The organism is Gottfriedia luciferensis, assembly GCF_002156865.1.
GTDB lineage: Bacteria > Bacillota > Bacilli > Bacillales > Bacillaceae_G > Gottfriedia > Gottfriedia luciferensis.
In genome coordinates this window covers 57,672-105,326 of record NZ_NCTA01000010.1, presented here as the reverse complement: position 1 = coordinate 105,326, position 47,655 = coordinate 57,672, and the positions used below count along the sequence as shown (strand labels likewise).

The window sequence follows — 47,655 nt, the reverse complement described above, 5'->3', positions numbered from 1 at the left end:
GTTTCTTCACGATATTCGCGAACAACAGCTTCTCGTATATTTTCACCTGGTTCCATTTTACCACCAGGAGCAACCCACCAGTTTCTTCTAGGCTTTTGTAGCAGGAGGATATTATTTTCATTTAATAAAACACAATGTGTTACTCTTTGCATTTTTATACCTCACTTACAATTTCTACTTGCAGTTAGTTGAAACTGCCCATTCTATATTATACCGTTAAACCGATTTCTCAACAACTTCAAACAACGTCGTCATTATTTATTCTTTTCGAGTTCTAACGATAAAACAATACATGAAATTACAAGCATTCATAATAAAAAGAACCCTAGTCTTAACACATAAAATGTGCACAATCTAGGATTCTTTTTTAAAATAAGGCTCAGTTAAAAAGAAGGTTGATTTCCATTTTAGGATGCTCGCTTTCCTTAAGAGCAGGAACAAGGAAAGGCAGGATCTAGGGGAAAGGAAAAAATATTAAAAGACTTTAGAGAATTTTATTGATTTCCTCTAAGTAATTTATATCCTAGATGCTTTCCCTGCATTTCCTGCTCTTCCTGCTCTTCCTGTCTCCCACCTTCCACTCCAATCAACGTCTTTATCTATTCTATAATAAAATATATAAAATCTTTTCGATAATACTTTTTGTAAACAACAATAAAGATTAAAAGAGATTTAAACAAAAAAAGGGAACATGGACAAGCGCATATCCATGTTCCTAAATATATATTAGGGGGCTCTCTGGTTATTTACTATATTACACCATCATTATTTCAACTAAGTTACACCCTAATTACATATAAGTTTCAGAATATTACAATTCGAATCAAAATTTAAAATTTAGTTTGTTTTAGTTAATTCTTCTTTTAGTTCTTCAATATAATGCTGTACAGCTTGAGCTGCGATACTTCCGTCTCCTGTTGCAGTTACAACTTGACGTAAAGTTTTTTCACGAACATCACCAGCTGCAAAAATACCAGGTACTTTCGTTTCCATTACATCATTTGTTTCGATATATCCATTCTCGTTTGTAATTCCTAAATTTAAGAATGGTTTTGTTAGTGGTAGCATTCCGATGTAAATAAATACTCCGTCTGTTTTAAACTCAGATTCTTCACCGTTTTGAGTATCTACCAATGTAACGCTACTTACTTTACCGTCAGTACCGTTAATTTCTTTGATTGTTGAATTCCAAATAAATGAAATCTTTTCATTTGCAAATGCACGGTCTTGAAGAATCTTTTGAGCACGTAATTGATCTCTACGGTGAACGATTGTAACTTTAGAAGCGAATCGTGTTAAGTATACGCCTTCTTCAACTGCTGAATCTCCTCCACCAACAACTACTAACTCTTTATCTCTAAAGAACGCACCATCACAAACTGCACAGTAAGATACTCCACGTCCGCCTAGTTCTTGCTCTCCAGGTACGCCAATTTTTTTGTACTCTGCACCAGTTGTAATAATAATTGCACGTGCTTTATATTCTTTTTTACCAGCAATTACTGTTTTGTATTCTTTTCCATCAACGATTTCTTTAATATCACCATACGCATATTCAGCGCCAAACTTTTTAGCATGATCAAACATTTTATTCGATAAGTCAGGCCCTAAAATACTGTCAAAGCCTGGATAGTTTTCGATTTCCTCTGTATTAGCCATCTGTCCACCTGGAACACCGCGTTCCATCATTAGCGTAGAAAGATTTGCACGAGATGTATAAACAGCTGCAGTCATTCCTGCAGGACCAGCACCGATGATAATAACATCATAAATTTTTTCTTCCATTTTTTATTCACTCCTTGTACTTTTTAACGGCTAATTGCCCTAGTTCATTAACTACCACTATCCTAATACGTCACGACATAAAACAACAAATCATATGCTCATAAATAAGAACAGGAACAAGAATTTTAAAGACCTTAAAGTATTTAATTGATTTCCTCTAAGTAATTCTCTTCATTGGTGCTTTCCCTGTCTTTCCTGCTCTTTTTCTCTCGCATTCGCTTTTGTAAAATATTGACCTAAAAAAAGAAAGCTTGCTTAACACCATCAGGTATTAAAACAAGCTTCGAATGGCGTTAATGCCTTTATTTAATAAATAAGTAGAGATATTATAGTTTGCTGCAATTTTCTTTTGTGATACACGTTTTTCTTCATTTTCAACAAGATAATGTGTTGCAGCTAATAAAGTATTCTCATTTACAGGTAACTCTTTATATTTAAGAGTAAGTTCACAAATCGAGAAGAACCATAATTGTAATTGATTACGTAGAAGTGTATAGTCATCTTCCCAATGTGTCTGAATCTTTTTGGCACCATTTATCGCAATGTTCAAAGATGGATGCGGTTCTAAATAACACATATTATTCAATAAAACCTGTTCCAATTGCTCGTCGATTCCAATATTTTCAATTGGCTCTAAATCTTGAAGGATCGAACTAAACTTTTGTTCATAATAGTATTCCTTCATAAAATAGATTAATCCCCAACGCTCACTATTGGAATTGGAATATTTCGCTTGATATTCAGTTTCGGACATTAATTGCTCGATTTCATTTGAAGAATGCTTTTTCTCAGCCCATGGCGCTAAATCTTCGTGACCTTCAAATTCATCCGACATTTCTTGATTCCAAATACGCTCCGCCATTTCAATTCGCCCTGAACGGTATGCAGCATCACTATACATATAATAAAACTGAACTTCACGATCAGGTCGTTCCATATACAATAAATGGAATAATTTAAAAGCTTCTTCGTATCTTTGGAATTGATAGAAAAGGACACCTAACTTATGACGATGTTCCTCAGATATAGGAACAATATTTGATAAGCTCTCAAGATATCTTTGAGCAACTTCCTGTTCATTTAATATTCTTTTTAACATTGTTAAATGAATTAATGATGATAAATTCCCTGGATTTTGTTCTAAAACATACTCTAATACTCTTTCAGCTTCTTCGTGATTGCCTAAATGAAGCTCAACCAGAGCTAAATTATTATATGCCGGCCAAAATTCTTGATATTTATCAACAATATTAAGCAGAGTTGTTTTTGCAGATTTCCAATCGTGATTTGCTAAATAGCTTGTCACTCTCTCTTGAAGTACTAATAAATCGTCATTAATACTTAAATCATCATCTTCTTCACTATGAATAATATCCAAATAATCCTCTAATTCTTCTAGTTGTTCTTCATCCGTTCCAATTTCTAAATATTTTTGAGCATACAAATTTGCTTTTTGAAATAACCCTAGTTCAAAAAATGCAAATGCTAATAAATAATAGACATCTTCATTGGATGGGTATTTATCTAAAATATATTCTAAAATAGTAATTGAAGTTTGATATTGATGCATTGATAAAAGCTTTCTTGAAATATCTACAAGAACAGTTTGATTCTCTTCATTTTCAGCAGCTTTTTTCAAATAGTAGATCGCTTGCTCAGTATCGTTACTATTATAAGCTTTCATACCTTTTTCGTAGAAATAATCTTTCGGTAACGAGAACGAAACGACATTATGAAATTGATTTGTTTGATTCCCCAAATTTTCAGACATTCGATCCTCCAGTTTTTCCAGCTTATCACAGTATATCACACAAAAAGAGGAAATAGTCGACGTCCAAATTATAAGAATTTGTTAACGCGCTCCTAATTCCCACATTATCTAATAAAAGTAGTTAAAATAATATTCTAACCGAAACCCAAAATTATGGAAACCACTTTTTTAAATATTAGTTTGAAGTGTCCGATGTTGGCATTGAAATAATCGTCATAGGATTACCACCAACGAATGCTCCAGCAGGTACATCCTTATTAACGAGTGTTGCAGCTGAAATTTTCGCACCATCACCAATTGTGACGCCAGGTAATATCGTTGTATTTGCACCAACTAACACATTATCTCCAATAATTACTTCACCTAATCGATATTCATTAATTAAATATTCATGTGCTAAAATTGTAGTATTATATCCTACAATCGAATTCTTCCCTACTGAAATTAGTTCTGGAAACATTAAATCTGGAGTTACTTTAAATGCAAAGGATGTAAATTCTCCAACCTTCATGCCAATCAGATTCCTATACATCCAGTTTTTCAATCTAAAAAAAGGAACATAACGAGCTATTTCAATCACAACAACATTTCGAAAAGTTTTCCAAAATGAAACTGTCTTGTACAATTGCCAAAGTGAATTCTCGCCTTCAATTGGGAAGCGCTTAGTATTTCTCACTATTCATCAATTCCTAGAATCGATAAAATATCACTCATTTTCTCAAGCATGTAATCCGGTTGATAAGTAGCTAAAAATTCTTTTCCTTTTAGAGACCATGCAACACCCGCAGTTTTTGTTCCAGCATTTTTCCCACCTTCAATATCATGGTAATTATCCCCCACCATAATCGTTTCTTCAGGTGCAGCATTTAATTTTTTCAATGCTAATTGAATCGGTTCTGGATGCGGTTTTGCATTTTGCACATCATCAATCGTAACAACCGTATTAAAAAATTGCTTTAATCGGCTGAAACTTAATCCCATCTCTACAACATTTCTTGCTTTTGTTGTAACTATCCCAATTTTATAGCCTTTCTTATGCAAAGTTTCAACTGTCTCATAGACTGTCTCGTACTCTTCTACAAATTCATCATGCATCTCCATATTAAAACGGCGATATTCTGCGATTAGCTCGTCTACTTTTTCTGCATCTACAGATGAAAATGATTCTGTTAAAGTTGGTCCCATAAACGGAATAACATGTTCTCTTTTATATTGATCAGGATAAAATTTATTTAGTGTATGCAAGAATGAAGCGATAATTAATTCATTTGTATTGATTAACGTTCCATCTAAATCGAATAGTATCGTATTTATTTTCATAGCTATTTCCTTTCTATTTCACTTCAACTTTTAAATTTGATTGAGCTTTTCGACTGACTCTCCCGATAATCCTTGCAACAATAAAAGTAACAACTAGGGCGACAAAGAATCGGATTAAGAATAGATATAAAACTGGAATACCTAGAGGAATAAAGAGAAGTGTATCTTCAACAACAGCATGACAAGCGACTAAAAATAAGAAAACTAAATATAGATCACGCTTTGAAACACCATCTTCTTTTACAGCTTGAATCATAACACCAGCTCCAAAAGCTAATCCAAAAAACAATCCTGCTGCTAACGTAACTCCCGCCTTTGCTTCTACACCTATTAGTTTCGTAAAAGGAGATAATAATTTCGTTACATAGTTCATCCATCCAAAGTCTTTTGCGAATTGAATAACCAGCATAAGCGGGATAACAATTTTAATAAGATTATAAATACCAATTAATGAAGAAAGAATTGCTGAGTAAACTAGATTCCAACCTGAATGGTTTACAGTTTCTGAGACTGCGATTCCTTTGTGAACAATCTCTGATCCACCTGACCAAAAAAAATGAATGCATATAGCTGATATAATCGCAAAACCAATTCGAACGAATACTACAAATGATGCTCTAACCCCTACTGCCGAAGCTACAGATGTTTCAACGAATAGATTATGAGAAAAGCTTAGCATTACGGCCAAAATTAATGCTTCCTTCATCGTTAAATCCATCGGGAGCATCGCACCGAGTGCAGCATATAAATTTAAAACATTACCGAAAACTAATACTAACGCGGCATCCCCTTTTAAGCCGATAAAACTCATTAATGGTTCAAGTAAATGTACAAACCAGTCCATCAATGCTGTTTCTTTTATAATCGTTAAAATGAAAGAAATAGGGAAAATGATTTTCCCTATTTTCCAAGAAGTTTGTAAACCTACTAGTAATCCCTTTTTTAACGTTTCCAACTTGCTCCCCCACTCCCGTATAGCAAATTACTTAAGCGTCTAAATATCGTTCTTTTGATAAACCTTTTACTCGACGATATATAAGGATAATAATAGATAAAACGATGATTATGACCGAAATAAACTGAGCCATTCTAATTGTACTTGTTAACATTAGGCTATCTGTTCTTAGCCCTTCAATAAAGTAACGACCTACTGAATACCAAATTAAATAAGTTAAAAACAATTCACCACGTCTTAGGTTAACTCTTCTTAAAATAAGTAAGAAAATAATCCCTAATAAGCTCCACATTGATTCATATAAAAATGTTGGATGATAATACGTTCCATCAATATACATTTGATTAATAATCCATGTAGGTAAATGCAGACTTTCTAAAAATGCTCTAGTTACTGGCCCACCGTGAGCTTCTTGATTCATGAAGTTACCCCAGCGACCTAACATTTGTCCTACTAAAATACTTGGTGCAGCAATATCTGCAAGTTTCCAAAATGAAATACCTCTCTTCTTTGCAAAGAAGTAGCTAGCAATAAATGCACCAATTAAACCACCGTGAATTGCTAATCCGCCATGCCAAATTGCCGGTATTTCTTTGATGTGTTTGGAATAATATCCAAATTCAAAAAGAACATAATAAATTCTTGCCCCAAGAATTGCTGAAGGTAATGCAATTAAAATAAGATCCATAAATGTATCTTCTGGTACACCACGTCTCTTACTTTCACGCACTGCCAACCATAAACCTAACACAACCCCTAATCCAATCAAAACACCATACCACTTTATTGAAAGAGGACCTAAATGTAAAAAAACTTTATCTAATGGCTGAATATTTGCTTCCATTACAATTTCCCCACTTTATCATTAAATTAAATCACTAACATTATTACCGCCTTGAATTACTTTTTCCAAACGATCAGCAAATTGCTGTGCTGCGTTTACACCCATATTCTTTAATCTGAAATTCATCGCGGCTACTTCAGTAATGACAGCTAAATTTCGACCAGGTCGAACTGGCAATGTAATTTTTGAAATATCTGTATCTAAAATTCTAAGCTTTTCATCGTCTAAACCAACTCGGTCATAAACCTTTTGAGAATCCCAAGTCTCTAAATCAATATTTAATGTAATGCGCTTATAATTACGTACAGATCCTGCTCCGAAAAGTGTCATTACATTGATAATTCCTAATCCACGAATTTCTAATAAATGCTCAATTAAATCTGGTGATGAACCGATCAGCGTATCTTCATCAGTTTGACGAATCTCAACAGAATCATCAGCAACTAATCGATGACCACGTTTCACTAATTCTAGAGCTGTCTCACTTTTACCAACTCCACTTTTCCCAGTAATTAATACTCCTACACCATAAATATCAACAAGTACACCATGTAATGCTGTAGTTGGAGCAAGTTTAGCTTCTAAATAGCTCGTAAGTCTGCTATACAGTTTAGTCGTTTTACTATTTGATCGTAAAATAGGTACACCAGTTTCTTCACCTGCTTCAACTAATTCAGGTGGAATATCTAAACCTCGCGTAACAATTATACAAGGAGTATCTTCTGCACAAAGCTTTCTTAACCGATTGTGTTTTTCTTCATCAGTTAAACTTTCGTAGAATGTTAATTCTGTTTTCCCTAATAGTTGAACACGATCTGATGGATAGTAAGTAAAAAATCCTGCCACTTCTATACCTGGGCGAGATAAATCTGTAGTTTGAATAGATTTATTCAATCCAGCACTTCCACTTATAACTTCCAATTTAAAATACTCAACTATATTCTTCGTACGTAACTTAGCCATTCTAGCCTCCTAAGGATTAATAATTATGTACTATCATTCATATTGTACCATTTTTAAACTTTGCGGGAAAATGTCGACTGGTGACTTATTGATCGTAATGAATTAAAAATTATTAATAATATTAGCCCTTAGTCCTGTTTTTTAATCCTGCATAAAAAAGCTCCCAATCAGGAGCTTTCAGACAGTCTCAAAATCAGATAAATAGGACTGACACTTTGTCTACACACTGAAAGCTCCCAACAAGGAGCTTTTTAACGATGATTTTGCTTTTTTTTGTTTTTTGGATCAAACACAAAATATTGAATTAGCATACTGAATGTACTAATTAAAATCGATGCTATTAGAGCAGTTCCAAAACCATTTACTCTTAAGGCATCGCCTAATAGAAAATCAGTAATTTCAAGAGTAAACGCGTTTATGATAAATAGGAATAAGCCCATTGTAAAAATTGTTACAGGTAATGTTATTAAAATTAAAATTGGTCTAATAATTGTATTTAAGATTGATAACACTAACGCAGCAATTATAGCTGTAGGAACATTTGCTACATAAAAATCTGGTTGAAGAAATCCAGCTACAACGATAAAAACTAAACTATTAATTGCTAATGAAAATAACCATCTCATAACTTTTCCACGTCACCTTCTTCTGGAACAACAAAAATCCAAATTAAATATACAAATAATATGGCTCCAAAACCAATAAAAAATAACAATACAAATAATAAACGTATTAAAGTACTATCTAAATTGAAATACTTTCCTAATCCGCCACATACACCTGCAAGCATTGAATCTTTAGAAGATCGATATAATTTCTTCATAAAAATCTCCTCTCTATCAGTAAGCCTTCCTATTTTCTTTAGGCTGTTTTATATTCATTGTTTGCCTTTAATATTTATTTGCGAAATTCTTTTCATTAACCATTCTATGTAAAAAACATTCTAGAAATGTGGACTACTTTTATACAGGTTCTATTAAAGAAGAATGTTGATGATTTCCGTTCCAGGATTTACTTAAGAGCAGGTTTAAGGCAAGGCAGGATTAAGGAGACAGAGGGATTAAAGATTAAAAGACATTAAAGAATTTTATTAATTTCCATTAAGTATTCCTATCCTATATGTTTCCCCCTACTTTCCCTGTCTTGCCTGCTCTTTAGTTCTCCCACCTTCCACTCCAATCAATGTCTTAAATACTATAAAATCTTTATCAAAAATGTATTTTGTAAAATATCTTAACAGACATCCATGCATAAAAATTGTCACATTATTGAATGAATCAACAGTTACTCACATTATTTCAAGGTTGAGTTTAATACAAACTAATTAGTAGAATTCATTTCCTTCTATCTAACAATAAAAGAAAGCCTAGATAAAAACAAATACAAAGAAAAGGAATAACTCCTATTCTTTGTATCTCGTTTTCGATCTATTTTTTTAAGATTCCATCAATGCCATTCTTTTTTCCATTCTCGCTTTGTCACGTTCTAATACTACTTTTAAGTATTTACCAGTATGTGATGCTTCAACTTTACACAGATTTTCTGGCGTACCAGTCGCTACAATTGTGCCACCTTTATCTCCGCCTTCTGGTCCTAAGTCGATTAAATGGTCAGCTGCCTTAATGACATCTAAATTATGTTCGATGACAAGTACAGTATCTCCGTTATCTACTAGTCTTTGTAATACGACAAGTAAGCGAGATATATCATCAACATGTAATCCTGTTGTCGGTTCATCTAAAATATATAAAGTTTTACCGTTTGTACGCTTATGAAGCTCTGAAGCTAATTTAACACGCTGTGCTTCTCCACCAGATAATGTTGTAGCAGGTTGACCTAACGTAATATAACCTAATCCTACATCATTTAATGTTTGTAGCTTACGTTTAATCTTTGGAATATTTTCAAAGAATGAAACGGCATCTTCAACTGTCATATCTAAAACTTCAGAAATCGATTTGTCTTTGTATTTTACTTCTAATGTCTCCCTGTTATAACGTTTCCCATGACAAATTTCACAAGGGACATATACATCAGGTAAGAAGTGCATTTCAATTTTAATGATTCCATCGCCTCGGCAAGCCTCACATCTTCCGCCTTTAACGTTGAAACTAAATCGACCTTTTTTATAACCGCGCACTTTTGATTCATTCGTAGCAGCATATACATCACGAATATCATCAAATACACCAGTATAAGTAGCTGGATTCGAACGTGGTGTACGACCAATTGGTGATTGGTCAATATCAATAACCTTCTCTAGCTGCTCAATCCCTTTAATTTCTTTATGTTCACCTGGACGGACTTTTGAACCGTTTAATTTTTGAGCTAAAGATTTATATAAAATTTCATTAATTAATGTACTTTTCCCTGAACCAGAAACACCTGTTACTGCGACAAATGTTCCTAATGGGAATGAAGTCGTTACATTTTTTAAATTATTTTCTTTTGCTCCGACAATTTTAATTTCACGGCCATCGCCTTTTCTTCTCTCAAGAGGCACTGGAATAAACTTTTCACCGGATAAGTACTTTCCAGTTAATGAGTTTTCATCATTCATTACCTCATTTGGCGTACCTTGTGAAATGATCTGCCCTCCATGAATACCTGCTCCAGGTCCAATATCAATTAAGTAATCCGCTGCCAACATCGTATCTTCATCATGTTCTACGACTATTAACGTATTCCCAATATCTCTCATATTTAATAAGGTTGAAATTAATCGATCATTATCACGTTGATGTAATCCAATAGATGGTTCATCTAAAATATATAGCACACCAGTAAGCCTAGAACCGATTTGAGTAGCTAAGCGAATTCGTTGTGCTTCTCCACCTGATAAAGTTCCTGCAGCACGATTTAAAGTTAAATAATCCAATCCTACATTTACTAAAAAGCCTAAACGCTCTCTAATTTCTCTTAAGATAAGATTTGCGATTTTTTCTTGCTTTGGCGTTAAATCAAGTGAACCAAAGAAATCAAAAGCTTCCTTAACTGACATTTTAGTTACTTCACCGACATGTAAGCCACCAATAAAGACAGCTAATGCTTCTTTTCTTAAACGATGACCTTTACAAGTTGGACAGTTTTGTTGTGCCATGTATTTTTCCATTTGCTCACGAATAAAATCAGAAGATGTTTCTTTATATCTTCTTTCTACGTTAGAGATAACACCTTCAAATTCAATCATTGCTTCACGAACATGACCTTGTTCATTATCATATTTGAAATAGATTTTCTCACCGTCACTACCATAGAGAATCTTATCTTGCAGATTTTTCGGAATGTCCTTAAATGGAATATCCATATTAATGCCATAGTGATTACATACACTTTCAAGTAATTGTGGATAATACATCGAACTAATTGATTCCCATGGCGCAATAGCATTTTCTTTAAGTGTTAATTCTTCATTCGGGATTACTAAATTTAAATCCACCTCTAATTTAGTACCTAATCCATCACATGAATGACATGCTCCAAACGGGCTGTTGAACGAAAACATACGTGGCTCTAATTCTCCAATTGAGAATCCACAAAGTGGACATGCATGGTGCTCACTGAAAAGAAGTTCTTCCTCACCAATTACATCGATGATTACTCTTCCTTCTCCAAGTTTTAATGCTGTTTCAAGTGAATCAGCTAGTCTGGAAGCAACACCTTCTTTTACTACGATACGGTCAATGACAACTTCAATTGAATGTTTCTTATTTTTTTCTAATTCAATTTCATCAGAAACATCAAATAGTTCGCCATCAACGCGTACACGAACGAAACCTTGCTTTTTAATCTCTTCAAATACTTTTACATGTGTCCCTTTACGACCTGATACAACGGGTGCAAGTACTTGGATTTTTGTTCGTTCAGGATATTCCATCACCCGATCTACCATTTGTTCAACAGTTTGAGAAGTAATTTCGATGCCATGATTTGGACAAATTGGTGTTCCAATTCGAGCATATAATAGTCTTAAGTAGTCATAAATCTCTGTTACAGTACCAACTGTCGAACGAGGATTTCGGCTAGTCGTTTTCTGATCAATCGAAATTGCTGGCGACAGTCCTTCAATTGAATCAACATCTGGCTTATCCATTTGGCCTAGAAATTGTCGAGCATACGCAGATAATGATTCTACATATCTTCGTTGACCTTCAGCATAAATCGTATCAAATGCAAGAGAGGACTTTCCTGATCCTGATAAACCAGTAACAACAACTAGTTGATTACGAGGTATCGTTACATCGATATTTTTTAAGTTATGAGCTCTGGCCCCTTTAATAATTATTTCATTCATACTTTTCAAGTTCTTCACCTCTCAGACTTCAATTCTAATATTAAGTCACGAAGTTCTGTTGCTCGTTCGAAATCAAGCGCCTTCGCTGCGTCCTTCATTTCCATTTCAATTGATTGAATAAATAAATGACGTTCTTTCTTATTCATTTTTGCATATTTAGCACTAATGCCATTTTCATAAACTTCTTCTTCTTCAGCAACTGAAGTCGCACGGATGACATCACGCACTTGCTTAATAATTGTCTTAGGTGTAATGCCATGCTCTATATTATAAGCTTCTTGAATTTCACGGCGACGCTTCGTTTCATTGATTGCAATGTCCATCGAGTTGGTTATTTTATCTGCATACATAATAACGTGACCATTCGAATTCCTTGCAGCTCGACCAATCGTCTGAATCAATGATCGTTCGGAACGTAAAAATCCTTCCTTATCTGCATCCAAAATTACAACTAAAGATACCTCAGGAATATCAATCCCTTCACGTAATAGATTGATACCAATTAATACATCATATTTTCCTAAACGAAGATCACGAATTATTTCGATACGTTCTAGCGTTTTAATTTCTGAATGTAAGTAATTTACTTTAATTCCGATTTCTTTCAGATAATCAGTTAAATCTTCAGACATCTTTTTCGTTAGAGTAGTAATAAGAATTCTTTCATTTTTAGCAATACGATTGCGAACTTCTTCGATTAAATCATCAATTTGTCCTTCAATTGGACGAACGTCAATTGTAGGATCTAACAGACCTGTTGGACGAATAATCTGCTCAACTTTCTCTGGACATAAATCTAACTCATAAGGTCCAGGTGTTGCTGTAACATAAATCGTTTGTTTAACTTTTTCTTCAAACTCTGCAAATTTTAATGGACGATTATCAAGAGCTGAAGGCAAACGGAATCCATGATCTACTAATACTTGTTTACGAGCTTGGTCACCGTTAAACATTCCACGAATTTGCGGAACTGTAACATGCGATTCGTCAATTACCATTAAGAAATCTTCTGGAAAATAATCTAATAATGTATATGGTGTTGAACCTGCTGGTCTCAAAGTTAAATGACGTGAATAGTTTTCGATCCCAGAACAAAAGCCCATTTCATTCATCATTTCTAAATCATATCTTGTGCGTTGTTCTAGCCTTTGAGCTTCTAGTAATTTTCCGTTCTCTCTCATCTCTTTTAATCGTTCTTCTAGCTCGAGTTCAATATTTTTTATCGCAATTTTCATTTTTTCTTCACGTGTTACGAAGTGAGATGCTGGAAAAATTGCAACATGTTCACGGTCACCTAAAATTTCACCTGTTAAAGCGTCAACTTCTCTAATTCTTTCAATTTCATCACCAAAAAACTCCACACGTATACAGTGCTCATCACGAGAAGCTGGGAAGATTTCAACAACATCACCACGAACTCGGAATGTACCACGTGAAAAGTCAATATCATTTCGGGCATATTGAATATCTACTAATTTATGTAACAAATCATCTCTACTGATTTCCATACCAATACGTAGTGAACAAACTAATTCACGATATTCTTCTGGCGAACCTAAACCATAAATACATGAAACACTCGCTACAATGATGACGTCCTTACGTTCAAAAAGGGAGGAAGTCGCAGAGTGACGTAGCTTATCAATTTCATCATTAATACTTGAATCCTTTTCGATATAAGTATCAGTTTGTGGTACATAAGCTTCTGGCTGAAAGTAATCATAATAACTAACAAAATACTCAACCGCATTATTTGGAAAAAAATCCTTTAACTCACTATATAATTGTCCAGCTAATGTTTTATTGTGAGCAAATACTAATGTCGGTTTACCCACTTCCTTAATTACATTTGAAATGGTAAATGTCTTTCCCGTACCCGTTGCACCTAATAATACTTGGTGCTCTTTACCATTTTTAACCCCTTCAACAAGCTGCTTAATCGCATTTGGCTGATCACCCTGAGGTTTATAATGAGAAACTACCTCAAATTCCTGCTCCATCTTTCCCGCCTCCATTTCCAAAACATACCTATCCTTCTATTTTACCACAAAATTTCAAAAATCAATCAAAAACAGAACAAACGTACTTTAAAATTTAATGTCTAATTAATAATATAGATGTTTATGAATGAAATCAAGTAACTAAAACAGAACGTACATTCCTTCAATATATGTAAATTAGGAAGGTAATAATAGTATAAAAGCAAGATCCTTCCTATTCTAAAAAATTATGTTGTTTGTTGATATTATAAAAAGTGTATAAGTATAGAATATTTATAGACATTGATTGGAGTGGAAGGTGCGAGAACTAAAGTGCAGGAAGGGCAGGAAGAGAAGGCAAGGCAGGGAAAGTAGGGGAAGACAGATTAGATGGGAATACTGAGAGGAAATTAAAGTCTGTCTTTTAATCTCTTTTTCTTTCTCCTTGATCCTGCCTTTCCTTGTTCCTGCTCTTAAGAATGGAAATCAAACTTCTTTTTCTAGAGCAAAAAAACAAAAAACCTAGTTATGATGTATTTAATAACATCAAACTAGGTTTCTTTTTAATCGTTTGTAAATTCATACACCTGTAATTCTTTTAAAAATTGATTAGACTTACCTTTTGCGTCTTTTACTTTAATATTACCTTCAAAAATAATTTTGCCATTCGTTAAATCAGTAATGACTATATCTTTATTAATCTTTTTTGGATTTTCCATTCCATTCGTAATTGCATATAGCTTTCCATCTAAAACTTTATAATAATCTTCATTTCCATTCATTTTAGGAACGGATATTGGTTGGCCCTCGATTTTTTTATTGATTAAACTGTACTTTAAAATCGAAAGACCTTTTTCGCCGTGAGTAATTATATATAAATTACCATTATCAAGTAACACATTACCTTGCTTCACTAACTCTTTTTGTTCATTTGATAATTTTAACGCTTCTTCTTTACCAGTTTCTAAATTTACTACAAATACTTCATTACTAACTTCTTCGGTTGTTGTTTCTCCATTTTCCTGAGGCTCATCTTTTGTTTTTACTACTCTATAAACATAATACTTAGTAGGAGTTGTACGATCCGCTTCTTCAATTGAGGCTTGAATATCAGTATGAATAGTTTGTTCATTGCTTGATTTGTTTATTACTTTACGATCAACTATTTTCTTCTGACTCACATTTATTCGATACATAATCTTTTCATTTTGATCAACAGCTACATTGTTATTTAGTTGATTTTTATTTTGAGAAGTGATTACAACTAAATCTTTTCCAATTAATTGAACATCATCTACGTAAATATATGAATAGTCCTCTTCTCCTGGAATATCAACTTTAAACGTATAGCGGTCTTTATTTTGACGATCTAGCCCATCAATATACATTTTAAAATGATTGTTTGTATGCTCATACACACCATCAAATTTTCCGCCTTTTACATCTGCATGCCAAACAAAATCTTTATCTATATAAAAATTAGAAGAAGAATTCTTGCCACGCATGTAGTTTCTTTCTTCCTTCTGCAACTTATTTAATTTTTTTAATTCAAAGAAATCGCTATTAATGTCTCCAAAAAAGGAATGATTGTTTTTATAGTCACTACCGTCAGAAGTAATCTTTAAACCTCTATTTCCATACCCTCCGTTTATGACCATGTTTTTTGCATATTTTGAATCTCCTGTTTCAGTATTCAAATAAAATTTAGGTAACTTACTTTCAGACATCGCCACTTTCGTATAAAACGTACTAAGACTAATTGTTGTTACGACTGCTATAATTGCTAAATTGCGATAACGCTTCATTATGAGTTCCTCCTTTACACCGAAACTTTATTCTTTAATAAATATTTACTAAATAAGATTGAAATTGTAATGATGATCGCAGTAAGGCTTAATTCCATATAAAAGACTTCATTTGGATAAAATGAGAATTCATTCCCTACAATAAAGGATTCAATAATTGCCGGTAATAGAAGTACAGTTGCAATAGCAATTCCATATAAAATCCCGTAAACGATTCCCTTCCAACGATAACTACGTTCTAGTAAGATTACAGTAAATAGGGTAAATACTAATCCAATTCCAACAAAATAGAAAAGAATAAAATCGATTAAACTGCTTGGTAAAATAATCGTAAAAATAGTATTACTCATTAAAAGATCAACCGCACTTAATTTATTTAAAAGTTCACTAGGCACTATATTTTGAAAAACACTTATTTCAATTGGTAAAAGGATCAATTGAAAAGCTAGTAAAGATAAAACCATTATTAATATTGTAGTTGCTTTTGCAAAGTAAATTGTCATTCTCGATGTCGGTAGCATGAATAGACGGTAGATAAACGTATTTTTTCCAAAATAATCTCTATACCAGATGATAAAAATGTAAAACATCATTAAAGCTACACAAACTGCAATTGGTCCAATAAATAAAATGTGATTTGTAACTTGGTTAAAGCTTAATTCTCCATATGAGGATACAAATGCCTCTGTTGCTTTTATTGAGCTCGCATAATTTGCATCATTTGCCAATTTCATGTATTTTGACTTTACTAAAAACAAACTAGCAAACTGCGAAATAGCTGTTAAAATTAATAAACCTAAATATAATTTACTAAAACGATTAACCTCAAAATTAACTAGTTTTATAAAACGATTCAAGACTGATACACCTCTCTCATAACGTCAATCACTGACTTACCTTCTTCTAATCGTAAATCTTCTGTATAAAATTCTTTTAAAATTTCGCCATTATCTAATAAAACGACTTTATCGATTAAATGTTCAATATCATTAATTTCATGAGTTGTTATAATAACGCCTCTGTCTTCAATTAAATGACTTGTAAAAACTTTTGCAATTTGCTCTCTACTAAACATATCAATACCAGAAAATGGTTCATCCATTAAGACATAATCTACGTCTAAACCTAAACCAAAAAGTAGATTTGCTTTTGCAGCATTCCCTTTTGAAAGCTCACCTAACTTTTCATCTTCATTTAATTTGAAGAATCCAAGTAATTCTTTTGCCCGCTCTATATTCCAATTCACATAAAAATCCTTCATAAACCGTATTGCTTCACCAACTGTAAAATTAGGTAGCATCGTAAGTGTATCCGGAATAAACGTGATATTTTCATACATCGAGTGATGGATTTTTTTATCATCAATTAAAATTTCACCACGATCGATTGGTGTAATTCCCATAATTGCTTTCATCGTTGTCGATTTACCAACTCCATTAATTCCTATTAAACAAGTAATTTCTCCTTTGTTTGCTGTAAAAGAGATATCACGTAGTACATTTTTCCGACCATATTTTTTTGAGACATTTTTTACTTGGATCATTTAAGCTTCTCCTTTCGTTTCTTCTTTTATCTTCTCTACATAATTTTGTTTAACCATTTCTAGTAGCTCTTCGACTGGAACATTGATGACTTTAATCGAATCAACGAATTCGTTCACGGCTTCCATGATTAACTCGTTCCTTACACCGTTTAATACTTTTATATCTGTCGTAACCTTACTTGGAAAATTTCGTTCAGTTGTAATCAATCCTTGTTCCTCCATTTCCTTGTACGCTTTTTGTACAGTATTTGGATTTATATTAAATTGAACAGCTAATTCTCTTCTTGATGGTATTTCTTGACCTGCTTCTAATAGCCTTTTTGCAATTTGTTGTTTAAAATGCCTAACGACTTGTAGATAAACTGGCTCACGATTGTTCACGATAAACTCCATCAGTCCACCTCCTGCAATAAAATTTCAATTCTACTAGTATGTGTGTGTACTATGTAGTTCATACACTAAGTACATACTTGTGTACTAAACGGGTAATACACCTTATATGTGTACTATACATGTAATACACCAAATCTGTCAAACACAAAATAAAAAAAAACAAAGTTGAAGCGTTCCAACTTTGTTCGGTATTTTCTCTCTATCGATATTTTCTTGACTTTACACCATAAATAACTAGCGTACTAAATAGACAAACGACAAGCGCTATCACCCCATAATGATTTAAATGGTTCACTGATTCTAGTGCGTCTTGAACAATTGTCCAAAGCAGATAGGCTATTAAAATCATGAGCTCTAGTTTTAAAAACGCCATCATTTGAATTGCTAATTTATACTGCTTTTCAGCATTTTCGTCTGTAATTTTTACAAAATAATTAAATTTATGTGGAACAGATTGAGTAAATGTATTTACAGTATATAGAATTAAAATAATCCCTAAGAAAATAAAAATCGTCCATTTTGGCCCCCATAAATCTACATTCCCTATAAAATTAAAATGCATAGGAACCTCATTCGGTAATTTTCCATACATGATTATGATATATACCGCTGATATCGCAATGATAACTAATGATAAATAATTCATCCATTTTTGAAATGACGTTTCTTCTATATTTAAAATTGGTCTATTCTCCATCTCCAAAACACACTCACTTTCTTAACCTAGTTTTTTACGATCTTTTCTAACAACTAAAAAGTAAAAGAAGATACTAGGCCAAGGAAATTGAATCATTCCTAACAATCCCCATAACCATGCTGAACGATTTCTTTTTTTAGCTTTTGTAAAGAGGGTAATACTTTGAGCAATTAAAACGATAAATACCGAAACTAAAATAATAATATTTTCTGTAGTCCATTCCATTTAGATCCACTCACTTTCAATTTTCTTTTTATCTCGTTTAAAAATAATTGGAAAAGCAATAAATCCAAGTCCCTGAATAATAACTACACTAATTGGCGCTTCAAACGCTAGTAAAAAAGTTCCTATGAAAAGACTGCATGCTACACAAATGAATAGGATTAGTTCTTTAAGAAAAGAAGCTTTCTTTTGTTCTTGATGTAATTTGATTTTTTCTGTGATTGCACTTAAAGAGGGTTCTTGAATATCCGTTAATTCATCAAACTGCTTAAATGCTGAAACGATACCTTCTTTTTCTTTATCCATTTTGCATAAGCTCCTTTCTTAATTCCTTCATTCCATTATGGATTCTTGATTTAACCGTACCTTCTCGAATCCCCATCATATTTCCAATTTCCTCGTTCGTATAGCCATAGTAATGCTTTAATAAAATTGCTGTTCGCACGTCTGACTTAAGCTTTTCAAATCCCTCCATGACATCACTCCACTCAAATCCTTTATAAGTTAATTGCCAATTTAAGGAGCGCGATAATTCATCTGTCTCATTTTTTTGCCAAAACCATTCGCGTTTTTTCTTTCTCTGTTGATCTAAATACAGTCTAGTTGCAATCGTCATTAACCAAGTAGAAAATTTGGATTGACCATTATATTTCCTTATATTGTCATAACCCTTCAACATCGTATCCTGCACTAAATCTTCTGCAGTTTGTTTATTTAAAGTCATTTTTAGTACGTACTTATATAGAAAGGAGTAATGGGTTTGAAAAAGTTTGGCAAATGCTTCTGGATCACCTTGTTGGGCGTATTTTATAATTTCTAATTCCTCTAAATCAGCCATTTCTTCCTCCTTCCTTCCTAACTTAATCATTATTTATTTCGTGTTCATTTGTTATACGTTTAACTCCAACAAACCGTTCATTTTATTTTTTATAAATTTTTGGCTCTGTTAAAAAAGAATGTTGATGATTTCCGTTCCAGGATGCCATTAAGAGCAGGAACAAGGAAGGGCAAAGATTTTAAAAGACTTTAGAAAATTTTATTGATTTTCACTACTAAATTTACGTCCTATATTCTTTTCCTGCCTTCCCTGCTTCTCCTGCTCTTATCTGTCTCCCACCTTCCACTCAAAAATCTTTCTCAAAAATGTGTTTTGTAAAATATCAACAATTAACATTAATAGAGCCAAATTTTTTAAAAAAGAAACCTCGCGGATTAATCTAGTCTTTAGGCTAAGTCAAAGGCTTAGTTACACTAATACTTTTCTCCAACTACGTCGAGTTTTCTCCACCGCTGCCATTCATGCTTAACGTAAAAAAAATCCTACCCAATAACTGGATAGGAATAAGTTGTGAGCATATTTATTTTACTCTTCTTTTCAATTTTCTTATTTTGGACGATCGATCGTAAACATTTCACCTATTTTTGCGTAATCATTACCTGCTAAACGACTGATCGCTTTTAAGCCATTTGCATCAATTCGACCATTTTCATATATTTCATCTTCAATATGAAAATAAACTACTGTTCCAATTAATAAGTCACAGGCTTCATTATCTTTACCTAATGGAATTGCTTGTTCTAAAATACATTCCATTCGTATTTTTGATTCTTTTACACCTGGAACTGAAACCTTCACACTTTCAACAGGCGTTAAACCTGCTATTTCAACTTCACTCTCATTAGATGGTAATGCAGCCGCTGTTTTATTAATCGCCTCTACATTTGACTCATCTACAATATGAACAACAAATTCCTTTTTCTCAATCGCATTTCTAGCTGTATCTTTTTGTATACCATTTTGACGTTGAACAGATATCGAAATCATCGGTGGATTAGACGTAACGATATTGAAATAACTAAATGGTGCACCATTTAAAACTCCATCACTTGTTTCAGATGTAACAAATGCAATTGGTCTCGGAATAATTCCACCAATTAAAAATTTATAATTATCACGTTCACTTAAATCTGCTGGAGAAAAGGATTTCATTCGTTCACCTCTTAAAAGTTATTTTTGTACCAATCAGTTGCAGCTTCAATTTCTGATCTTGTTAAGCTATGTCCATTATTTTCCCAATGAGTAACTACTTCAGCACCTGCTCCAACTAACAATGAAGCTAATTCTTCCGTTTCCTGAGGTAAACAAATTGGATCATTCTTACCTGCACCTATAAATACAGATACATCTTTCATGTTCGGTAAGTCTAAATCGCGAATCGGTACCATTGGATGTAATAACATCGCTCCTTTAAATACATCTTCATAATGGAAAAGTAAACTTCCAGCGATATTTGCACCATTTGAATAACCTATTGCAATTACATTCTTTGCATCGAAACCATGTTCAGTAGATGCTGTTTCAATAAATTCTTTTAATTCTTTTGTACGGAAAACTAAATCTTCCATATCGAATACTCCCTCAGCTAATCTTTTAAAGAAACGTGGCATTCCATTTTCGCTTACATTTCCTCTAACAGATAAGATCGAAGCTTCATCATCTATCATACTACCAATTGGTAACAAGTCATGCTCATTCCCACCAGTACCATGTAAAAGTAAAAATGTTGGTTTAGTAGGGTTACTCCCTTTAATAAATACGTGTTTCATTCTTATTCTCCTTTCACTTCTCGAACTACAATCGGTTGAAGATGATTTTCTATTGTTTCGCGATGTGGCTCTTGCCATTTCGGAAGCATTAGCTTTTCACCTAAATGGTCTTTTTGCTCATCAATCATAAACCCAGGAGGATCAGTTGCAATCTCAAACAATAATCCACCATGTTCACGGAAATAAATTGCATTAAAGTAGTTTCTATCTTTTACTTCAGTAACACCGTAGTTATGGTCATGAATCTTATGTTGCCATTTCACATGTTCCTCGTCATTGCTTGCACGCCATGCAATATGATGAACAGTACCTACACCCATTACTCCTCTTCCAACTGCAGATAATTCGATATCAATTATATTTCCAATATCACCTGCTGCCTGATATCGTAAATAATTACCTTCTTGACCTAAACTTTCAAGTTCCATCACTGTTTCTAAAAGCTCAGCTGTTTTATGTGGCGCACCAGAATATAAAACTGCTCCTCCAAATCCTTTAATTGCTACATCTTTCGTAACACCATTAAATTCCCAAGTATTTTCTTTGCCGTTTTCTCTTTCAACTAGTTCAAGCTTTAATCCGTGAACATCTTCAAATTGAAGGAAAGTCTCTCCAAATCTAATAACTTTGTTCGTATGAATGTTAAAAGATGCTAAGCGCTCTTCCCAGAATGACAACGCATTTGGTGGAATTAAAAATGTTGTTATCCCTACTTGACCGCTTCCAACGCGACCTTTATAAGCGTTTGCCCAAGGGAAGAATGTCATTATCGTTCCAGGCTCTGCTCCTTCATTACCGAAGTAAAAATGATACGTTCCCGGATCATCAAAGTTAATCGTCTTTTTCACAAATCTCAAACCTAATACTCCAGCATAGAAATCCATATTCTCTTGTGGATCACCAACTATGGCAGTAATATGATGTATTCCTTTCATTTTTTCCATTAAATCTCCTCCATTCATTTATTTAGTTTTCTTAATAAATTAAGTAATTGTAATTGCTCTTCTTCTGTCAATTTACTAAATTGAGCCTGTTGAAATTGCTCTTGTGTAGGCACGATTTCCTCATACATTTTTTGACCAATTTCTGTTAAAGAAAGATATTTATTTTTCCATTCTACTTCCCGTTTAATCCAATTCAACTCTTCCATTTTTTTTAATAAATGAGTTACATTTCCTTTTGTAACAACTAATTTTTCTGCTAACTCTTGCTGAGTAAGGCGCTTATTCCTACCGACGTGAACAATGACATCAAATTGTGCAGTTGTAAGCCCCCACTTTTTTAAATGATTATTTGATTCTCTAACATTTTTAAGATAAAAACGTGCTAATCGAAACCAAAGTAATACGGCTATGTTTTTTGTTTTATTTGCTGAAGCTTCATTATGATTATTTACCATTTTTGCACCTCTTTGATCGATCTTGTTATCAGTTTAATACTAAACTGATAAATTATCAAGTAAATAAATTTATTATTTTTAATCTGCTTCCAAAAACTTTTACTTATTTAAGAGTTCTGTTAAATCAACAACCCTTACTAGTTACATTCTTTTAAAAACTTTACTTTTCCTCCTTTATTCTTTTAGGAGGCAATTGATATAATTAATTTTAAATTTCAATAGCTAAAAAGAAAGGTACCTTATATGAAAAAAAGTTTACTAAAACTCGGCATCAGTATTCTTATTTTGGTTCTCATCTTATTTGGATTGTATAAATTAATGAATTCGAGAACTTATCAATTATATGGTGGGCTGACTAATCAAGTTCATACGAATCAAAAGGTAGTCGCATTGACATTTGATGACGGTCCTACAAAAAATGTTAATGATATTCTGCCACTCTTAGATCAATACAATGCAAAAGCTACTTTTTTTCTAATCGGTAATGAAATTAAAAAAGATCCTGAGGAAGCTAGAAAGATTGTAAATGCGGGACATCAAGTTGGAAATCATACGTATTCTCATAATCGAATGGTACTTAAATCTCCTTCTTACATAAAAAGCGAAATCGAAAAAACAGATAAGTACATACGAAATGTAGGCTATAAAGGTGAAATTGACTTCCGTCCTCCAAATGGAAAAAAGCTAGTTGGATTACCTTATTATTTGCATAAACATAATAGAGAGACAATTACTTGGAATATTGAACCAGATACTTTTTATACAAAACCAAGTGAAAAAATAAAGTATGTACTGAAAAAATGTAAACCCGGTTCGATTATTTTGATTCATCCAATGTATGACCATACTGGTAAAGAACTCCAAACAATTAAAGGGATATTAGAGGTATTATCAAAAGATGGATATAAGTTTGTAACTGTTAATGAGCTTCAGAAATTAAAGAAATAGTAATTTTAGCAAAAAGAATAAACCTCTTTTTGCTTTTTTAATGCATGAAAATAGAAAAAAAATCCAAAATAATATTGGTACATTTTGAAAAAATTCAAAGGAGACTTAAAATGAAAAAGCAATTCCTTAAGATAACAACTCTATTTTTATGTTTTACGTTAATTTTATCTCCTATAAAATCTAACGCAGAAGTAACTGATACGCGAGTTCATGGAAAATGTATGAGCAAATCAGCAGTGAAATTTAAAGGTGATATGAGAAAACTCTGGACGGATCATGTCATATGGACTAGTAAATATATCGTTAGTGCAATTGATGGATTACCTGATAAAGACAAAGCACTTGCTAGACTTTTAAGAAATCAACAAGACATCGGTAATGCTGTTAAGCCTTATTACGGGGCTGCTGCTGGAGATCAGCTTACTAAATTATTAACAGAACATATCGCAATTGCTGGAAAAGTCATTGAAGCTGCAAAATTAAACGATATGGCCAATTTGAAAGTACTTAATGACCAATGGTTTAAAAACGCAGATGATATAGCTGCTTTTTTAAGCAAAGCAAATCCGAATTGGTCAAATCAAGATTTAAAAAATTTACTCTATATGCATTTGAAAATGATAACAAATGAAGTTGTTACTAGATTGAAAAAGGATTGGGATGGGAATGTAAAAGCATTCGATGCTGGACTTAACCACATTTTCGTTCTCGCAGATGCATTATCATCAGGCATCATCAAGCAATTCCCAAATAAATTTAGAAGTTAAACAAACGTTTGATTTTAATGATAGAAGGGTGTCTCTTATGAGACACCCTTGCTTTTTGGGGAGGGGCGAACACTTTGTGGATTTTATTGATAATGTTGTGAACTTTGTTGATATGTGAATTGTTTTTGTTGATATCGGACTAATTTTTGTTGATACAACCCCAATTTATGTTGATAACATCATTCACACATACTAGAACTTTAATTTATCCGGGTTACGTAACATGTAAATTCTTCTGTAACTCTCTTTTTCTCGTTCAAAACAAATAAGTGTTGGTTCCTCTCCCTCACTTGTTATTAATAAACCGATTTGATTATTAACAATGACACATTCAATACTGCTAGGAGATTTTATTTTCTTACTCACCCCTACTAAGAAAGCAATAACATTTTTCTTTTGACTGATTGGACGAAGAGCTGCCTTTGTTTTACCACCAGCATCCGTGATTAATACGATATCCTCTGTTAATAATGAGATAAGTAGATCTAGGTTGCCAGTTTCAGCAGCTTCAATAAATCGTTTAGCAATGATGATTTCTTCGTTAAGATTTCGTTGTACATCTTGCTCACTATACTGAATTTTCTTCTGCAATCTACTGAAAATTTTGCGGGAGTTTAACTCTGTTTTATTCAAAATCTCTGAGATCGTACGAAAGTCAAACGCAAAAGCTTCTCTTAATACAAAAACAGCTCTTTCTGTCGGATTCAACTGTTCAAGTAATACTAAAAATGCATATGAAATCGTCTCTTCAAAAACCATCTTCTCCATTGGATCGGCTTTTACGGGGTCGATGACTCCTTGGATAACTGGCTCTGGAAGCCACGGTCCAATGTAAACCTCCCGTTTATTTTTTGATGATTTTAATAAATCCAAGCAACGATTCGTCATGATTTTACACAAAAATGCTTTAATATTTTCTGGATCCTCTTTTGATGAACAATTCATTTTTTGAATAGCGAGAAATGTATCCTGTACTAAATCCTCTGAATCCTCAATTGATCCTAGCATGCTATATCCAATTGAAAATAAAAGTGGTTTATATTTTGAATATAAATAATCTACTTCCATGGAATTTCTTCCCCTTTATGATTAGATTAATTGAACTGCTAGCTTCTCATTTATTAGTTTAGACGCATTTTTAGCACTAGTTAAAGATGCTTTCAATAAAACTTCCCTTTCCCCTAACCAATCTCCTGCAACATATATGCCCTCTATACCAACTTCCTGATGGTTTGATAAATGATAATCTAAATGATTAAACGGTTTTTTTATGTCGTTACTGACAATTAGTTTAGGAAGGAAACGTCGTGAAATTACATAATCTCTCCAGCCTGGTTGAATGAAATCAAGTAAACACTCTAATTCACGCTCATCATCTGAAGGTACTGATTCAATAGCAGAGTTTAAATATTTCATCACATGAACAACAATCTCTCCTGGGTTAGTTGATAGCTTAGCGACTGTAGAATGATTTGAAAAATACCAAGGTTTCTCTACACCCACTGCGAAATTTATTTTTGGATTAGGTAATGCTGTCATTACGAGATCTAAGCACGCCGCTTTTACTGGAATCATTTGATTACAAATGTTTAAAAACGATTGTGGAATTTGCTCATTCATTAACTTAGCAAAATCATGAGGATTAATTGTTGAAAGTAAACAGTTTGCTTCTATGAGCTGTTCATCTTTTAATATGATTTGAATAGTTGGATAAGAACCTAAAACCTTAGATACTACCACTCTCTTTTTAATGTCAACTCCAAGTTGCTCAGCTTTTTTAGCTAAGTCATTAACAATTGATTGCCAGCCATCATTTAAATACATAACCTTTGCACTTCGTAACTGACCGATTGCCACCCCTGCACTCATTATTGAAGGATTATTAGTATAAGTTGTAACACGAGTAAATGCTAAAATCATATTTTTCACGTGCCTACTAGTGACTGTCTTATTTAAATATTCTTCTAAACTAATATGATTCAGTTCATTTAAATCCAATCTTTTCATTTGACGATAAAAGTGAATAAATTCCATCTTTTCTTTCCATTTTAAATGGTTACCAACAAACAAATTAAATGCCTCAATCACTTTCATTTGGTCCGGTTGTTCGCCAAAAATAAATGAGGTGCTTAATTTTGGTGGATTACCAGCGACCGTTACACCTACTTCATTTAATATCTCAATACAATTTATATATAACGCATGCGCTCCAAGATTTAATTGTGCATTTCCAATTGCAGTTGAATTGCCTCGCCCACCTAATTTAGAACCTTTTTCGAGTAGTAAAACTTTTTTACCTTCTTGTGCTAAATAAATTGAAGCTGTTAAACCAGCAATCCCACCACCAAATACAACTACATCCCACTTTTGCTTATTATTTAATCTATTTGATGTCATAATTAATCGCTTCCCTTCCTTTATTTCACTAATCAAGACGAATGAAAAAAGGAGAATGTGACATATAGTAGAAAAAAATTTGAGCTAGTCCTATTTCAGTAGATTTTTTACATATTATGGTAGTAGTGATAATCAATTAGCACCTTCATATTTTCCACAAAGTTAGAATCCCCAAGAAAAAAACGAGCAAATTACTTTGACAGATAGAGTAATTATTGATAACATTACTCTATCAGATAGAATAATATACTTTAGAAGGTGAATTATGGTTAGAAGTGACATTATACGCGGGCATCTAGACTCAATCATATTAAAGCTTATTTCTGAGAAAGATCGATATGGGTATGAAATATCTCAGGAAATAGGGCTCCGTACTGATAATCGGTTTCAAATTAAAGAAGCTACATTGTATGCAGTATTTCAGCGATTAGAAAAAAAGGAACTGGTTGAAGCTTATTTTGGTGATATTACGCATGGCGGAAAACGAAAATATTACAAAATTACTTCATTAGGTAAAGCATATTTAAATGAATTAGCTAAAGAATGGCAGGAAGTAAAAGAAATTATTGATTTATTTATGGAGGAGAAAAGATGAGAAAAATTAGAAATCATATTGATGAACTATTTAAAGAGTTTCCCAGAACAAAAGAAACTGAATTAGTTAAACAAGAGATCATTCAAAATTTAGAAGAAAAAGTAATGTATTTAATGGAAAATGGGAAAGAAGAAGAAGATGCTATCAATAAAGCAATCGTGGAATTTGGTGATGTTGAAGAATTAAAAAAAGAGCTTGGTGTAAAGAAGCCTGATGCAAAGAGAGCTAATCTGGCAAAACTAAATCTTTCATATTCTTTATGGGGTAGTGGCTTACTAATCGCTTTATTCATATTTATTAACTTTTACTATACACCTGAGACAATTTGGTTTGTGTATCCTATGTTTGGTTTATTATGGTGGCCTCTATCAATGTATTTCTACTGGCAACGTAAAAAGTGAGGGATGAATCGATGAAAAATTATATCGGCTTTGCAACTGTTGGATGTATAATGACCATGCTCTTTTTTATGATCGTCAATTTTATTACATCACCTAGTACGATTTGGTTCATTTATCCTTGTTTTTTCCTTTTATTTTGGCCTATTAGTTTATACTTCATTGGAAAAAGATCGATGAAACAATTTTCGTTTTTTGGAAGTATTGTCATACTTGCGTACCTACTAACTGAAAACTTAGTTCATTCACCAGATTATCTATGGTTTTTCTATGCAGCTTATCCAATTTTATGTTGGCCAATTTTAATGCATTTAGGCTCAAAAGCTAGGACATTTTCAATTGCATTAATCGGCTCTATCATAACGATCGCTTATTATGGATTATTGAATTTTATCGCTACACCAAGTTATCCGTGGGTAATTTATCCAGCTTTTGCAGTTATTTGGTGGCCATTATCTATTTACCATGCAAATAGAAAATCATATGTAGCATTTTCTTTTTCAGCTAGTATACTGATTAGTATTTTCTTTATATATGTAAATATCATCTCATCTCCAAATACAATTTGGGCAGTTTATCCAATATTCGCAGTCATCTGGTGGCCTCTAAGCATGTATTTCTATGGATATAAAAAGAAGCATATATAGACAATAAAGTACGTTAATAGCTTGGAGGACTTCTTAATGAAGTCCGTTTTTTTTTGATCATAAAAAAAAGCGATTCTACAAAGATATAGAACCGCTTTAAAAAAGATTATTCAGCCTCAGAAACTAATGTGAAACGTTCATTTACATGCTGTGGATTTTCAATTTCATCTACTAATGCAATCGCGTAATCAGCATAGCTTACGTAGCTATTACCTTTTTTATTTACAATAAAATTGTCATTTCCTTTTTGGTACGTACCTGTTCTTTTTCCATTTGGATCGAAGAATGCAGCAGGACTAATAAATGTCCAATTAATATCAGTTGATTTTTGTAAATCTTGAAGACCTTTTGCCATATTTGAAGCAGTAGCAAAATATTCTTTTGGAAATTCAGGAGTATCAACTAATTGAATCGTTTTTGCTTCATCTACGAATAAGCTTCCCGCTCCACCTACTACGATTAATCTCGTATTTTCTACATTCTTTAATGCATTGATTAATACATTCCCAGCTTCGATGTAAAGATGCTCTTGTCCCTCAGCTGCTTTAAATGCGTTAACTACAACATCAAATTGTTTTAAATCACTAGTAGTTAAATCGAATAAATCTTTTTCAAGTACTGCTACATCTTTATTTGTTAATTTAGAAGAATTTCTTACGATTGCTGTTACATTATGTCCTCTTTCAATCGCTTCATTCATAATCATATTTCCTGCTTTTCCTGTTGCACCAATAATACCAATTTTCATCTTTTTTTCCTCCTAGAATTTTTTTATCTCAATTCGAGATCATCTTTCATTGCATCGTAACTAACTCAGTTACAACAAACCTAAAAAAATATATTATGATGTAACAAAAGTAGTTACATCACCTGTAAAAAAAATTGAATTTATGTTATCCAATTTTTTTACTTAGTACATTAACTAATTCTTCCATTGTAACTTCATCCAAAATTCTTTCCATCGCTTCTTGAGCACGATTTAATATCAATTCAAGCACTGCTTGGATATTTGCTCCAACTGGACAATTTGGATTCGGTTTTTCATGAAATTGAAAAAGTTCTCCTTCTTCTACAACTTCAACTGCTCGGTAAACATCAAGGAGCGTAATTTCATTTAAAGACTTTTGAAGTGTTGCTCCACCAGTTCCTCGACGAACCTGGATTAAGCCAGCATTTTTAAGTTTTCCCATTACTCTTCTAATTACAACTGGATTCGTATTAACACTTTCTGCAATCCATTCAGAAGTGCAAAGTGCACTATTCTCAATCGTAACTAATGATAAAATATGAACAGCAACGGTAAAACGACTACTGATTTTCATAGGATTCAACCTCCCGATGTAATCATTATAGTTACAACAACTATTCTCTGTCAATATAATTTATTTTGTACAGATTATTGATTTCCTATTTTTTTATTCACCATTTTTCACTTTTTATATGTAGAGTAATTGATTTTTCTCGCTTTCCGTGTGTGTGTGTTAAGTCTCCTAGTCGTTTTTTCTCCTTAACTCACAACAAAAAAACTTATCAGTTATATTACGAAATTGTTAATTTTGTGATACAACTAATAAGTTTTTCACCACACATGATAAAATTTTGACATTCTCAAGTTTGGGAGAGTGTTTAGATTGAAAAATTTTCAAAGTAATTCGCGTACAAAGTCCAGATCAAAAAGAAAAAAAGGCAAATTTATTTTATTCGGATCAATTGCAATCGTACTTATAGTGATTATCTTTGTAATGCGTTCGATTTTTTCTCCGGCAGATGACAAGAAAGCTGCATCCCTAGATAGTCTATATGCCTCAGCTAAAAATCAAACGGATTACAACAAAAAGAAGGACAAGCCAGATACGACAGATAATTCAACCAACAATCAAGTAAGTGAGGACTCAACGTCTCAAGATCAAACTCAAAATGATGAAACAACTAGTGACACAGCATCAGCAGACGATTCATCTTCATCGAGTAGCTCGGAGTCTAGTCCAGCACCGGAAACACCTGAACAAACGGGTTCTCAGCATACTACAAACTATGATTCGAGTTCTCAAGATTGGCAGCAGATGCTACAAACAATCTCTACCGCTACTGGAATTGATCAAAGCAATATGACTGTATGGTTTTTAGGGAGCGACAAAAGTACCCCAGGCGGCTCAGTCGGGACTGTATCAGCAAAAACAAAAGGTTCGCAAAAATTCCGTGTGAATCTCCAATGGAATGGATCGGGCTATACAGCAACAAAAGTTGAACCTGTTTCATAAAAAATGGAACACAATCAGGCTGTCGAGAAGTATTCGACAGCCGATTTTTTTTAAAAGAATCCTAAAATCACTATAATTCCTATCCAATTCCTCAATAACAAATTCTAGCAATTGCCTACAAAATGCAATGACCATTTTTACATTAAGCCATATAAAGCGATCCCACCAAAAATAAGAATAATAATACCTGATAAACGATTAATAGCTGTTAATGACTTATCACTAATTCGATTTCTAAATAGTCCTACACCGCTGCTTAAAATAATCCACCATAAAGTTGAACCGCAAAACACACCTAAAACTAAAACGACTGAAGAAATAATACTACTCCCTGAATTTGATATACCTAATCCAGCAAAAATAGCAATAAATGATAAAATCGTCATCGGATTGGTTAACGTTAAAAATAAAACTGATAAAAATGCACCTATAATATTTTTCTTTTGAGTTTCAGATTGGGAAAAACTTGCTTTTGAAATTAGTGTTTTTATGCCCAAATAGCAAAGAAAACATCCACCAATTAATTGGATCCAAAAGTGCTGACCGATTAAAAAGTTCGTAATAACTGTTAATCCAAATCCAGCAATTAAGCCATAAATACCATCCGCTGTCGCTGCACCTAAACCTGAAACCAAACCAACCATTTTACCATGTGCTAAAGTTCTACGAATACATAGAACCCCAATTGGACCAACTGGTGCAGCAATTGATAGGCCGATTAATAAGCCCTTTAGGAAAAATTCAATATCCATACTAACCCCTACTCTATAAAAAATTTGTGTTTTTGTAATGGAAGTTGAAATGTCTCTTTTGTTGTATCCATTACAATTGTTGTTTTCGTTCTTATTACGCCTTGTACTCCTTTTATCTCATGACTGATTACTCGATCTAAATCCTTCGTATTTCTACTTCTTATTTTTAGTAAATAATCATCTTCACCTGCTATATGGTGACATTCCTGTACTTCCACTAATTGATTTATTAATTCTAAAAATGGTGCACGATATTCAGGGCGTTCAAGTGAAACAGCTACAAATGCAGTTAGTTCACTGCCTACTTTTTCTGAATCTACTAATACGCCAAACTTCTTTATGACACCTTGTTCGATCAATCGATTGACGCGTTCAGCTGTAGCTGGTGCAGACAAACCAATTTCAGTGGCTAAATCGGACCACTTTATTCTAGAATTATCCATTAAACGATTAATAATTTTCAAATCGTAAGTATCCACTTTCTAACACCTTCTTTTTATAATTTTTATTATATTTTACTTATTTTTCGAAAGTGTTTCAATATTTTCCCAACGCAAAATCCTTCTAAATGATAAGCGTTTAAGAAACATATTTATTTATAAGCATTAATAAAATGAAGAATGAAGACAATCTTTTAACGAAGGAGGCCATATGTTTTGAAAAGAGACCCATTCGAATATCGAAGAAGAAGAAAAGAGTCACGCGAGGAAATTGAGCCAAACGAAGAAAGAGTGTCAAACGAAGAGACAGAAAAACCTCAAACACATGTACATGAATTTGTAGCTAGTACAAAATTGGCAGAAGAAGGTGAAGATCGACATAATCATCGTTTTGCTGGTGTAACAAGTGAAGTAATTCCAAAAGGACGACATAGTCACGTACATCGAATAACAGTAAATACAGATTTTTTAGACCACCATCATGAGGTAATAATTGAAACCGGCCCCCCTATTCCTGTTGGAAATGGTAAGCATGTTCATTTTGTTAAAGGAATGACTACGATCATCGATAATCATGAGCATGAACTAGAATTCGCCACTTTAATAGATAGACCACTAGTCTAATGACCTTTAAAATCCATTTATGTATATTCCAATTAAATTAATATACATAAACACAATACAAAAAAAGTTCCATAAACTAGATACCCAGACTGATTGAAAACGTTTGTCTTTCAGGCGCGAAGACTGACGAGGAGCGGAGTTACCATTAGTCAGTAATGAGCACCGCAGGCAGACGAAGCAACGAAGAAAGCGAGCGTTTTTCAACAGTCTAAAAGGACCTTCCATTAGGGAGGCCCTTTTTTACTTACCCTTCAATCCCTCAGTATTCATCAAAACAACCCTCCATCCATCTGGATCTTCAAAGGTAATACTCTTTCCAAGCCAGTATGGATTTTCGGGTTCAACTTCATGATAACCCATTCGATTTAATCTATTTTTAATCAGCTCAATTTCATTTGCATCAGGTAAATAAAATACATGAAGATTATCCTTCGTTGGAGCAGGACAAGGACTTCCATCAATATGTTGAGTAAACTCAAGATGATATTCAACATCGGGTAATCCGAACATAATCCCGTCGTAACCATCATGATTATGAAATCCACCCACTTGTTTTAATCCAAGTCCTTCACCGTAAAACTTACTTATTTCAGTTAGTTGATCTGTCGGTCTTGCAATTCTAAACTGAACCCAGTTTTTCATTGTAATCACCTTCACTTTTTAATAATTTGATGCAGCCCATTCTTCGTTTAGCTTTTTGGATAGTTGTGTATAAAGCTTTAATTCTTGAATTAATCCATCTACTAAAAAGGATGCGTTTTCTCCTAGCCCAGTACCTTCTGAAACAAAGTCTGAAGGATCAATTACAACTTGCTTTGATAGCACATTAGCGTATAATGCTCTTAAAACAATTCTCATATTGTTTAAAGCATTAATTCCTCCTTTTCCTCCTCCAGAAACAGCCAATATTGCAACTGGTTTATCTTTAAAATGCTTGCTTCCTAAGAAATCAAAAGCATTTTTTAAAGCTCCGCTCATCCCACCATGGTATTCAGGTGTGGACACAATAATTGCATCCGCATTTTCCATTTGTAATCTTAATTTTTGTATATTAACATTTTCGTTTTGTTCTTCTTGTCCATTGAAGATAGGCAATACTAATTCACTTAAATCGATTTTTTTTAGATTATATTTTTTAGAAATGATTGAAGTTAATTTTCCTGTGCGACCTTCCTTTCTTGGACTTCCGTTGATCATTACAATATTCATTTTTCCCACTCCTTTTTATTTGTACTTTTAGTATAGTCAAATGGTAAAGTGCAAACTTCAGTCGTATGGTAGAACTTTTCTACTCGATTTGGTGTAGTTGAAAAATAAAAAAATCTACAACTAAAGTTGTAGATTAAATTCAGGACCACAGTTACTCTAAGAATCCCTTTTATCTATTTAACTGATCTTGTTGTATCTTCTGATAGACTTTAATATTTTGATAAACCATTTCAAGCAATTTTGCAGGGATATCCTTTTTCTTTGCAATTTCAAGTAAGTATCCTTGCAAATGTTCTCCCTCTACTAGTGAATTTTTTTCCATATCTCTTTGTAATGAGGATTTCATATCATATCCAATTGCATCGATTGCTATCATATGTTCATCAATAATACTGTCGGATAATGGTGCTTTCTGAGAGATCATAATGTTAGCACATTCTTCGAACAATTGACGGATAAGAGCTCTTCCACCTTCACTTTCCCTAATTGGCCCAATAGGGGCGCGCATTAGGGATGTTACACCAGACATAACGGTAATAAACAAATATTTGTGCCACATATCACGTTCAATTTGTTTACTAAGGACAAAATCCGCTTTTGTGCCATCAAATGCATCAGCAATTCTTCTAATACGATCAGTTTCTTTTCCAAGAAATTCACCAAATACAAGTCTAGCTGCTTTACTTGTTTGAACAACTTCTCCAACTTCATTTAATGTTGTTTCGATAAAACATAGTCCACCTAAAATCTTATTTTCACCAAAGGCATTTTTTAATGCATCTAGATGGGCAATTCCGTTCAATAGGGGCAAAATAACTGTTTGTTCACCTACGAACGGTTTAACATCCTTTATCGCATCACTTAAGTGATATGACTTCGTTGAGAATAGAACAAGATCAAAAACTTCAGCAGTGTCATTAGTCGTTAGTAGGTTCGGTTGAAAAGTAAAATCTCCATTTACACTACGAATAACTAAGCCGTGTTCATCTAGTTGTCTTTTCCGATTAGTCCGTACTAAAAACGTAACATCTTCTCCCTTTTCTACTAAACGACCTCCAAAGTAGCCGCCAACTCCTCCAGCTCCTAATACGAGAATTCTCATCAAACTCTTCCTTTCTATCATTTAGTTGAAATCTAATCTGAAGCCTAACAAAAAAATGTTATTCAGCTATTTTGTTTCGAATTGCATACAGCGCTAGTTGAGTTCGATCTTGAAGTTGAGTCTTTGCTAATATATTTGAAACATGCGTTTTTACAGTTTTTTCAGTAATAAATAAAGCAGAAGCAATTTCTTTGTTACTTTTCCCTTTTGTAATTTCCCTCAACACATCAATCTCACGTTTTGTTAACTTATCCTGTAATGGTTGTTCCTGTTTTACTTCGGTTTTTCTAGTTAAAGCAGAAACAAGTTGAGTTGTTACTTTGGAATGGTACTGATTTTCCCCATCATAAATTTTACGAATTGCCGAAACTAGCTCATCTGGATCACTATCTTTTAAATAGTAGCCTACAGCCCCCGCTTCAATAGCAGGTAAAATGTGATCTTGATCATAGAAACTAGTTAGAATCATTACTTTAACAGCCAGTCCCTCATTTTTAATTCGTGATGTGGCTTCAATTCCATCTATAATTGGCATTGATAAATCCATGATGACAATATCTGGTTTTAGTTCTTTAATTAAGTTTATTGCCTCTTCACCATTCGAAGCTTCTCCAATAACCTCGATGTCTTCTTGCGTATTTAGAAAAAAAATCAGTCCTCTTCTAACTACATGATGATCATCGGCAATTAATATTTTAATAGACATAGATTGTTTCTCCTTCTTAAAAAGGAATACTCGTCGTAATTTTAGTTCCTTTGTTTAACTCACTTTCAACTAAAAACGATCCTTTTATCGATTCGACTCTTTCCTTCATACTTTTCAAACCTAACGTAGGAATTTGTACATCTTTCGGACAAACAAACCCTATACCATTATCCCGAATCGTCATTTTCACCTTTTTTGTACTGATTGTTAATTGGATATAAATATTATTTTGCCCTGAGTGTTTTCTGCAGTTATTAAATGCTTCCTGCCCTACACGCCATAAGGTTTCTTCTATTTTGGCTGGCAAGATAGAAGTACCCTTTACACTACTATGTACATTTAATCCTAACATTTCTCCGTAATTAATTAATGCGCCTACAATACCTTTTTCGATTCCCTGAGGTCTCAATTGCCAAATCAAGGCTTTCATTTCTGCTTGAGCTTCCTGCGCAATTTGTTGAATCTGATTAAATGTATCTTTTACCTTCTGATTATCTGAAACATTCATTCCGGCCTTTGCCGTTACATTAATAGAAAACAATAATTGGCTCACAGAATCGTGTAAGTCCTTGGCAAGTCGATTTCTTTCTTGAATTACTTCTATTTCTTTTACCTTTTCAGTTAATTGAATTCGTTTAATTGCTGTTCCAATTTGTAACGCAACTGCACCTAATAAATTCAATTCCTCCTGGTCAAATTTTAATTTATTAGAGGCAGCAACATTTAATAAACCAAAGGATTCTTCACCCGCTTGTAGTGGAACAGTCGCGTGGTGAGTGACATTATTTGTTTCTCCCCAATTATGAATAATTGAATCTTCTAACCTTTTACATTCCATTATGTTCGATGCTTTATTTAGCCGGCCAGTATTGTACTTATCTACACACCAACAATCTCCACAGTGCATCGGTTTTGCTTCCTTATTCATAAGGGCAGGAGGTAATTCGTGCGACGCAGCTAAATCAAAATTCCCATTTTTATCGATTAGAAAAATCCAACCCGTATCTAACCCCGTCACCTGAATTAGTTTAGCCAAAGCACAATTTAGGGTACTGTTTAAGTCAGTACCCTCATTTAATATTTCAGCGATCTCCTTTAATACTTGTAGCTCTAGAAGAAAAGGCTCTTTTTTCATCATTAAGCTAATTCCTTCATACGTCTGTCCAGCTGTTCAAGTACCATTGGCCACGCTTGCTCATGTTGGTCTCTTGCTAACTCATCAGGAAACCCTGCATGGGTAAGCTTAATAACAGCTAAACCATTTTCATTTGTAGAAAATTCTACAGTTACAACAGTTTCAGCTTTTGAACCTGAAGTAAACCAAGTAATCTCTACAAGTTGATTATGCTCAAGCTTTAAAAAGCGACCATAATGAGGATGACGCTTTTCTTCGAAATGTGTTTCAAAGAAAAAAACTGAATTAACCTCTGCTTTCATAATGACTGAGCCTGGCGCTGCAAACCAGTCACCAAATCTTTTTGTCCATGCCTCATATAACACATCTAATGATGATTCCATCGCTCTCTCTACCGTTAAACGATGAGGTCTTTTAGATAAATCTAGATAGCTAATAATATTCACTTTTATACCTCCAAACTATTTCTTTATTCATTTTCGTTAATAATTGCTAATACTTGGTGGTCTTCCCACTTTCCATTAATTCGAACGTTTTTCTTTGCAATCCCTTCTTTATGAAAGCCTGCCTTCTCTAATACTCGTATTGAGCCAATGTTATGCGGCATTACACCTGCTTCGATTCGGTGTAATTTTAATTCATTGAATGCAAATTCTACAATTAACTTTACAGCTTCAGTTGTATATCCTTTTCCATTTTGCTGTTCATCTAAAGAATAACCAACAAAACAACTTTGTAAATCTCCTCTTAAAACTTCAGATAGCATGATATTGCCAATTAGAGCATCCGTTTCCTTTAAAAAGATACCAAACCCATAGTATAAATCATTTTCACTTTTCTCTTTATTATTCCTTATTCGTTCCTGTTGAGCCTCAATCGTGTAGTAACTTTCTTCTTTTATATATGTAAAGGGTTTAAAAAACACTCTATTCCGAACTTCATATTCCAAAACCTCGCCAGCGTCAACAGCTTCTAGCAGTCTTAAATACACATTATTACCAACTAATTTCATCTTTCTACTCCTTTTTTAAGAGCCTGATCAAAGGACTAAGACATTCTATTTGAATTCTCTTATCGAATGCTTTTTTCCTTTCCTTCTCTTCTAAATTCCTTTTGCCCAAATTATTCTCGGATCAATTTTACGGACCAATCGATAGGCAATCGGTTTGAATCCATTTTTAGGCCAAAATCTTGATGATTCTAAATTTGTCATTCTCCAATCAGTTTCACAATACTGACAGCCCTCTTTCATTGCACTGCCAAGACCATGTTGAAATAAGGCCGTGCTAACGCCCATACCTCGTGCTGATTCGATCGTTGCTCCAACTACTAAACTCGTACAAGAATCAGGTGTAAGCATATTCCCATCTGAAACTTCCGCTGGCATGAATACTTGAAAACCTACAATTTCATTTTGATCGAGTGCTACCCACAAAGTTGTTGCCTCATCATCAATTAATTCTGCATACCCGTCTTGGTAATCTTCTCTATCTTCATTAAATCCCGGTGCAAATACAGGAGACTTTGTTTGGTGTTCCATTATGACAGTTGCTAGTTCACGAATTCGTTTTTCATCATCTTTACTAGCCACTCTGATTTCTAAATTCTTACTATCCATAAGTGGTGAAACGGATATATCGCGGATTCCATGAACTTGTTCGTAGGCAAACCCTAAACGAAACCAGGAATCTAATGTGTATGTATTTCCACTAGGTACCATTACATAATGATTAAAAGAACCATTCTCAATCATTTCCTTTGCAAACTCTGTATATAATTCACGATATAATTCTACATTTATACCTTCTGCTATAGCTGTTCCTGCATATTTAATCCAAGTATGGCGTTCACGATTTTTATCAGTGTGAATCGATCCAATCATATAACCCACTACCCTGGACCCTTCCAGTGCTACAAAACCAAAACCCTTTTCCTTTAACAGTTCTTCAATTGCTTTCTTAGCGTTCTCAACTTTTTCAAATTTAGATGGCAACTCTGGATGAGTTTTTCGGTCATACATATGACGGATAGCCAATAGACTAGCCGCTTCATCTAAGTGTGTATTTTCAAAAGGAATAATCCTCATAACATCCCCCCAGTCTAGCAAAAGCCACAATTCCTTATTAATTAGATAAATTTAAACATCATGTTAAACGTACAATACTAATTTCAATAAAAAGAGCATTACTTCCTGCTTATAAGGAGCAATGCTTTAAAACGATTTTTAATGAAATTCCAAAAATTCTACTCGATTTCCGAATGGATCATTTACAAAAAATCTTGTTCTTCCTTCAATTGGTGGTTCCTCTTTTATCTCCAAGCCAAGTGAAAGTAATCTTTCCCTTAATACCTCAATATTTGTAACAATTAAACCTGGATGGGCTTTTTTAGGAGCTATAAAATCTTCCTGAATACTGATATGGATTTCTTGGTTACCGCAATTGAACCAACAACCACCTCTACCTTTTAAATTTTCAGGCTTTGGTAATTCTTTCATTCCTAATACTCCGCCATAAAATTCTCTAGCTTGATCCTCTCCACCTTTTGGACAAACTAATTGAATATGATCAATTCCTTTGATTTCAAAAGTCATTGATAACACCTCTTCTCTCAAGTTATGTATATAATTAGATACTATATTTTAAGATTAACAGAACATAGGGATAAGAAAAGGTTATTATGTGAACTTTATTTATGATAAAGTTAGTATTTTTTGATGTTCTAATAATATGTTTTGAATAATATTTATAACTCCGTCAAACTCAATTCAATACTTAGATCATCTTTTTATAAGTTTAAACTATTAAATACTAATTTTTAGAAAAATGAATTCAAATCTTAAAAGACATTGCTTTTTTGATTTCGTCGTTTAAACTGATTAATCATTTGTTCTAAGCAAAGAATATTTAAATCGTTTTTTTATGAATACTTTTATTAAACAATAAGTTTATTGGAACGGAAGGATGCTCGACTCCTATGGGAGATGCGGAAAGGCTGAGACCCCGCAGGCAATGCCGAGGAGGCTCAGGTTTCGCCCCATGGAAAGCGAGCATACTGTAGTGGAAATGAACATCATTCAACTTCCTTTACGAAAATTTGGTCATTATTTGACAAGATTATTTTTCAACAGCTTGAAAAAGAAGATTTACGATTACAGTAAATCTTCTTTTTCAGAGTGTTGAAATATATAACGGTCAATATAAAAGATGCTGTTTTTTTGAATTTGTCATTTGTTTAACTGACTAATCATTTGTTCTAAGTAGAGAATATTTAAATCGTTTTTTATGAATACTTTCATTGAACAATAAGTTGATTGGAACGGAAGGGTGCTCGACTCCTATGGGAGATGCGGAAAGGCTGCGACCCCGCAGGCAATGCCGAGGAGGCTCAGGTTTCGCCCCATGGAAAGCGAGCATACTGTAGTGGAAATGAACATCATTCAACTTCCTTTTTTTGTGCTCGACTCCTATGGGAGATGCGGAAAGGCTGCGACCCCGCAGGCAATGCCGAGGAGGCTCAGGTTTCGCCCCATGGAAAGCGAGCATACTGTAGTGGAAATGAACATCATTCAACTTCCTTTACGAAAATTTGGTCATTATTTGACAAGATTATTTTTCAACAGCTTGAAAAAGAAGATTTACGATTACAGTAAATCTTCTTTTTATTTAAACATCCAAACCATTCCAAAAGAATTGAATGATTTGTTCAGCCATTTCTTCAATTGAAAATAACGATTTTTGATCTGCATCTCTATTATTTCCTACCGTTAAAATTGCAAAGAATACTTGTGTATAAAATTTAGCATTCCCTTTAGGAATTTCTCCCTTTTCAATTGCATTGAAGATTGCCTGTTCAATCACGTTATACATCATTTCTTCTGCATCATTTAATTGCTGTATTTGTTCATTAGACAGAGCAACTTTCGCTTCTTTCATAAATGTTTTCATATCAATATCGAATGTTGCTTTCAAATGTACTTTCACTATTTCAAATAGATTTTCTTTTAACGATTTATCGTTTGAAAGAATCTCAGCAATTCGATTACTGATCCTTACCATCATTTGAATCATGGCATCCGTAAAAAGATCTGCTTTTGTTGGATAATAATAATAAACGGTTGCTTTTGTCACATTGCATCTTTTGGCTACATCATCCATTGAAACTAATTGGTAACCATGGTGAATAAACAATTGAACTGCATTCTCAATTATTAAAGTTTTTGTAGGTTTTTTTTTCGTATCCTGTGGTGGTCTTCCAAGAGGGCGATTCATTTGTTCCAAGTTGCTCTCTCCTAACTTTATAATTATTTACAGTATATCATATTAAAAGTTCTTGATTAATTAACTAACCAGTATATATAATTATGGTGAATTAATACATTGCAAAGAGGTGAAAGTTATATGAAACAACACCCTTTTTATTCATGGGGTAAATTTGTCAGTAACAAAAAATCGAGATGGGTTACATTGCTAGTTTGGGTTTTATTAACGGTTGTTTTATCTTTTGCTTTTCCATCCGTAAATAAAGTCGAAAATAATCAGGCTCAGAACTTGCCTAACACTTCTATGTCTCAAAAGGCAGATCGACTAATCAAAAAAGAGTTTCCAAGTGATTCGGGAAATCCTTTATTAATTGTATGGAATCGTAAAGAAGGATTAAATCCTACTGATTACCAAAACATACAAAATCTATATAAAGAACTAAAAAACAATCCGTTAAATAACCAATTAACTTTACCTTCTTTTGATTTAATGCCACTTCAAGCACTCGCTCAAGGAGCATCAAAAGATGGTACAACAATCATAACCCCTGTTCTATTTGATAAAAAAGCAGGTGACGAAGTTCTTCAAGAAAATATTAAAAAATTAAAGAGACTAATTAATAACCAGATAGATCATTCGCCAATAGACCGTAAATTAACTGATTCTGGACTGCATGTTCGTTTTTCTGGTCCAGTGGGTATTCAAACAGATGCTGTTAGTTTATTTTCTCAAGCAGACATTAAACTTTTAATCTCAACTGTTGTCCTTGTACTTGTTTTCTTAATTATTTTATATCGCTCACCAATTATGGCACTTGTCCCATTAATTGTAGTTGGTTTTTCTTATGGGGTGATTAGTCCTTTATTAGGAATACTAGGCGATAAAGGGATAATAACGGTTGACGCTCAAGCCGTTTCAATTATGACAGTTCTTTTATTTGGAGCTGGGACTGATTATTGTTTATTTTTAATTTCCAGATACAGGGAGTTTTTACTAAAAGAAGAAGATAAATATAAAGCTCTGCAAATGGCTATGAAAGAGTCAAGTGGTGCTATTACGATGAGTGCATTAACGGTTGTAATCGGACTTGGTACGTTATTATTAGCCCATTATGGCGCATTCCATCGATTTGCAGTACCATTTAGTTTTGCTGTACTCATTATGGGTATAGCTGCGATAACAATTCTTCCTGCAATACTTGCAATTTTAGGTAGAGTATCATTTTATCCATTTATTCCTAGAACAAAAAAAATGGATGCAGAAAGAGCAATGAAAAAAGTAAAACCTTTGAAGAAAAAACAATCAAGAATTAATATTAACCAAAAAATTGGTAAACTCGTTACACGTAAACCATGGACAATTATACTAGTTTCTATATTCCTTTTAGGAGGACTTGCACTATTTGTGCCACGCGTACAGTATACGTATGATCTATTACAATCATTTCCTAAGGATATGCCATCAAGAGAAGGATTTGATCTAATATCAAAACACTACTCTTCTGGTTTACTGGCACCAGTTAAAGTGGTAGTTGATACAGAGAACAAAAATATTCCAGTCAAAAAAGAATTAGAATCACTACCTTATGTTAAGGAAGTAACTGAACCAATTGCGGGTAAATATAAGAATACACTACAACTATACGAAGTTTCTTTAGTTGATAACCCCTATTCAATTAAAGGTATGAACCGAATACCTCAATTAGAAAATAAAATAAAAAATTTATTGAATCAATACGAAATAAAAGATGTCCAAAAACATTATTGGATTGGTGGAGAAACCGTCACTAATTTAGATACAAAAAATACAACTGAACGAGATCAATCGATTATTATACCGGTAATGATTGGTTTAATCGCATTACTATTATTAACTTATCTTCGTTCAATTACGGCGATGATATACCTAATTCTTACCGTCATCCTATCTTATTTTTCAGCATTAGGTGCAGGATGGCTCATTCTACACTATGGTCTTGGTGCTACTGCTATTCAAGGATCAATACCTTTATACTCTTTTGTGTTTTTAGTGGCATTAGGAGAAGACTACAATATATTTATGGTCTCAGAAATTTGGAAAAATAGAAAAAAACAAAATCATCAAGACGCTGTATCTAACGGGGTGGCGAAAACGGGAGCTGTTATTTCATCTGCAGGTTTGATTTTGGCAGGAACATTCCTTGTTTTAGCAACCTTACCAATTCAAGTATTAGTACAATTTGGCATTGTTACTTGTGTCGGAGTATTAATTGACACATTCATTGTTCGACCTCTTCTAGTACCTGCAATTACGACTGTATTAGGAAGATTTGCATACTGGCCTGGTGCACTTTGGAAAACCGATATAGAAAACTCGAAGATCGGCGAGTCTTTAGGCGAAGACTGAGGCTTCGTGGTAAAGCACAAGGGATGAGTGGGCGTTGATTTAATTAGTAGTAGAATAAATAAAAGAGTCGTTAGTAAAACGACTCTTTTATTTTTTATGTATCATTGTATTTTTTTGTTTAATTTCACAAAAAAAGTTATCCATCCATCCTTTAGTTCGACCCAAATACTTCCTTTGTGCAGTTCAACAATTCGTTTAGAGATAGCAAGTCCTAATCCTGCACTTCCCTCACTTTTTCTTGATTGATCTTCACGATAAAATTTTTCAAATAACCGCTCAAGATTCTCCTCTTTAATATTCGCTCCCTCATTTGATATCGAAAATAACACTTCATTTTCTTTTTGAATTAAACTTACTTTAATGATTGAAGGTTTAACACTATACTTCAAGGCATTTATAAATAAGTTATCAAACACTCTCACCATTTTTTCAACGTCAATAGGAATATAAATATCTTCAGCGATTATTTCCTTTTTAATTTCTAATCCTTCTTTTTGAAAAATAGGTATATTCTCACCAATGATTTGTTCCATCAATTGACTTAGGTCAATTCTTTGTTTCGATAATAAAATATCTGGGCTCGATAACTTGGTAAATTCAAAAAGTTCATTTATTAAATTCTTTAAATCATTTGATTTTATATAAATTGTATTCAAGTAATCATTCAATTCGTTCTCATTTTTGTATTCCTTTTTTCTTAATAAATCCGTGTACCCTAATATAGAAGTTAGAGGCGTTCTTAAATCATGAGAAACACTTGTTATCAGTTCATTTTTTATTTTTTCCAATTGGCGCTCATATTTAAATTTTCTTTCCAGTTCTTTTGACATCGAATTAATATTCATACTTAATTGTGTTAATTCATCTTTCCCTTTCAAATCAATTACGATGCCTAAATTACCTTGCGAGATTAAATGCACGGTATTTGAAATTTGTTTTAAATAGATTATTTTGTTTCTAATTAATAATAGAAAACTAATGATGAAACTTAAAATGATCATTATAAAGTTCGGTATAATAACCAGATTATATTGTAATGTATTAACATTATTTTGATGACTTAAAATATAGGGCTGTATAAACACTGTTGATATGATAATTGAAAAGATTAATGACACTCCAAAACTAATTGCGATTGCGATTAATAACTTGAAACTAATTCGTTGCCAATTATAAAATAATTTATTCATACTTTGTACCCAATACCCCAAACGGTTTTAATATAGATTGGATGTTTAGGATCGTCTTCTATTTTGTCTCGTATATTTGTAATATGAACCATTACCGTATTATCTGACTTTAAAAAGTCCTCTTTCCAGATTGCCTCAAAAATCTTACTAACGCTTAGTACTATACCTTTGTTACGCACTAGTAACTCTAAAATCTCAAATTCTTTAGGCGTTAATCTTTTTTCTTCATTTCTAACCCAAACTTGGCGAGTTTCAGAATTCAGTTGCAAGTCCCCAACTTCTACGATTGATTCATCATTTTTTTGAACATGATTATATTTTTTATATCTCCTTAATTGAGATTTTACTCTTGCAATTAATTCAAGGGGATTAAAAGGCTTTGTAAGATAATCATCTGCACCTGAACTTAATCCCTGTATTTTATCCAGATCTTCAGACTTTGCAGAAATCATTATAATCGGCAATGTCTTTTCTTCACGTATCTTTATACATGCTTCGATCCCATTTAACCCTGGAAGCATAATGTCTAATATAATTAAATCAAAATCCTCATGCTGTAATAATGCTAGAGCTTCTTCCGCATTACTCACTAATGAAGTAGTATACCCTTCGTTTTCAAGGTAAATAGAGATCAGTTTTTTTATATTTTCATCGTCGTCTACAACCAGTATTTTACTTATCATTTGGCTAATTCCTTCCAAGTATTTCGTTAATTATAGCAACTTAAAACATATGCAGGGGGTAAATTTCTATATTCCCTTTTTATCTTCATATTTTTAAAATAGGTATTGATAAATTTCATTTTTCTCTGTGTATATTGAAACGTAACGAATTTACCTGAATCAGATAGAACTCTTTTTGTATTAAATAAAATCATGTTGGATACATTGATTGGTAAACTAGCAAAAGGAAGTCCCGAGATGACATAGTCTACTTGGGCAATACCCATTTCTTCCAAATATTTCACTATGTTTTCTGCGCTACCATTAATAATAAACACATTACGTTTATCTCTATATTTTTTCTTTAAATGATTATAAAAATCTTGGTTTTTTTCAATTAAAATGATTTTTGTTTTGTCCATTTTTTTCTCAAGTAATTTTTCAGTAAAAACGCCGGTGCCAGGACCGTATTCTACGATTGTATTAGCTGTCCTAAAATTAATATCATCTAGCATTTTTTCTGCAAGAAATGATGAGCTAGGCATTATTGCGCCTACAGTTCGCGGTTTTAATATATATTGAAATAGGAATAATAAATTTTTCATTAACTTTTCCTCCAAAAAAAGATTTTTTTTAAGATACGCTTATCTTAAAATGTATATCTGAAGAAATAGTCACTAAAATTCTTAAGAATTATAAAGATTTTAGCATAATTAATAAAAATGCACATAAGAGCCTAGTAATACATACCATAGTGCGTAGCATGCGTTACTTAATAAGACAATCAAAATAAACGGTTTGTATTTCATTCCTGATGCTGATGAAATTAAACAAGCTGCATCTGTTGGACAAGTTGGAACTGCACCTAATATAAACAACATCCAATATTGATTCTTCTTTAATCTTTGACCTACTTTTGGATGTTTGTTTAGAAAACTTTTATACCATTCCGACTTATTTATTTTTTTTCCAATAAGATAGATGATACTTTCAGTGACAAACATTGAACAAACAGAAATGAGAAGTACAATCCACGGATTAAATAGGAATACCCCTATCATTAAAAATAATGAACTAGGTATCATCAAGATTAATCGAAAAGCAAAAATAACAAAATATAATAACATAGCATACTCTTGTTTATTTGTAATAAAATGAATTAGTTCATTTTTTGAAAAAGGAATGATCCCAAGAAAATACAAACAAGTTAATAAAATGAACCAACTACTGATTAAAGCTATTAGACGATATTTCAATATTTTTTCCTCATTTCATCATTTTTAACAAATCCTTAAATATGAACATTCCTATTTTTTATTATTTTTATTAATATTTCTAAAGTGTTTTTATAAATAATTCTTAAGAAATAATAAAGAATTTTAAAAATGTGCCCGTTACAACTTAAACTGCAACACGTTAAAGTAAAAAAATAGGAGCTGAATAGCTCCTATTTTTCACGCTGTTGAAAAATAATCTTGTCAAATTAATTGCTAGACTTTCGTAAAGGAAGTTGAGTGATGTTCATTTCCACTACAGTATGCTCGCTTTCCATGGGGCGAAACCTGAGCCTCCTCGGCATTGCCTGCGGGGTCTCAGCCTTTCCGCATCTCCCATAGGAGTCGAGCATCCTTCCGTTCCAATAAACTTATTGTTCAATAAAAAGTATTCATAAAAATAACGATTTAAATATTCTTTGCTTAGAACAAATGATTAATCAGTTTAAACGACGAATTCAAAAAAGCATCGTCTTTTAAGATTTATATATTTCTGTGTGTAGACAAAGTCCTATTTATCTGATTTTCAGACTGATTGAAACGCTTGTCTTTCGAGCGCGAAGCCTGGCGAGGAGCGGAGTTACCCTTTGTAATGAGTACCGCTCAGCAGGCGAAGCAACGAAGAAAGCGAGCGTTTGGCAGGCAGTCTGAAATAGGAGGTGAATAGCTCCTATTTTTCATTGGTAGTTAATTTTCTTTTCTTTTTAATAAAGGATGCAATTAAAAATCCTGTTAAAACGATTATTGAAATTAATATCATGATTTGATTTGTTGATAATGACAATAATTCCCGGAGTTTTATAGAGTAGGCAATTAGGAAAGAGGTTATTAATTTAGAGATTCCAACAATAAATAGATATTTTTTTGCCTTAACTTCAGAAATTCCCGCTCCGACACTAACTATTTCATCAGGCAATATTGGAATGATTAAAAGAATTGTCATAAAAAGCGTCTCATTTTTTTTTACATACTCATTATACTTTGAAAGATGCTTTGTTTTTATAAATCGGTTAACGACCTTTAAGCCTCCATATCTAGCTAAAAAAAACATTGTTGCATTACCTAAAAATATTCCTACAAAATCAATAATAAAACCGTAAAACGAACCAAATACTGCACTTGCAGCTAGAACTGTTATCGCTTCAGGAATAGGCAAAGCAATTGGATGAAAAAAACAAATAAAAAAATAAATCCACTTCGCAACTTTAACATTTTTTCTAAAAAGTCCTTCAAAACCATAATAGTTTGTGATCACCAGAATATTGGATACATAATAAATTAAGAAAATAATAGATATGACTAACAAGTTATAAAATACAAGGAT

53 protein-coding genes (1 of these 53 cut by a window edge) are annotated in these 47,655 nt (G+C 33.1%); 8 read left to right on the top strand and 45 right to left on the bottom strand.

Annotation, left to right across the window (positions count from 1 at the left end; all coding sequences use genetic code 11):
- The 24 genes from B7R67_RS09825 to B7R67_RS09710 all read right to left on the bottom strand — a co-directional run.
- Positions 1 to 152 (bottom strand): NUDIX domain-containing protein (locus B7R67_RS09825; protein WP_142289537.1); only part of this gene is annotated, 152 nt, incomplete at its 3' end.
- A 685-nt stretch (positions 153 to 837) separates the two neighbouring features.
- Entirely contained in the window at positions 838 to 1,785 is a 948-nt protein-coding gene (gene trxB, locus B7R67_RS09820; protein WP_088069931.1) for a thioredoxin-disulfide reductase, read from the bottom strand.
- Between the two features lie 271 nt (positions 1,786 to 2,056).
- Positions 2,057 to 3,556, bottom strand: coding sequence for a tetratricopeptide repeat protein (locus tag B7R67_RS09815; RefSeq protein WP_088069929.1), 1,500 nt, complete (start codon positions 3,554 to 3,556; stop codon positions 2,057 to 2,059).
- A 175-nt stretch (positions 3,557 to 3,731) separates the two neighbouring features.
- Positions 3,732 to 4,232: an acyltransferase gene (locus B7R67_RS09810; RefSeq protein WP_088069927.1), complete on the bottom strand. Its 501-nt coding sequence runs from the start codon at positions 4,230 to 4,232 to the stop codon at positions 3,732 to 3,734.
- Positions 4,232 to 4,876 carry a pyrophosphatase PpaX gene (ppaX, locus tag B7R67_RS09805; RefSeq protein ID WP_088069925.1) on the bottom strand — a complete coding sequence of 215 codons (645 nt, stop codon included), beginning with the start codon at positions 4,874 to 4,876 and terminating at the stop codon, positions 4,232 to 4,234. The genes B7R67_RS09810 and ppaX overlap by 1 nt, the downstream gene beginning before the upstream one ends.
- Before the next feature lie 13 nt (positions 4,877 to 4,889).
- Positions 4,890 to 5,831, bottom strand: coding sequence for a nucleoside recognition domain-containing protein (locus tag B7R67_RS09800; protein ID WP_088069922.1), 942 nt, complete (start codon positions 5,829 to 5,831; stop codon positions 4,890 to 4,892).
- 31 nt (positions 5,832 to 5,862) lie between these two features.
- Positions 5,863 to 6,675: a prolipoprotein diacylglyceryl transferase gene (gene lgt, locus B7R67_RS09795; protein ID WP_088069920.1), complete on the bottom strand. Its 813-nt coding sequence runs from the start codon at positions 6,673 to 6,675 to the stop codon at positions 5,863 to 5,865.
- A gap of 21 nt (positions 6,676 to 6,696) precedes the next feature.
- Positions 6,697 to 7,638 carry an HPr(Ser) kinase/phosphatase gene (hprK, locus tag B7R67_RS09790; RefSeq protein WP_088069918.1) on the bottom strand — a complete coding sequence of 314 codons (942 nt, stop codon included), beginning with the start codon at positions 7,636 to 7,638 and terminating at the stop codon, positions 6,697 to 6,699.
- Positions 7,639 to 7,889: 251 nt separating this feature from the next.
- On the bottom strand, positions 7,890 to 8,264 hold the full coding sequence (locus B7R67_RS09785) for a phage holin family protein (protein ID WP_088069916.1): 375 nt from the start codon (positions 8,262 to 8,264) through the stop codon (positions 7,890 to 7,892).
- The gene (locus B7R67_RS09780; protein ID WP_088069914.1) at positions 8,261 to 8,461 is read right to left on the bottom strand and encodes a PspC domain-containing protein; all 201 of its coding nucleotides are present in this window, start codon (positions 8,459 to 8,461) and stop codon (positions 8,261 to 8,263) included. Before B7R67_RS09780 ends, B7R67_RS09785 begins: the two co-directional genes overlap by 4 nt.
- A 612-nt stretch (positions 8,462 to 9,073) precedes the next feature.
- Positions 9,074 to 11,932, bottom strand: a complete 2,859-nt coding sequence (gene uvrA / locus B7R67_RS09775; protein ID WP_088069941.1) for an excinuclease ABC subunit UvrA — start codon at positions 11,930 to 11,932, stop codon at positions 9,074 to 9,076.
- Between the two features lie 14 nt (positions 11,933 to 11,946).
- Positions 11,947 to 13,932 (bottom strand): excinuclease ABC subunit UvrB, encoded by a 1,986-nt coding sequence (gene uvrB, locus B7R67_RS09770; RefSeq protein ID WP_088069912.1) that lies wholly within the window; start codon positions 13,930 to 13,932, stop codon positions 11,947 to 11,949.
- A gap of 542 nt (positions 13,933 to 14,474) precedes the next feature.
- Complete coding sequence (locus B7R67_RS09765) at positions 14,475 to 15,716, bottom strand: hypothetical protein (protein WP_088069910.1); 1,242 nt, start codon at positions 15,714 to 15,716, stop codon at positions 14,475 to 14,477.
- A gap of 14 nt (positions 15,717 to 15,730) precedes the next feature.
- Complete coding sequence (locus B7R67_RS09760; RefSeq protein WP_088069908.1) at positions 15,731 to 16,573, bottom strand: hypothetical protein; 843 nt, start codon at positions 16,571 to 16,573, stop codon at positions 15,731 to 15,733.
- Positions 16,570 to 17,259 (bottom strand): ABC transporter ATP-binding protein, encoded by a 690-nt coding sequence (locus B7R67_RS09755; protein WP_088069906.1) that lies wholly within the window; start codon positions 17,257 to 17,259, stop codon positions 16,570 to 16,572. The genes B7R67_RS09760 and B7R67_RS09755 overlap by 4 nt, the downstream gene beginning before the upstream one ends.
- The gene (locus B7R67_RS09750; protein ID WP_088069904.1) at positions 17,260 to 17,652 is read right to left on the bottom strand and encodes a GntR family transcriptional regulator; all 393 of its coding nucleotides are present in this window, start codon (positions 17,650 to 17,652) and stop codon (positions 17,260 to 17,262) included.
- A gap of 199 nt (positions 17,653 to 17,851) precedes the next feature.
- Positions 17,852 to 18,349, bottom strand: a complete 498-nt coding sequence (locus tag B7R67_RS09745; RefSeq protein ID WP_142289536.1) for a DUF1648 domain-containing protein — start codon at positions 18,347 to 18,349, stop codon at positions 17,852 to 17,854.
- Between the two features lie 21 nt (positions 18,350 to 18,370).
- Positions 18,371 to 18,574 (bottom strand): transcriptional regulator, encoded by a 204-nt coding sequence (locus tag B7R67_RS09740; RefSeq protein WP_088069900.1) that lies wholly within the window; start codon positions 18,572 to 18,574, stop codon positions 18,371 to 18,373.
- Positions 18,575 to 18,877, bottom strand: coding sequence for a YxlC family protein (locus B7R67_RS09735; protein WP_088069898.1), 303 nt, complete (start codon positions 18,875 to 18,877; stop codon positions 18,575 to 18,577).
- Positions 18,870 to 19,409 carry an RNA polymerase sigma factor SigY gene (gene sigY / locus B7R67_RS09730; RefSeq protein WP_088069896.1) on the bottom strand — a complete coding sequence of 180 codons (540 nt, stop codon included), beginning with the start codon at positions 19,407 to 19,409 and terminating at the stop codon, positions 18,870 to 18,872. The genes B7R67_RS09735 and sigY overlap by 8 nt, the downstream gene beginning before the upstream one ends.
- Before the next feature lie 546 nt (positions 19,410 to 19,955).
- Positions 19,956 to 20,561 (bottom strand): flavin reductase family protein, encoded by a 606-nt coding sequence (locus tag B7R67_RS09725; protein WP_088069894.1) that lies wholly within the window; start codon positions 20,559 to 20,561, stop codon positions 19,956 to 19,958.
- 11 nt (positions 20,562 to 20,572) lie between these two features.
- Positions 20,573 to 21,178, bottom strand: a complete 606-nt coding sequence (locus tag B7R67_RS09720; RefSeq protein WP_088069892.1) for an alpha/beta hydrolase — start codon at positions 21,176 to 21,178, stop codon at positions 20,573 to 20,575.
- Positions 21,179 to 21,180: 2 nt separating this feature from the next.
- A complete protein-coding gene (locus B7R67_RS09715) occupies positions 21,181 to 22,140 on the bottom strand; it encodes a ring-cleaving dioxygenase (protein ID WP_235822128.1) in 960 nt (319 codons plus the stop codon).
- Positions 22,137 to 22,577, bottom strand: coding sequence for a MarR family winged helix-turn-helix transcriptional regulator (locus B7R67_RS09710; RefSeq protein WP_088069888.1), 441 nt, complete (start codon positions 22,575 to 22,577; stop codon positions 22,137 to 22,139). The genes B7R67_RS09715 and B7R67_RS09710 overlap by 4 nt, the downstream gene beginning before the upstream one ends.
- Before the next feature lie 243 nt (positions 22,578 to 22,820).
- Between B7R67_RS09710 and B7R67_RS09705 the strand changes: the two genes are divergently transcribed.
- Positions 22,821 to 23,525, top strand: a complete 705-nt coding sequence (locus B7R67_RS09705; RefSeq protein WP_088069886.1) for a polysaccharide deacetylase family protein — start codon at positions 22,821 to 22,823, stop codon at positions 23,523 to 23,525.
- Between the two features lie 110 nt (positions 23,526 to 23,635).
- A complete protein-coding gene (locus B7R67_RS09700) occupies positions 23,636 to 24,292 on the top strand; it encodes a glycosyltransferase (RefSeq protein ID WP_088069884.1) in 657 nt (218 codons plus the stop codon).
- 192 nt (positions 24,293 to 24,484) lie between these two features.
- Here B7R67_RS09700 and sigJ read toward each other — a convergent pair whose 3' ends face one another.
- Positions 24,485 to 25,360, bottom strand: coding sequence for an RNA polymerase sigma factor SigJ (gene sigJ / locus B7R67_RS09695; RefSeq protein WP_088069882.1), 876 nt, complete (start codon positions 25,358 to 25,360; stop codon positions 24,485 to 24,487).
- 21 nt (positions 25,361 to 25,381) lie between these two features.
- Positions 25,382 to 26,689, bottom strand: coding sequence for a phytoene desaturase family protein (locus B7R67_RS09690; RefSeq protein ID WP_088069880.1), 1,308 nt, complete (start codon positions 26,687 to 26,689; stop codon positions 25,382 to 25,384).
- A gap of 265 nt (positions 26,690 to 26,954) precedes the next feature.
- Here B7R67_RS09690 and B7R67_RS09685 point away from each other — a divergent pair, with 265 nt between their 5' ends.
- Genes B7R67_RS09685 through B7R67_RS09675 form a run of 3 tightly spaced genes read left to right on the top strand, consistent with a single transcriptional unit; the run spans position 26,955 to position 28,329 of the window.
- Positions 26,955 to 27,284: a PadR family transcriptional regulator gene (locus B7R67_RS09685; protein WP_088069878.1), complete on the top strand. Its 330-nt coding sequence runs from the start codon at positions 26,955 to 26,957 to the stop codon at positions 27,282 to 27,284.
- Positions 27,281 to 27,685 carry a permease prefix domain 1-containing protein gene (locus tag B7R67_RS09680; RefSeq protein ID WP_088069876.1) on the top strand — a complete coding sequence of 135 codons (405 nt, stop codon included), beginning with the start codon at positions 27,281 to 27,283 and terminating at the stop codon, positions 27,683 to 27,685. The genes B7R67_RS09685 and B7R67_RS09680 overlap by 4 nt, the downstream gene beginning before the upstream one ends.
- Positions 27,686 to 27,696: 11 nt before the next feature.
- Positions 27,697 to 28,329 (top strand): hypothetical protein, encoded by a 633-nt coding sequence (locus B7R67_RS09675; protein WP_088069875.1) that lies wholly within the window; start codon positions 27,697 to 27,699, stop codon positions 28,327 to 28,329.
- 106 nt (positions 28,330 to 28,435) lie between these two features.
- Here B7R67_RS09675 and B7R67_RS09670 read toward each other — a convergent pair whose 3' ends face one another.
- Together B7R67_RS09670 and B7R67_RS09665 are read right to left on the bottom strand one after the other, a co-directional pair.
- Positions 28,436 to 29,077, bottom strand: coding sequence for an NAD(P)-dependent oxidoreductase (locus B7R67_RS09670; RefSeq protein ID WP_088069873.1), 642 nt, complete (start codon positions 29,075 to 29,077; stop codon positions 28,436 to 28,438).
- A 145-nt stretch (positions 29,078 to 29,222) separates the two neighbouring features.
- On the bottom strand, positions 29,223 to 29,651 hold the full coding sequence (locus B7R67_RS09665; RefSeq protein WP_088069871.1) for an Rrf2 family transcriptional regulator: 429 nt from the start codon (positions 29,649 to 29,651) through the stop codon (positions 29,223 to 29,225).
- 309 nt (positions 29,652 to 29,960) lie between these two features.
- Between B7R67_RS09665 and B7R67_RS09660 the strand changes: the two genes are divergently transcribed.
- Positions 29,961 to 30,590: a YrrS family protein gene (locus B7R67_RS09660; protein ID WP_158095062.1), complete on the top strand. Its 630-nt coding sequence runs from the start codon at positions 29,961 to 29,963 to the stop codon at positions 30,588 to 30,590.
- A gap of 137 nt (positions 30,591 to 30,727) precedes the next feature.
- Here the strand turns inward: B7R67_RS09660 and B7R67_RS09655 are convergent, their stop codons facing one another.
- Positions 30,728 to 31,342: a LysE family translocator gene (locus tag B7R67_RS09655; RefSeq protein WP_088069867.1), complete on the bottom strand. Its 615-nt coding sequence runs from the start codon at positions 31,340 to 31,342 to the stop codon at positions 30,728 to 30,730.
- A gap of 8 nt (positions 31,343 to 31,350) precedes the next feature.
- Positions 31,351 to 31,821: an Lrp/AsnC family transcriptional regulator gene (locus B7R67_RS09650; protein WP_088069865.1), complete on the bottom strand. Its 471-nt coding sequence runs from the start codon at positions 31,819 to 31,821 to the stop codon at positions 31,351 to 31,353.
- Positions 31,822 to 32,052: 231 nt separating this feature from the next.
- Between B7R67_RS09650 and B7R67_RS09645 the strand changes: the two genes are divergently transcribed.
- On the top strand, positions 32,053 to 32,406 hold the full coding sequence (locus tag B7R67_RS09645; RefSeq protein WP_088069939.1) for a YmaF family protein: 354 nt from the start codon (positions 32,053 to 32,055) through the stop codon (positions 32,404 to 32,406).
- A 240-nt stretch (positions 32,407 to 32,646) separates the two neighbouring features.
- On the opposite strand, the gene B7R67_RS09640 is transcribed toward B7R67_RS09645, so the two are convergent.
- The 10 genes from B7R67_RS09640 to B7R67_RS09590 all read right to left on the bottom strand — a co-directional run bounded on the left by B7R67_RS09640 (position 32,647) and on the right by B7R67_RS09590 (position 40,838).
- Positions 32,647 to 33,048: a VOC family protein gene (locus B7R67_RS09640; protein ID WP_088069864.1), complete on the bottom strand. Its 402-nt coding sequence runs from the start codon at positions 33,046 to 33,048 to the stop codon at positions 32,647 to 32,649.
- Positions 33,049 to 33,066: 18 nt separating this feature from the next.
- Complete coding sequence (locus B7R67_RS09635; protein ID WP_088069862.1) at positions 33,067 to 33,615, bottom strand: NADPH-dependent FMN reductase; 549 nt, start codon at positions 33,613 to 33,615, stop codon at positions 33,067 to 33,069.
- 169 nt (positions 33,616 to 33,784) lie between these two features.
- Positions 33,785 to 34,717, bottom strand: a complete 933-nt coding sequence (locus B7R67_RS09630) for a ketopantoate reductase family protein (protein WP_088069860.1) — start codon at positions 34,715 to 34,717, stop codon at positions 33,785 to 33,787.
- 58 nt (positions 34,718 to 34,775) lie between these two features.
- Positions 34,776 to 35,423 (bottom strand): response regulator transcription factor, encoded by a 648-nt coding sequence (locus B7R67_RS09625; RefSeq protein ID WP_088069858.1) that lies wholly within the window; start codon positions 35,421 to 35,423, stop codon positions 34,776 to 34,778.
- 16 nt (positions 35,424 to 35,439) lie between these two features.
- The gene (locus B7R67_RS09620; protein WP_407920389.1) at positions 35,440 to 36,561 is read right to left on the bottom strand and encodes a GAF domain-containing sensor histidine kinase; all 1,122 of its coding nucleotides are present in this window, start codon (positions 36,559 to 36,561) and stop codon (positions 35,440 to 35,442) included.
- Complete coding sequence (locus tag B7R67_RS09615; RefSeq protein ID WP_088069935.1) at positions 36,561 to 36,941, bottom strand: SRPBCC family protein; 381 nt, start codon at positions 36,939 to 36,941, stop codon at positions 36,561 to 36,563. Before B7R67_RS09615 ends, B7R67_RS09620 begins: the two co-directional genes overlap by 1 nt.
- A gap of 86 nt (positions 36,942 to 37,027) precedes the next feature.
- A complete protein-coding gene (locus B7R67_RS09610; protein WP_088069857.1) occupies positions 37,028 to 37,570 on the bottom strand; it encodes a GNAT family N-acetyltransferase in 543 nt (180 codons plus the stop codon).
- Positions 37,571 to 37,660: 90 nt separating this feature from the next.
- Positions 37,661 to 38,644, bottom strand: a complete 984-nt coding sequence (locus B7R67_RS09605; protein ID WP_088069855.1) for a GNAT family N-acetyltransferase — start codon at positions 38,642 to 38,644, stop codon at positions 37,661 to 37,663.
- 138 nt (positions 38,645 to 38,782) lie between these two features.
- A complete protein-coding gene (locus B7R67_RS09600; protein ID WP_088069853.1) occupies positions 38,783 to 39,151 on the bottom strand; it encodes a VOC family protein in 369 nt (122 codons plus the stop codon).
- Between the two features lie 1,072 nt (positions 39,152 to 40,223).
- Positions 40,224 to 40,838, bottom strand: a complete 615-nt coding sequence (locus B7R67_RS09590; RefSeq protein WP_088069849.1) for a TetR/AcrR family transcriptional regulator — start codon at positions 40,836 to 40,838, stop codon at positions 40,224 to 40,226.
- Positions 40,839 to 40,958: 120 nt separating this feature from the next.
- Here B7R67_RS09590 and B7R67_RS09585 point away from each other — a divergent pair, with 120 nt between their 5' ends.
- Positions 40,959 to 43,205: an MMPL family transporter gene (locus B7R67_RS09585; protein WP_088069847.1), complete on the top strand. Its 2,247-nt coding sequence runs from the start codon at positions 40,959 to 40,961 to the stop codon at positions 43,203 to 43,205.
- 101 nt (positions 43,206 to 43,306) lie between these two features.
- On the opposite strand, the gene B7R67_RS09580 is transcribed toward B7R67_RS09585, so the two are convergent.
- From B7R67_RS09580 to B7R67_RS09560, 5 genes are all read right to left on the bottom strand, one after another.
- Entirely contained in the window at positions 43,307 to 44,395 is a 1,089-nt protein-coding gene (locus tag B7R67_RS09580) for a HAMP domain-containing sensor histidine kinase (RefSeq protein WP_088069845.1), read from the bottom strand.
- Entirely contained in the window at positions 44,392 to 45,078 is a 687-nt protein-coding gene (locus B7R67_RS09575; RefSeq protein ID WP_088069843.1) for a response regulator transcription factor, read from the bottom strand. Before B7R67_RS09575 ends, B7R67_RS09580 begins: the two co-directional genes overlap by 4 nt.
- Positions 45,079 to 45,104: 26 nt before the next feature.
- On the bottom strand, positions 45,105 to 45,662 hold the full coding sequence (locus tag B7R67_RS09570; RefSeq protein ID WP_088069841.1) for a class I SAM-dependent methyltransferase: 558 nt from the start codon (positions 45,660 to 45,662) through the stop codon (positions 45,105 to 45,107).
- Between the two features lie 108 nt (positions 45,663 to 45,770).
- The gene (locus tag B7R67_RS09565; RefSeq protein ID WP_088069839.1) at positions 45,771 to 46,313 is read right to left on the bottom strand and encodes a TVP38/TMEM64 family protein; all 543 of its coding nucleotides are present in this window, start codon (positions 46,311 to 46,313) and stop codon (positions 45,771 to 45,773) included.
- Positions 46,314 to 47,001: 688 nt separating this feature from the next.
- Positions 47,002 to 47,655 carry the 3' portion of a TVP38/TMEM64 family protein gene (locus tag B7R67_RS09560; RefSeq protein ID WP_158095061.1) on the bottom strand. The gene runs 219 nt beyond the window's last position, so the window shows 654 of its 873 coding nt (coding positions 220–873); its start codon lies beyond the right edge, outside the window; the stop codon is at positions 47,002 to 47,004.

What these genes read in the sequence shown, in the direction of transcription:
- B7R67_RS09740 (WP_088069900.1), bottom strand. Translation starts at nt 18,574, where the DNA reads ATGGAATGGACTACAGAAAATATTATTATTTTAGTTTCGGTATTTATC.
- B7R67_RS09785 (WP_088069916.1), bottom strand. Translation starts at nt 8,264, where the DNA reads ATGAGATGGTTATTTTCATTAGCAATTAATAGTTTAGTTTTTATCGTT.
- B7R67_RS09630 (WP_088069860.1), bottom strand. Translation starts at nt 34,717, where the DNA reads ATGAGAATTCTCGTATTAGGAGCTGGAGGAGTTGGCGGCTACTTTGGA.
- hprK (WP_088069918.1), bottom strand. Translation starts at nt 7,638, where the DNA reads ATGGCTAAGTTACGTACGAAGAATATAGTTGAGTATTTTAAATTGGAA.
- B7R67_RS09685 (WP_088069878.1), top strand. Translation starts at nt 26,955, where the DNA reads ATGGTTAGAAGTGACATTATACGCGGGCATCTAGACTCAATCATATTA.
- B7R67_RS09675 (WP_088069875.1), top strand. Translation starts at nt 27,697, where the DNA reads ATGAAAAATTATATCGGCTTTGCAACTGTTGGATGTATAATGACCATG.
- B7R67_RS09670 (WP_088069873.1), bottom strand. Translation starts at nt 29,077, where the DNA reads ATGAAAATTGGTATTATTGGTGCAACAGGAAAAGCAGGAAATATGATT.
- B7R67_RS09585 (WP_088069847.1), top strand. Translation starts at nt 40,959, where the DNA reads ATGAAACAACACCCTTTTTATTCATGGGGTAAATTTGTCAGTAACAAA.
- uvrB (WP_088069912.1), bottom strand. Translation starts at nt 13,932, where the DNA reads ATGGAGCAGGAATTTGAGGTAGTTTCTCATTATAAACCTCAGGGTGAT.
- B7R67_RS09605 (WP_088069855.1), bottom strand. Translation starts at nt 38,644, where the DNA reads ATGAGGATTATTCCTTTTGAAAATACACACTTAGATGAAGCGGCTAGT.
- B7R67_RS09700 (WP_088069884.1), top strand. Translation starts at nt 23,636, where the DNA reads ATGAAAAAGCAATTCCTTAAGATAACAACTCTATTTTTATGTTTTACG.
- B7R67_RS09745 (WP_142289536.1), bottom strand. Translation starts at nt 18,349, where the DNA reads ATGGAGAATAGACCAATTTTAAATATAGAAGAAACGTCATTTCAAAAA.
- ppaX (WP_088069925.1), bottom strand. Translation starts at nt 4,876, where the DNA reads ATGAAAATAAATACGATACTATTCGATTTAGATGGAACGTTAATCAAT.
- B7R67_RS09655 (WP_088069867.1), bottom strand. Translation starts at nt 31,342, where the DNA reads ATGGATATTGAATTTTTCCTAAAGGGCTTATTAATCGGCCTATCAATT.
- uvrA (WP_088069941.1), bottom strand. Translation starts at nt 11,932, where the DNA reads ATGAATGAAATAATTATTAAAGGGGCCAGAGCTCATAACTTAAAAAAT.
- B7R67_RS09615 (WP_088069935.1), bottom strand. Translation starts at nt 36,941, where the DNA reads ATGGAATCATCATTAGATGTGTTATATGAGGCATGGACAAAAAGATTT.
- sigJ (WP_088069882.1), bottom strand. Translation starts at nt 25,360, where the DNA reads ATGGAAGTAGATTATTTATATTCAAAATATAAACCACTTTTATTTTCA.
- B7R67_RS09750 (WP_088069904.1), bottom strand. Translation starts at nt 17,652, where the DNA reads ATGGAGTTTATCGTGAACAATCGTGAGCCAGTTTATCTACAAGTCGTT.
- B7R67_RS09570 (WP_088069841.1), bottom strand. Translation starts at nt 45,662, where the DNA reads ATGAAAAATTTATTATTCCTATTTCAATATATATTAAAACCGCGAACT.
- B7R67_RS09680 (WP_088069876.1), top strand. Translation starts at nt 27,281, where the DNA reads ATGAGAAAAATTAGAAATCATATTGATGAACTATTTAAAGAGTTTCCC.
- B7R67_RS09690 (WP_088069880.1), bottom strand. Translation starts at nt 26,689, where the DNA reads ATGACATCAAATAGATTAAATAATAAGCAAAAGTGGGATGTAGTTGTA.
- B7R67_RS09665 (WP_088069871.1), bottom strand. Translation starts at nt 29,651, where the DNA reads ATGAAAATCAGTAGTCGTTTTACCGTTGCTGTTCATATTTTATCATTA.
- B7R67_RS09705 (WP_088069886.1), top strand. Translation starts at nt 22,821, where the DNA reads ATGAAAAAAAGTTTACTAAAACTCGGCATCAGTATTCTTATTTTGGTT.
- trxB (WP_088069931.1), bottom strand. Translation starts at nt 1,785, where the DNA reads ATGGAAGAAAAAATTTATGATGTTATTATCATCGGTGCTGGTCCTGCA.
- B7R67_RS09765 (WP_088069910.1), bottom strand. Translation starts at nt 15,716, where the DNA reads ATGAAGCGTTATCGCAATTTAGCAATTATAGCAGTCGTAACAACAATT.
- B7R67_RS09715 (WP_235822128.1), bottom strand. Translation starts at nt 22,140, where the DNA reads ATGAATGGAGGAGATTTAATGGAAAAAATGAAAGGAATACATCATATT.
- B7R67_RS09610 (WP_088069857.1), bottom strand. Translation starts at nt 37,570, where the DNA reads ATGAAATTAGTTGGTAATAATGTGTATTTAAGACTGCTAGAAGCTGTT.
- B7R67_RS09815 (WP_088069929.1), bottom strand. Translation starts at nt 3,556, where the DNA reads ATGTCTGAAAATTTGGGGAATCAAACAAATCAATTTCATAATGTCGTT.
- B7R67_RS09755 (WP_088069906.1), bottom strand. Translation starts at nt 17,259, where the DNA reads ATGATCCAAGTAAAAAATGTCTCAAAAAAATATGGTCGGAAAAATGTA.
- B7R67_RS09580 (WP_088069845.1), bottom strand. Translation starts at nt 44,395, where the DNA reads ATGAATAAATTATTTTATAATTGGCAACGAATTAGTTTCAAGTTATTA.
- sigY (WP_088069896.1), bottom strand. Translation starts at nt 19,409, where the DNA reads ATGGCTGATTTAGAGGAATTAGAAATTATAAAATACGCCCAACAAGGT.
- B7R67_RS09710 (WP_088069888.1), bottom strand. Translation starts at nt 22,577, where the DNA reads ATGGTAAATAATCATAATGAAGCTTCAGCAAATAAAACAAAAAACATA.
- B7R67_RS09625 (WP_088069858.1), bottom strand. Translation starts at nt 35,423, where the DNA reads ATGTCTATTAAAATATTAATTGCCGATGATCATCATGTAGTTAGAAGA.
- B7R67_RS09735 (WP_088069898.1), bottom strand. Translation starts at nt 18,877, where the DNA reads ATGGATAAAGAAAAAGAAGGTATCGTTTCAGCATTTAAGCAGTTTGAT.
- B7R67_RS09575 (WP_088069843.1), bottom strand. Translation starts at nt 45,078, where the DNA reads ATGATAAGTAAAATACTGGTTGTAGACGACGATGAAAATATAAAAAAA.
- B7R67_RS09620 (WP_407920389.1), bottom strand. Translation starts at nt 36,561, where the DNA reads ATGATGAAAAAAGAGCCTTTTCTTCTAGAGCTACAAGTATTAAAGGAG.
- B7R67_RS09725 (WP_088069894.1), bottom strand. Translation starts at nt 20,561, where the DNA reads ATGAAATCCTTTTCTCCAGCAGATTTAAGTGAACGTGATAATTATAAA.
- B7R67_RS09600 (WP_088069853.1), bottom strand. Translation starts at nt 39,151, where the DNA reads ATGACTTTTGAAATCAAAGGAATTGATCATATTCAATTAGTTTGTCCA.
- B7R67_RS09635 (WP_088069862.1), bottom strand. Translation starts at nt 33,615, where the DNA reads ATGAATATTGTAATGATCAACGGAAGTCCAAGAAAGGAAGGTCGCACA.
- B7R67_RS09720 (WP_088069892.1), bottom strand. Translation starts at nt 21,178, where the DNA reads ATGAAACACGTATTTATTAAAGGGAGTAACCCTACTAAACCAACATTT.
- lgt (WP_088069920.1), bottom strand. Translation starts at nt 6,675, where the DNA reads ATGGAAGCAAATATTCAGCCATTAGATAAAGTTTTTTTACATTTAGGT.
- B7R67_RS09780 (WP_088069914.1), bottom strand. Translation starts at nt 8,461, where the DNA reads ATGAAGAAATTATATCGATCTTCTAAAGATTCAATGCTTGCAGGTGTA.
- B7R67_RS09640 (WP_088069864.1), bottom strand. Translation starts at nt 33,048, where the DNA reads ATGAAAAACTGGGTTCAGTTTAGAATTGCAAGACCGACAGATCAACTA.